Genomic DNA, 57,671 nt, shown 5'->3' on the forward strand with positions numbered 1-57,671 from the left:
TTTTAAGCGTGAACATCTTTGAACGAAATCCATTATTACAGATAGTTGGAAATTACAGCTACGAAAACGAAGTTCGGTCAAACACTAACCAGTTGAGTTTCTTTGATTAAACGTTGGGACACTAGTGGTTGGGGATATCGGTGATCAGCACCTCGGGCGGGCACGACGGCGACAGCCCGGCCTGCTTGCCCGGTGTCCACTCATAGGTGGCATGGGTGCCGAGATGGATCATGGCGTCGGCCCCGAACTTTTTTTGCAGCCAGAGGTAGGCGGCGATGTACTGATGGTGGGGATAAAGGGTGGTGTCGTGGTAGAGCTTCATCGGGTCGTCGCCCCAGCCCCGGGCCGGTTCCGGCATCATGACCATATTGCCCCGCCGCACCATGGGGATGACGATCTTGCCCTGGTGCATCATCATCTGAAAATCACCCGGTTTGCCCCACTGGTCGATCACGGCGTCGCGGAAGGCTTGCGGCAGTTCGGCAAACCATTTTTCATACTCCGCCGGATCAAGCAGCACCAGATCGCCCGCCGCCACCATGGCATCCAGTTCACCCGGCGCCCAGGTGCCCACGTTGCGGGCGCCGTTCAGGATCAGCCTCTTGATCTCTTGCTCACCGGGCGGCTGGCCGGTGGTATAGCCCGCCCCGGCAAGCCCCTTGAAAATCTCTTCCAGCGAGGCAAAGATATTGAGATAACTGGCCCCGACATTCTGCTTGCCCTGGTGGTGATTATAAAAGAGGATGGCGATTTTCTTGTCGCGGTTGGCCTTGCCTTGCAGGTTGATCCAGCCCTTGAGCCGGGGGATCAGCCGTTCGATATTCTCGGTGACCGGTTGGTTAACATACCAGGTCTTGCCGCTGGTCCGGTCCACCACCTTTTCCTTGGCCATGAGCACCGAGGGCTCGATCAACCCGGAAATCTCCGGGCTGGCCATGGTCCAGGCCACCTCCCGTGGTCCGATCCCCACCGGGCTTTGCCGCCACTCCTCCACCGTGTCCTTATAAAGGCTGATGGCCGAGATGATCGGCACATCGAGTTTGCGCAGATCCTCGGCCAGTTTAGGGGTGAGAGCGGAATAAAATTTGAGGGAAAAGGCGAGCAGGATATCCACCCGCGCCTTGCCCTTGTCATCGAGCAGAAAGGACTCGATGGCCTGCTGGTCGTTGCCGAAACAGGGCAGCACGTTGAAACCCGCCTCCTCCAATCGTTTGATCAGATAATCAAGAGGCTCCTGCTGGCCGGGAGTCAAATATGAGGAATAAAAAAGCAGGCCCAGGCGCGGCTTTTGGGGATCATGGCCTGGTCGCGCCGCCTGCCACTTGAGAAACGAGGCCACATCCGAAAAAAGATCCGGAGCCTCGGGATGATGGAGGCCAAGCCCCAACCGGGGCTGTAGCGGCGCGAAGGAGACCGCCGGGTCGAAATGGCGATGGATCACCAGGCGCAGCATGTTCTCGATATTTTCCCGGCTCAGGTGACGGAAGTAATCAGCCACCTCGTTATCAAAAAGAAAACCCTTCTTCTTTAAGGCCACGTCATCGTAAGAGCCGCGCAGGGCATAGATGGTCTTGCCAGAAAGATCGATTTCGGCGGTGAGATAATCCTCCAGATCCCGACCCATGACATCGACGACAATCACCCGGGCCGCCTCGATCTCCTTGCGTAAAGGCTCGCCACCCGGTTCCAGCTCGCCGGCGGAGACGACCTTGATCCGCTCTTTCAGCTCCGCCGCCATCCCGTCCACGGCCAGATTGCTGAGGTAGGAGTTATTGTCGATGACCAGCAAGGCAATTTCATGGGCCGGGGCGCTGGCCGGAAGCAAAAGGAGTATACAGATAATAAGGAGTTTTTTCATCATCATGGATTTCCCTCCGGCACATAGATCATGGAACCGTCTTCGAGCCGGTAGGCGGTGCCCAGGCGCTGGCCGCGCCCCTTGGCCTGCTCCGAGCTCACCATCATGGCCTCGATTTTTTTACCGTCCTTGATGATAATCTCGATCTCACCGCTGGCCGACTGTTTGGTAATGGTGACCTGTGAGTCCTGTTGCAGCAGATCTTCCAGACGATAGGCGCCAAAGATGGCCAGCAGCAGCCCGACGATAAAGACCAGACCCAGGTCAAAGAGATTGGCCACCCCGGCCATGGGGTCGTTGTCGGACAGACCGGCGCCTCGCTTCTGGTGGCGCTGAAGATATTTCATGATCGTTCCTCCCGCATGGCCACTTCGCAGAGCAGTTCCATATTTTTTACATCCTCTTCCACCCAGCGGCGCTGGATGGTGAAGAAGAAATAGCTGAGCAGCCCCAGGGCCATGCCCACCACCGTGGTGGTAAAGGCGATGACCAGATCCCCGGACAAACGGGTCAGATCGCCTTGGCCCAGGGCCGCCAGACCGGTACCCAGAGGAATAAGGGTACCCATCAGACCCAGTCCCGGCCCGATGCGGATCAGCATCTTGAGCCGGTCCAGCGAGCGCCACATTCCGTGCTCGGTGTCACGCAGCAGGTTGAGAACCGCGATCTCCGCCCCGGGCGTCTGCCGCACTTGATCAAATGCCTGGCCAAAAGCACGAACCGGGGCGGAAAAGCCGTTAAAGTGCAGGGCCGTCAATGATTCGATGGCGTTGGCAGGGGTGGACAGCCGCCTGCGAGCCAGCCACAGGCCGAAGAACTGGCCGCTGTAGGTCAGCAGCCAGACCGTAATGAGGCTGAGCAGCAGCAGCACCGGCAACAGCAGCGACGAGGAGACAAGATAGATAAACGATGCCAGCAGGGCGACGATGTTCATATATATCTCCGTAGTGATTGGATTAAACCAAAGCCAAAGGCCAGGGCCATGGCGGCCAGCAGCAGGAGCAGACGGGAGTCGGCAAGCACAACCATGTTGCTACTGATCCGGTAGATCCGTTCCAGGTCGCCGAACTGGGGCACGATGGCAATGGTTAGCAGGAAGTAGAGGGCGGCCAGCACCATGACCAGGCCCAGCCCATGGCCGCCGACCTTCTGGTTCAGGAGGAAGAAGAGCAGCCCGCTGCCCAGGCTGACCAGTACAAAACCGCCGGCAAGCCAGGCCATGAGCCAGGGATTGCCGGGCAGGAGATTGTGGAGAAAGGCCATGGTAAAAAGGATCACCGCAAAGCAGACCGGACAGGGCAGGGCCAGCAGCAGCCAGCCTCGGCTGGCTGCTGCTGGCTGGTCGCTTTGTTTTTGCAGCAGCACCACGCCCCAGAGCAGCAGCAGGGCGGCGAGCAGAAAATGGAGGAGCATGCCGCCCGCGGCAAGGGTCATGACCATTTGCAGGTGGGCCAGAAAATCAAAGTGAGCCACCATCAGCCAGGCCAGGGCAAAGAGCAGCAGGTAGCCGCCGTAAAAACCACCGACCACCAACAGGTTGCGCCGGAGACCGGCCTGCCGGCGCAGGCCGTGCCCCAGCCCGGCCCCGGCCTTGAAGGCAAAGACGCCCATGGTAAAAACAAGACCGAGGATGAGTGATTTGACCTCCATGGCTAAAACTCGTAGCGATAGGAGGCATAAAAGGCACGTCCGGGCTTGGGATAGCCTTTTTTCTCGTAATAATCCTTGTTAAAGAGATTATCCGCCCGCAAGGTGAGCCGGTGTTGAGAAAAGAAGGTGATGCCGACCACCAGATCCGCCACGGTAAAAGATGGATATTCCACCTCCGGATAGCCGGCAGCGTTCCAGTCGGTATCCTTCATCCGGCCCTGATTGCGAAAATGCAGCTTGGCGTCGAACATCCCGTCCTCGTACCGCACCCCGTAGTTTATCGTATGCCGGGCCACATTATGAATATCCCGCATGGTGCCGTCGGTTTGTTCCTCCCTGGCCTTGAGCATGTGGGTGGCGTTGATGAAGAATTCCAGGGAGCGTTCCCAAGCCAGGGGGGCGCCGATGTCGAAGGAAAGAATGGTTTCGATCCCCTCCATCTTCGCGCCCAGACTGTTTTGGTAGGTCGTGGTGGTGCCGGTTGTGACGCTGCTGATCCTGTCGTCAACATCGGTATGAAAATAGGTGAGATCCAGGTTCAAGCCCCACTGGGGCCGCACATAGCCAACGCCGAGATCGAAGGTGAGGGAGGATTCCGGATCAAGATCCGGGTTGCCCCGGGTCACCATGGTGATCCCACCGACCACGGTCTCCGCATAGCCCGCCAACTGGGCCGCGGAAGGCGGAACGAAGCCCTGGCCCAGGGTGGAGTGCAGCCTTACGCCGCCGTCAAATAGATAGTTCAGCCCGGCCCGCGGACTGACGGTGGAAAAGTCCTCCGAGTTCGGAGTGAAGTCGGTTTTGTATGGGGTCGTTTTGGTTTCCACCGTAAACGTATCGTAACGGCCGCCCAGGCTTGCGGTGAGCCGCTCATCCATGAGTTTCCAGATGGTTTCCAGATAGCCCGCCCAGTTTTCCCGGCCCTCGTTCGGGGACCAGGGAGCCTTTCTGGAACCGTCCTGATTATAACCGCGGCTCTCCACGGTGATATCCTGGTAATCAGCGCCGATGATGAAACGATGGCCTTGCCAGGAATACTCATTCTTAAGCTGAAAACCGAGCCAGTCGGTTTGCGAATCATAACCGCGAAACGGCTCAACCCGGACAGGCGCCCCGCCTGTGTAATGCTGGTAATTTTCCGAGGTTTCATTGGTCCGGTAGGCGGTAAAGGAGAGCCGGTTGTCTTTATTGAGATTGCCGGCCACGATAAAATCCAGGCCGTATCGGTCTATATCCTTATGCCCTGACTTCAGATCACCGTGAAAGATGTCGCCAGGGGTCTCAATGTCGCGGCCCTGGTAGAGATCACCGCTGAGATCAAAGCGCCACGTGTCATAAAAGGCTTTGCCGATGCGCAGGCCGCCGTTTTGCGTTTTATAGCTGGTGTTGGCCCTGGTCTCGCCATTACCCATCTTGAAATCATCGGCCTGCTCAAAACGCCGGGCGGAGAGGTCAAAATCAAAACCGTTGCCGACAGCCCCGCCCATAGCCGCCTTCTGGCTGTTGCTCTGAAAGGAGCCGAACCCGATCTCGGCCATCCCGGCGAGCTCGTCGCTGCTTTTTTTGGTGATGATGTTGACCACCCCACCCATGGCCTCACCGCCGTAGAGCGAAGAGGCCGGGCCTTTGAGCACCTCGATCCGTTCAATATTATCGACCGGAATGGTGGCGAGGTTGGTGGCCCCGGCCGGTCTGCCGTTGATCAGCACCAGGGAATGCTTGGTAATGCCGCTGAACTCCGGCCGGAAACCACGGATCCCGATCCCGGCAAGGGCGCCTGGATATTCAACGACCCCGATGGAACTGTTCTTTTTCAGTTGTTCCGTGAGGGTTTCACCGGAGGTTCGTTCAATCTCCCGGCTATCGATAACCTCCACCTTGGCCGGGATTGTCGTTATCTTCTCCTCGCCGCGGGTGGCGGTGACCACCACTTGCTCCAAGGTTACGGATTCTTCTCCGGCTAAGGCCGACACAGCAGGAAAAATGGTGAGTAAAAGGGGGAGACACAGCCGTTTTATCATGACCGTTCCTCCCTGAGACAATGGCGCATGCCAAACTGAAAGGCATTCCAGGCCGTTACCGCAAGCAGGGTGAGTTTACAGAGAATTCCTTCGCTTCCGACCATATCCCGTCCTCCTTTTCGGCGCTGCCCGGGCGACAGACGCCGGATCAGGTCCGGGCAAAAAAAATCCCCGGACCAATGAAAATTGATCCGGGGATTCCCTGTTTTTCCCACGAATATAACGATGAGCGATCCGCCCCTTGTCCACGGGGGCAGGCTCTATATAAGTTTGCAGACAGGTCTTCTGACTCCCGGATCAACCTCCTTTTGCGCCTTCCCAACCTTGATGAGGTCAGTGGCATATTCGCAAAATTCGTCCCCGGTCACAGCGGCGGGCCCGTCCCGGATTTACACCGGGTTCCCTATTAAGCTCGGTTAAGAGCATCTGAAACAGACAGGGCAAGTACCAAATGAGCAGTTCAATATCAAGAGGAAAGGTATACTGGTTTAGGGTGAAACAATAAAAAAAAATTCTGATGACGCCTTTATGCCGCCCTTACAGGGCTATTTTTGTTTTAACTTCATCTACCCAGGGCGTTGCCCTGGGCTATAATATGTCGCCCCGTTGGGGCTTCAGGCAAGCCCTGAAAGGGCGAACTACCGTAGCCCAGGGCAACGCCCTGGGTAAAACGCCCCCCAACAATAATAGCCCTGAAAGGGCGGCATAAAATGATGCAACGCGAGCCCAAAAACAGCGATGGCCCTCTTGGAACGCCAACAAATATAAATATTCAACCAAAAGCAGTATAACTACTCAGCACAGAGTAATGCCGTTGCCGGGGTCGGAGTCGGAATCGGGATTGAAAACGCTGGGATGCGTTCAGAATTATTCCTATTCCGATACCGACCCCGATCGCGATTGCTGGAGTAAGAGCGGACACAAAATGTGCTGAGTAGTTACGTGGGATTTTGAAAAGGCGGTGAGTGCTCGCTCGCGAGCCCAACATGGTACCTCCAAGCGGCGCGAACAGGATTGACTTTGTATTACAGATAATACATGTATTACCAAAAGGAGATGAGCATGCTCACCGTTCGACTTCCGGAAGAAATTGAATCCCGGCTCAACGATCTTGCCGATGCCACCAACAGGCCCAAAAGTTTTTACGTGCGTGAAGCCCTGAAGCGGTACCTTGAAGATATTGAGGATATTTATCTTGCCGAATCAGCGCTGGAAAAATTCCGGGCAAGCGGGGAAAAAGCGATTCCCTTAGATGAACTGGAGCGTCGCCTTGCCCTGGAAGATTGAATTCACGCCGGAGGCCGCCAAGAACCTTTCACGTTTGGGAAAAGAGGCGGAAAAAAGAATCCTGCGATTCATGCGTGAGAGAATTTCGAACCTGGAAGATCCCCGAAACACGGGAGAGCCGCTCAAAGGCTCACGTTTCGCCGGTCTCTGGCGCTATCGCGTCGGGGATTACCGGATACAGGTCCAGGGTCAGGGATTCGAACCGCAGCTCGTCGCACACGGTGTCCCGCGGGGTCGCCAGCAGACGGGATGCGGTCTGGACAATGGAAGACGTCCCGGGAAACGAACGAACCAGGGGGGAAAAGGCACGGGGGGTCCCGCCGCGGACCGGATGATGGTCGCTGATCATCGCTTCCAGGCACTTGCACATTCCGCCGGGCGCCCCGTCCAGCCAGGCGTAAACCATGGCCGGCGGCAGTTCGATGGAAAACCCGCGCATCACGCAACGGGCCGGCTGCACGTACCGGATTTCCCCCACCCTGCCCTTGCGCAGCCACAGCTCCCGGCCTTGCACGTTTTCGCGGACACCCGTCTCCGGAACGGCGAACTCGAAGCCTCCGGACAACAGCACATGAAAGCCCAGCCTGAACGAGACATCGTGATAGCTGCTTTCAAAGGGATCTTCGAGCAGATAGTCGCACATTCCAACGCCCAGACCGCGGTCGATCTGGACCATCTCCATCCACCCGCTGCCCTTGCCCCGGGGCAATTCCATGCGCAACCGCTCCCCGCGGCTGCTGTGCGTCGGCACGGTTTCAGCAAACACACCCCACTCGCGGTAATGCCGCCGGTAAAAATCCACGATGGAATCGCCCGCGTCGGAGGGAACACTGCAACAAGACTGGGTTGAGGACATCGACGACCTTGAGGTATTTCGTCGCCGTGCCCAGCCTCACAAGATTACCAAGGCAGCAACTTAACACGGCGAAACATGGAAATCCGGAGGCGGCACCCTGTCATGATAATGTACAAAAGCGCGACCGCCCGAAATTGATAGGGGTTGTCAATATTGATATCCATCTTGGATGTCAACGGTCTTCTGTCACGCCCCTCGGTTCATGTCTTCGCTCCATGCGCGTCCGGTATTGACCTGGAATAAGGGAGAGAACATGTACATATTCTCCCCCGCCCGTCGCATTTATATCAGGCGTTATGATGATGGTGACGTCCAGGCGGAAACACGGCTCTAATCTGTCCGTGCCGCACGGGATCCGGTCGGAATTAAGCGGATCAGCCGGATTGAAAGGCCATAACGGCTTTATCTCCCCAACTTGGGCAAACCACGAGCCTTCTCTGGCCCTGGAACTCCCGCCGCTCGCGGTCCGCGGTCTCGGGGAAGGGGCAACGTTACACGCGCAGGTCCAGACCTGCGTAGCCTGTCCCGGCCTGACCGAAGACCATGCCGCCGCTGGGCAACAGAAACGAGTTGGACAGAGAGGACTCGAACCAGACGGCCATGTTCTGCGCATGCAGACTTTGGCGGAGTTCCATGGGGGAAAGCTTGCGTTCCGCGATGCCGGTCAGCTTGCTCAACTGCACGTCCTTCGCGAACTTCTCGGCCATGTCTGGGTTGTCGATAAAGTATTGATCCACGACCGCTTTGTCCGGATGGTTCTCATTGGCCTTGATCAACCCCGTGGACGAATCAAGACGCAGGCTGAGGGAGGTCGTCATGTTCACCTCAAACGCGGCCATATCCGCCTTGAAGCGCTCGGACCATTCCTTTTCCTGGCTTGACTTGTAGTCAATCACATCTTGGAAGGTGAGCTTATTGTCGATGGATCTCGGGATGTCCGCCAGCAATGACTCGATTTGCCCCCGAACCTGAGACGCGAGCGATGTTTGTCTGAAACTTGCGCCGGACTGCTGCGTCTGCGTCCGGGTCTGTTGGGACGCCTCTGAAGCTTGGCCGAAGTTGGCGGCCTGCTGCCAAGAATAGCCGTATACCGCTGAATCGATCATCTGCGTCGACATCTCGCGCTCCTATGTCATGTGGTGGGAAAAATATGCATGCCCGTTCCCAAAGCACGAATCATACCACATGGAAGCGGTGGCCAGGCATCCTTCTTCAATGTATGTTTAAAGCCATGCCATGTATTTTTAGCATTTTTAGCGCCAAGGCTAGGGCAAAGGCCAGAAAAAACATGAGCGCCATTTGCACTCCCGGTCCAGCGCCAGAAGCCGGTTTCTGAGCGCAGCATGGCGATGGTCGCCAGGCAGAGCACGTACAAGGAGGCGGCCATGAAGGCCAGTGTCCCGGCTGGTTGCAAAGATTTCACAACCCTTCGCCTGTTCCGTTGGACGGCCAGAGATCGCAATGACGCAGATCCCAGAGTGTACGGGGGACGGAAAGGTATTGGCGTCAACAAGGCAGCAGGATGTGCGTGATGGTTATGGTGTCAAACAGCATCGAAAAATGACCCACCATCGGCGTCCAATTTTGACCCCCTCCGGGCGTGTCTGTAAGCATCCTGCCAGATGGCTGTGCGATGGCCGCATTAGCTTTACTGGGCGGATGTCCTTTGCCTCAGTCTCCAGCTCTCGTTTCCTGTCTCGATGATCTCACAGTGATGAGTGACGCGGTCCAAGAGTGCCGTCGTCATCTTGGCGTCCCCGAAGACCTGCGACCATTCGCCAAAGCTCAGGTTGGTGGTGATCATTACCGACGTCTGCTCGTGGAGCTTTGACAGCAGATGGAAGAGCAGTTGTCCGCTGGACCGGGAGAACGGCAGATAGCCGAGTTCGTCCAGGATGATCAGGTCGAAACGGGCGAGGGTGTCGGCCAGGCGCCCGGCCTTGCCCTCCGCCTTCTCCTGTTCGAGCTTGTTGACCAGATCCAGCAGATTGAAGAAGCGCACTCGCGCCCCGCCGCGGATGCAGTGGATGCCGATGGCAACGCTCAGGTGCGTCTTGCCGGTGCCCGTGCCGCCGACGAAGACGACGTTTGTTCGCGCCTCCATGAAGCCACCCTGACACAGTGTTCTGATCCTGTCCTCGCTCACCGTCTATGACGGGAAGTCAAAGCCTTCCATGTCCTTCATCACGGGAAACTTGGCGATCCCCAGCCGATACCGGATGCTGCGCATGTGACGCTCGGCCTTCTCCGCCCGGAGTAGCGCGAGCAGGATCTTCTCCGGCGTCGAGCCGGTTCTGCGTCCTTGCTCAAGCAATTCGTCATAGGCGCTGTGAGCCCCGTTCAGACCTAGTTCCTTGAGCATGCCCAACACGTCATTGCGCAGCATGTGCACTCCGCAGGAGACGGTCGTAACGACCGCAGTCGGCAACAGGCATGCATCCGAGTTCCAAGCATGAGGGGATGCTGACCACCGGCGCAGGCTCGTCGTCCTGCCGGCGGTTGAGGATGCTCAGAACCGCGTCCTTGCTCACGGTGCGCTGGCTCAGCGCTATCCGACATGCTTCCGCGACGACCTCGAGGCCATGGCTGGGGACGGCGGTGAGAATCCCGGCGAACTGGCGGTCCCAGTCGTCGTAACGTCGCAAGACCTCGCGGACCTGCTCGATGGCCTCGGGCAATTTCCAAGCCGTGAACGGAGCACCGTTGCGTAGCGCCCCTGGCTTGCGATCAAGCAGAGGGACGTAGTGCCAGGGATCGTAGACGGTCTTGTCGCGGCCGTTTTCGATGCCGATTACTGCGTTAGGTGGGTCATTATCCCATGCCGATTCACATTTACTTCTTCTCATCCAGCCAAACACATAAGCTGGGATGAACAAGAAACCGTCCAATCTATTTTCTCCACCCTGACCAGATGCACATGGATGGAAATAAACATTGATAAAGATTGTCTTTGTTAATATCTAAGAAGAATGTCAACAACGCTTAGCCACCGCTTATGCCGTCAGGTACATTTCAACAAACCAAGCGTACGCCCTGAACTGATGTTTACAAATATTACCTGGACATGCATCCTCCCCTCGCCTCCACCCGGCGCGACTTACAGCAACAGCTTGGCCACCTGGTAGGTCGCCATGGCCATGGTGAAGGCCAGGGTGAACATGATCGCCAATTGCACCCCGGTCCAGCGCCAGGAGCCGGTTTCCGAGCGGAGCATGACGATGGTCGCCAGGCAGGGTACGTACAAGTGGGAAGCAATGACAAAGGCCAATGCTCCGGCAGGAGAGATGGCTCCGGCAATGGCCGAGGAAACAGCCTGGCCGTCCGCCGCGCCGAGCGAAAAAAGCACGGCCAGGGTTCCGGCTGTGGTTTCCTTGGCCACGAACGAACTCAGCAGCGCGACCATGAACCGCCAGTCCATGCCCATCAGTCCGGCAAAGGGCTCCAGCCATTGACCTAAGCGATACATATAGCTGGTCTCGAGGCTCCCGTCGGGAAAATATCCAGCAGCCCACACCAGAATCACGGCGGCCATGATCAGGCCGGACACGCGGCGCACGAACAGCGATATCCTCGTCCACACCGCCCTGAGGATGGTTTTGATGTTGGGGCGGTGATACAGGGGCAGTTCCATGATCAATCCGTCTCCTGGACTGTGCGGCAGCGCGGCGTGCAACAGTCGGCCCGCCGCCGCGGACAGGGCCAGAGTCATGCAGGTGAGCGCCAGGAGCATCACCATGCCGGTCTTGAACGGGAAAAAAGCCATGATGAACATCACGGCCACGAATGTCTGCCCGGCGCACGGCAGAAAGGGCAGCATGGCCACGGTGATCAGACGCTGGCGCCGCGTATCCACCACGCGGGCTCCGGCCATGGCCACCGTGTTGCAGACCAGACCGAGAATCATGGGAATGGCGGATTTTCCCGTGATGCCGAACCGGCGCAGCAAACCGTCGAAGAAAAAGGCCATCCGCGCCAGATAGCCCACGTCTTCCAGAAAGCAGAATATTCCGTAGGTGAAGGCGATGAAGCAGACCAAGGCCATGTTCCAAGCCAGGCCCATGATGATCCCGTCCGCGAAAAGGCTGCCAAGCATTCCGGGATACGCGGCCTTGATGCCCGGTGCGGCGTCCATGACGGCGCGCAGAATTTTGCCGCCGGTGAGCACCCCGAGGGCCAGCCCGAGCAGCACGGCGGCCGGGGCTCCGATCCAGGCCAGGAGTCTGCCCCACACCGCATGCAGCAGGACCCGGTCCCATTTGGCCGTGGTTCCTGCCGCATCCCCGGTTTCGCGCACCGCCCCGGCGCAGACCTGGTTCACCCAGCGGCAGTTGGCCTCGACGGCGGCAACGCCGCGCGGCAAGCCGTCGTCCACGGGCCCGGCGGCGTCATGGTTTGTCACTGAGTCCGGAGCCGAAACACCAGGCGATCCGCCCCCGTTCCCGCTGCTTTGCCAGGAGCGTTCCACGGCGCAAATCAGTTCCTGAACGCCCACGCCCCGGGCCGCGCTCATCGGCACCACCGGACAATTCACGGCCCGAGCCAATTCGTCGGGTGCGACCTCAACGCCCTCGGCTTTTGCCACGTCCATCATGTTCAGGGCGATGACCATCGGCTTTTTCAGGGCCGCCATCTCGGCCACGAGATACATGGTTCTTCTGAGCGACGCGGCATTGACCACGGCGATGATCACGTCCACGTTTCCCGTGGCCAGAAATTCGGCGGCAATCTCTTCTTCCGCCGAATTGGCGCTCAGACTGTAGATGCCTGGAAGATCAACCAGCCGGAAACCGGCCGCGGGTGTTTCCACCAACCCTTCCCGGCACTCCACGGTTTTTCCGGGCCAGTTGCCCACATGCTGACGTGAACCGGTAAGCCCGTTGAAGATCGTGGATTTCCCGCAATTGGGCTGACCCGCCACGGCCACGGTCACCGTTTTCCGACCTGCCCCAGGCATCCTTGTCCCGCACACCCCGCCTGCCATGGCGGGCATCGCCTCCCCGGATGCTTCTCCCTGCACGCCGCCCATTCTACCGTACCACCGGACCGACAAGAATATCCGCGACGATCCGCTGATCAAGCGCCAGATAGGTGCGGTCCACGGCGACCACCACCGTTGCCCCGCCGTTTCTGACCATGGTTACGCAGGCCCCCGGAGCGAGTCCCATGGACGCGAGCCTGACCGCCAGCCCTTCTCTCATTACCCCGACCAGAATCCTGCATTCCTTGATCCGCATCTCTGAAAGCGGAGCCGTTATTTCCGTCGCCGTTATCGACATTACACGTCACCTTGTCCTTCCATGCATGTTGAAAAATTATCCCGCCCTGAAAACCGCCGCCACGCGATGGACGACCTATTTCCGCGCGACATCCAGATCCATCGGCCCCATGGGCGTCTCCACGGTTCGCGAATGCACATGGCGAAACCCGCATCGCAGCATGGATGCGGCGATCTCGCCCTGACTGAAAAAGACGTCACGGCCCAGGCGCATGGCCTCGCCCAGATGTCCTAGCATGATGTCCGGCCTGGTCCGCTCGTGGGTCAGGCCGTCCTGGAAACTGGCGAAAACCCCTCCGGGATTCAGGGCCGCGAAGACCTTCCCGATCAGCGTGTCCAGATCGTGCCGGGCGAAGTTCAGAGTCGAGCAGGCCCAGACCAGATCATACCCCGTGCCGATGTCGTCATGCAGATAATCCCCGGCCTGTACGCTCAGGCGATCCTGGGCGGCGTATTCCCGAATGAATTCTTCGGCAGCCGCGACCACCGCCGGCCGATCGAACACCACGCCGGTCATGGACGGATGGGCGGCCGTGAAATACAGAGCGAACATGCCGTGCCCCCCGCCCAGGTCGAGCATTTTTTGAAACCTCGGGAATTCCGGCAGGTCCGCGAGAACGGCGGCCATGGTCTGCCCGACGCCGCCCGTGACCCATGCCGCGCTGACCCGCGCGGCTTCGGCCCACGTCGCTTCCGAGGAACCGTCGCAGACAGGGTCGCGCTGCGGACCGCCAAGCACCAGCTTTGGAAGATCCCCCAAGGAGTCCGCGCATCGGTGCGTGATCATCAGCAGCAGGTCTCCGAGATAGACCGGGCTGCGGCGCATCAAAAAGCGCATGGTTTGCTCGGTGTTGCGATACCGCCCCTCCTTCTTCTCCACCACCCCGATGGCGGCCAGGGCGTCAAGAAACAGTTCCGTATTGCCGGGGTGCGACCTTATGGCCGCGGAGAGTTCCGATAGGTCGCGGAACTCGTCCAGATGATCGAAAACCCCCAGTTCGAGTCCCACGGTCAGCAGGCGGGCGCGGATGGGCGCGGCGACAAGGCCGTACAGGTCCGAATAATCCTGTTCAACAAATGGCAAGGGCAGCATTGTTCACTCCGTGTTATTTTGATTCATTTCAAAGCATGCAGCCCGGCTGATCAGTCCATATCCACCTGGGCATATGCCTTGTCCGAATGGCTCTTTCTGGTAATAAAAGTGAAGCACGTTTTCAATATCAATCAATATTTATTGCTCCTCATGCCGCTGGATACATGTAGATCAGAAACGCAGGGTCAGGGCCACACCGAAGGTTCTTGGATCGCCGTCCTGACCGAAGACCGGCAGGTTGGGCCGCTGAAGAGAGACGACCTGATATTCGGCATCAAAGGCATTCTTCATCCAGAAATAGAGATCAAGATGCTCACTTTGCAGCCCAACCCTGAAATTGACCAGTTCATATGGAGATTGCCGCAATTCGTTGGCGGCGTCCCAATAGAACCGCCCCATGCCCACCAGGTCGGCGCGGGCGAAAAAGTTCAGCTTATGCTCCCGGCCCATAAGCGATATCGGCCTGAAGGACGGCGCCCGATACTGGACGCCCAGGTTGTAATTATAGGTAGGGGCCAGGGGCAGGTCCTTCCCCTTGTAGTCCGTTCCATCCGTAGGATCGGCATATGTTTTGAAAGTTGCCTTGTTCAAGGCGAAACCGGCGTTGAGGTCAAGGCCCGTGAACGCCTTGAACATGGTTTCGACTTCCACCCCGCGGCTGGTGCTGGATCCCGCGTTCTCGACATAGGTGCTGGCACTGCCCTCCGGCATCACGAAGGTCAGCTGCTGGTCGTCCAGGGTGATGTAGTAGCCCGCGAGATTGACCAGAAGTCTGTCCTCCAGCCACCTGGACTTCACGCCGAGTTCATAGTTCCAGGAATACTCGGGATTAAAGCGCACCTTGTCGGCGGAAGGCGCAATGTGGTTGAACCCTCCGCTCCTGTAGCCCCTGGCCGCGGAAACGTACGGCATGACGCCTTCCCAGGTCCGCCAGGCAACGGAAAACTTCGGCGACAGGGCGTCTCCGCTGGATTCATGGCGGCTGGTGAACGCTTGGCGGATATCTGCTCCGCTCATGGAGGTTCCTCGGCTGAGTTCAAGGATGTTTTTCTCGTGTTCGTAGCGCAGCCCGGCCGTGAAATCCAAACTGTCGAAAAAGGTGCGGGTGACCTGGCCGAACAGGGCGTGGCTGGTGTCCTTGAACTTGCCCCGGGTATTCGCGCTCAGACCGGGCGTCATGCCGAACAGCGCGGCCTGGCTGTCGAAGAACTGGGTGTCGTCAACGGTCTTGTCGCGCTTGAACAGGTAAAGCCCGCCAAGCCATTTGAACGGGGAACCGTCGTCCGGAGACGCCAGTCGCAGTTCCTGGGAATACTGCCTGCTGTCGATGTCCTTGCGGAAATGGGTGATGTCCAGGGGTGAGAAATCCTGGTCGTTGATCTCCAGGTTGTCCCAGGACCTGTAGGCGCTGATTGAGGTCAGCCTTGCAAAGGGGAGATCCCAGTCGATGTTCAGCGACGTGCCCCAGAGGTCCGACTCCGCCTTGCTCTCAAAATTGTGGGAATAGGTCCAGGGTTCGTCCGCCGGGAGTCCAGCCGCGGCCCAGGGAGTCATTCTGCGCAGCGGATAGGCCCCGGTGCGCTGCGTCTGACCGTCCAGATTCAGGGAAACCTCCAAATCCTCCGTGGGAAGAAAGGCCATCCTCATCCTGGCACCGCGACCGTTGAAATGATCCCCTTCCTTGCCTAAAAAGCCGAAAGCGGTGTTTTCCTGGTAACCGTCCCGGCCTTTGGCGAAACCGGAGACTCTGAGGAAAAGCTTGTCGCGGACAATGGGCGCGTTCACCTGCGCCGAGGATTCCAAAAGGCCGTGGTTTCCCGCTCCGGCGTTCAGGGTCGCGGAGAGTTCGTTGTCCGGCTTTTTTGTGATGATGTTCACCACCCCTGCCAGGGTGTTCCGACCGTACAGGGTGCCCTGGGGGCCTCGCAGAACCTCGATTCGTTCCAGGTCAAACAGGGGATAGTTGAACATTCCCAAATCCGAATACCCCACCCCGTCCACCTGAAATCCCACGGCAGGTTCGTGCTTCACGGCCCCGATGCCGCGCATGAACGCGAAGTTGTGGGAATTCGCGCCCCACCCGGAGAACGTGAAATTAGGAATTTGATGAGACAACGACTCCACGCTGTTCACCCCGGCGTTCTCAATGGCAAACTCGGAAAGCACGCTGATGCTGGCGGGCACCTCCTGAACGTTTTCCTCTCGTTTTTCCGCCGTGACCACGATCGTGTCCAAAGCGACCTCCCCCTTGTCTTCCGCCCATGCCCCGGGACTTGCCCCTAAAACGCAAGCCGCCAGAACAACCGAAAATGTCCATCGCAACATGTGTTCCTCCCTGCATACGTTTTGAAGTTGAAGAATTCGCGGCATGCTCCCATGCCTCATGCAGACCGATCGATCAGTCAGCATTCTTGCCATAAAAAAAACACGCCTCGGGCACACCCGGCAAGGGATTACTCCCGCGACGTCAGCAGGCCGGTCGTCAGTATCCGTTCCAGATCCTGGATATAGCGCTCATCCACGGCCTCGTCGTCCGGATCGAGCCCGAGACGGTGGCAAAAGGCAGGCTTGTTGTTCAGCCAGAACAGGTGCGCGCCGGTCAGGATACTGATGATGTGGGCGGGATGCAGATCCTGGCGAACGTGTCCCATTTTCTGGCTTTCAACGACCTTTCCCACGGAAAGGGCGAACAACTCATTGGTGGCCTCCCAGGGCGTACAGTCTCCTTCCAGTTGCCGCCATAACATGATCCGGCGCAAATTTGGATTTGACCGCCAGAACGCGAGATACTCCCTCGGCCATTCCCGGATGAAGGATTCGACGCAAAACCCTTGCTTCAGCAGGGGCAGCAAGACTCGGGCGAACCGTTCGCCGAATCTCGCCTTGACCGCCTCCCAAAGCCCCTTTTTGCTCTTGAAATGATGGTGAAGCAGGGCCTGGGACTTTCCGGACAATTTGGCGATACGGCTCATGGAAGCACCGGCAAAGCCCTTTTGCGCGAAAATCTCCTCCGCTGCGTCCAAAATACTGCATCGACTCCGATCCGGGTCACGATGTTCCGACATGCTGCCCCCATTCAATTGCTGACCGATCGATCGATTATATTAGAGCTGAAAACATGTCAATGGTGAATTTCAATCTCAAAAAGCTATGCCATATCAGGTTTTGACCAAGGGGCAAACGGTGGGCGAATATCTCCTCTATTCACCCACCCCAACAGTGAAGCAACTCTCGTCCTGGACGACGTCCGTCTGAAATATTGCTCGAATATTTCTTGTTGGCCCCGTCACGATCGTGATGGATCACTGCCTAAAACCGAGCCCGTAGAGTCACACCGAAAGTCAATGGGTCGCCGGCCTGGCCCAGGGGATCCGAGCCCGGAAATTCAAAGGCCACGACTTCATAGTTCGTATCAAAGATGTTCCTTCCCCACAGCACGAGGTCGAAATTTTCGGTTTCCAGGCCCAGACTCATGTTCACCAGGTGGTAGGCGCTTTGCCTGAGGGTGTTCGCGTCGTTCCAGTAGAACGGGCCGACGCCGTTCACCTCGGCCCGGGCAAAGACGGACAACGGACTTTGATACCCGAACAGCGAGAACTCCTCCAGAATCGGCCTGCGGTATTGCAAAGCCAGGTTGTAGGTGTATTCCGGCGCCAAAGGCGTGGTCTTTTTGGAATAGTCCATGTCAGCCAGGGGATCGTCGTACGTAACGTATTCCGCGGCGGTGTACCCGAGCCCCGCCTCCAGGGACATGCCCGCGGCGAGCATTGCGCTGGATTCCACTTCAAACCCCATGCTTCTGGATTTGCCGGCGTTGCGGATGATCGTGTCCGCGGAGGGTAGCAACTGAACCACCTGTTGATCCCGCAGGTCGATGTAAAAAGCCGCGGCGTTGAGCAACAGCCGGTTGTCCAGCCACGCGGATTTGAACCCCACCTCGTAGTTCCAACTGTATTCAGGATCAAAGGATGCATCGCCGGGCTCAAGATGCCCGGTGTTGAAGCCGCCGCTTCTGTAGCCCCGCGAGACCCCGGCATAGGTCATGAAGTCGGACGTCCACCGGTACCCCAACTGGAATTTCGGCAGCCAGGCACCATTATCCGTGGACTCGTCCAGGGACGCGCCCCCCAAAATCATGCCTCCGGATTCCATGGACATGGCATGGTCCATGGAACTTTTCTCATAGTCGTAGCGCAGTCCGGCCGTGAGATCCAACCTGTCGAACAAGGTATAGGTCCCTTGGCCAAAGATCGCGGCCCCCCGTGTCGTGAGGTCGGAGCTGGTCTTCCGGTCAAGGGCCATGCCCGGCAGGGCCACGTCCGGAGCAAAGGACATGGTCAGTTTGTGCTCCTTTTTGGAACTGAACCCGTAGAGTCCGGTCAGCCACTTGAAGTTCGCTCCGTCATCCAACGAGGCAAACCGCAACTCCTGGGAGAACTGGCCGTCGTCAATGTCCTCGTGCGCGGTCATGAGCGGATAAATGGTGAAATCCTGATCATTATCCGCGACGTCTTCAAAATGGCGGTAAGCCGAGATGGACGTCAGCCTGAACCACGGGGCGTCGTAGGCCACGCGCAGGGAAGTGCCCACATGGTCCCGGTGGTTCCGACCCTCGTAGTCATAGGCCACATGATGGGGGTTGTTCCGGACCTCATCGAGTTTGGCCAAGGGAAACACGCCGTCGCGCAGGCGCTCCCCGTCCAGACTGTAAGTCACGTCCAGCTCGTCGGTAGGGGTCCAGCGCAGATGCATCCGACCGTTCAGGGAATCACGGTCGTCCACGTCCCTGCCCAGGTAGTCGTTGCGGCTGTAGCCGTCCCGTGTTTCCATACCGCCCGAGACGCCCAGATAGAGCTTGTCGTCCACCAGAGGGGTGCGCATGGACACGTTGGTGCGCAACAGATCGTAGTTGCCGAATGTCTGATCCAGCCCGACGCGAAAGACATTGTCCGGCTTCCTGGTGACGATGTTCACGACCCCGCCCAGGCTGTTGCGGCCGTACAGTGTCCCTTGCGGCCCGCGCAGCACCTCGATCCGTTCGATGTCGAAGAGATTGGCGTCGAACACCCGTGCATCCATGTAGTTCACGTCGTCAACGTAGAACCCGACCGCGGGATCGTTGTTCACCGCGCCGATTCCGCGCACGAACACGAACGAATTGCCGCGGAATCCCCAGTTGGAAATGAACAGGTTGGGTACCATCCGGGAGAAGTCCTGGATGGTCGTGATCCGCGCATCCTCAATCCGCGTCTCCGAGAACGCGGTAATGCTCGCCGGAATGTCCTGCACGTTTTCGCTGCGCTTTTCCGCCGTGACCACCATGGGCTCAAGCTGAAGGGATTCCTCTTGGGCGGAATCCTGAGCCGGGACGGACACAGAGCTGAAAACAAGGGTCGCTGCAATCGCCAAAATCTTTGAGGCCATATCTTTTTTCCGAGTTGCAAACATTGGTTTCTCCTTTTCACGAAAAAAAGTTCGCGGAAATTGCACGATTCTAAACTTCATTCTCATTTCACCATCATTGCGCCATGCACCAATGATGCGTTTCATTACCCCTTGCGGGCAATATCCACGTCCATGTTGCCAATGGGCGTAGGTATGGTTCTGGAACGCACCCAGCGAAAGCCGCGGTCCACGGCCGCGTGGGCGATCCTGCCCTGAGGAAAGGTGTAGTCCATGCCCAGCATCATGGCCGGCATCACTGCCCCGAGCATGGTGTCCGGCTTTGTGCCTTCATGGGTCATTCCATCCTGAAAACCGACGAAATATCCTCCGGGCTTCAACGCCCGAAACACCTTCGAGATCAGCTCTTCCAAACCGTGCAGCGCGAAATTCAGGGTCGCGCTGGCGAAAATCAGGTCGTACCCCTTGCCGATGTCTCCGGTGATGTAGTCTCCCGGCGCATACTCCACCCTGTCCGCCATGCCCCATTCATGAACAAATCTTTCGGCCGCCTCGAGCACCGCGGCCCTGTCCAATAAAACCGCCCGCAACGTCGGATGATCATGCAGCATGTACAAGGAAAACACTCCATGACCGCAGCCCATGTCCAGCATCTTGCCGAATTCTCCAAAACCCGGCAGCGTCTTGATGATATCAGCCACCTGCCTTCCCACGCCGCCAAAGACCCACCCCGCGGAATCCCTGGCTTCACGGGCCCATAATGACTCGTCGGCAAAGTTCTGGACATCCTGGTCCGCATCCGGGCCGTTTTTCACCAAACCGGCCAACTTTTCCAGGGGGTTGAGCCCCGCATGCTGGGCCTGGAGCAGCAAGGGGCCGATGCACGTCGGTTCCGTGCTCACCAGAAAAAGCCGGGCAATGGGAAGGTTTCGGTAGCGCCCTCCTTGTTTTTCCAGAAGATCCATGGTCGCCAGGGCGTCCAGCAGACGGCGGGTGTTCTCCGGATGCGTGCCCAGCCGCGTTGCGACCTGTTCCGTGGACGCGAATTCCGTCAGGATGTCGAAAACCTTGAATCGGATGCCGCAATTCATGAACGCCGCTTTCAACGGTCCCATGGCCAGTTCATGCAGGGGCCGGTAACTGAGATCAACCGCGGGTAGTGTTTTCATTCTCCCTTCCTTTGTTCAACTTGGCTTCGCGTTGAGTGCTTCGGACGCACAATACCGGGCGCTCCCGGCCGTCCCGTGAACATTTTCAGGCGGCAGAATCGCTGTTATTCGTCCCTGTGTCGAACACATGGCGAAACAATGCTGTCATTTGGCGAACAAAGAAAAAGAGAAGGCGGCGGTATCCGGCGAGAGCCGGGCATGGTCAGACGTCTGGGCAGAAGATTGTCTTGCGGCTTAAGACTTCCTTGAGGCAGGCGCTGGGCTGAACTCCGAAATGGGCCAGAAAGGAGCGGGCAAAATGACTCGGGCTGCTGAACCCGGTGGCGTAGGCGATTTCCGTGATGTTCATCTCGCCTTCATGGATCAGCAGCCAGCCCTGTTCCAGGCGCTGCCGACGCAGATACTCGAAAAGCGTGGTCCCATGAACGGCCTTGAAGGCCTTGTTCAGCGAGGTATGCGCCATGCCCACGGCACGGGCTATTTCAAACAGAGATGGAGGATCGTGCAGATTTTGCAGCAGCATTTCCCTGGCCAGACGGACGCGTTCCCTGTCCGCTCGGCTGGGTGTGGGGCGGCAATTGTTTCCGGAGAACCGGGCCATTTGCAGCGCCACGAGTTCCAGGGCCTTGCTTTCAACAAATATGCTCCTGGTCAGGCCGTGATAGGGGCAGGCCAGCAATTGCCCGACCACGACGTGCATGGCCGGGGTCATCCCGTTCGGTTGATAGTAATGGTTCCCGCCGCTCCCCCGCAGATGCTCCAGCAGCTCCGGGGCGTGAATGTCCGTCTGTTCCGAAAGATAGCGATCGAAGAGGCTTAACTCGACATGCAAAGCCGCAACGCGGATCGGCACATGCGCGGGAAATTCCATGACGCCGTGGGACCGGGGAAACGCGCAAACCACGTTCGCTCCAGGTCGGGCGGCGATCCTGCTCTCGCCGTCGTGATGGGCGACCGTGTAACGAGCCTGGCCGGACGCATGAAAGGAAAACTCGAAAGGAACCAGGTCGGTCTCAAACTCGATCCGGACCGGCTCCCGTGCGATGAAATCCGCCAGAATGAGCTTCAGGCCTGGCCTGACGTCGATTTGTCGCGCCCAAGAGCCTACCGCCTCGGGAGTATCTCCCCTCATCTTCGTGGTTTTGAGGGTGCCATCGTCCTGCTTGGGCGGATTTTTCGCCCCATCGTCTTCAAGCCTCGCGTCCATGCCGACATTGTCTCCGCATACGAATCTTGAGTTGGGAGATGATAAGAAATTGACGGAAGGCTTACAAAGCAGTCAGTGGCATCAAATAATACTACAGCGAAACTTCATGCTTTGATTAGCAAGACGGCCTGATTGTGGCCCACGGAACACACGGAAATACACGGAAAACCTGGGAACAAGGGAATCTTGGCCTCGTCATTTTCAAGAGCTTCCGCAAAGTATCGCTGTAGTGATAACGACAGGCGGTCATTGTCGAATTGATGTTCGGATCATGGCCGCCTGTCGTTGATATTTCGGATGCGCCTCAGAACTTCGCCGACACTCCGACGTAGAACGTGGTTGGCTCGATTTGGACCACGTCGTCCCGCTCAATGCGCTTGTCGAAGATATTGTCCACTCCGGCAAAGATTTCGAAGTTTTCGCCGAAGCCCTTGGCCAGGTAGGTTCCGAACAAGGGGTAGGAATAGCTGTCGCCGTCCGCGTAGGTCATCCGGCCGACGTAGGACATCCGGAGGTTGGCCCGCAGCCGCCATTCCGGCAGCTCGTAACCCAGCTTCACGAACCCCTTGTACTTGGGCATGCCGCCGATGTCCTCGCCTCCGGTTTTGTTGTCCACGTCCTGCCAGGTCAGATTGCCGTCCAGGGAAAAACCCAGGGGCAGCCGGACTCCGGCCTCGGCCTCAAGGCCTTTGATGTCGGCCTCGGCGATGTTCCGGTACTCGAACATGCTGCGCCGATCCGAGCCCGCGCCCTCGGTGCGCAGGAACACGGTCTCGATCAGGTCGTCCACCTCGGTATAAAACCCGGTCAGCCCGCCCCAGAACGGGCCGTGCTCACCCTCCACCCCCAACTCGTAGCTGGTGGACTTCTCCGCTTTCAGGTCCGGATTGGCCTGGAACACCTCCTGCCCCCTGCGCCGAAACGAGGTTACATACAGTTCGGTCAGGGAAGGGGCACGGAATCCCTGGCCCACGGAGCCTTTCAAACGCAGACCGTCCGTAAGGGTGTAGACCAGGGAACCGCGCGGGCTCCATTGATCGCCAAAGGCGGAATGATGGTCATAGCGCACCCCCAGGACCACGTAGAGTGGATCGAGGAGATGAAACTCGTCCTGGAGCAGGACGCTGACATTGTCCACGTCCTTGTCCGTCCGCAGCTGCATCTGCGTATCGTCCAGTTCATCCCGGCGATATTCCGCGCCCACGGTCACCAGGTGATCGCTCAGGACCAGGGCGCTGTAGCGGGCCTCGGCCTGGGTCGTGAACTGCTTCGTATTTCGCTCCCCAGAGGCGGCAAAGGGGGCAAATCCTAACTCGTTCCTGAATTCAGAGCGATTGACCCGGAGCATGAGCTGGTCCGCGTCCCGCAACTGTGCGTCGTATTGCACGTAGTAGCCCCAGCGTTCCTCGTCCGCTTTGCGCTCCCTGGCCTGCTGTTCGTAAAACTGGTCGCCGGTGTAGGTGTTGTCCATGTACTCCAGGCCCGCGGAAAGGGTCTGGTAATCGGTGAGGTCAAAGGCAAAGCGTCCGGCCAGAAACCCGGGCTTCTCCTTGAAGCCGTCGTCGGGCAGGCTGCCGGACTTGTCCCAGCCGTCCTTGTGCCGCAATTCGCCGGACAAAAGAAAGCGAAACCGGTCCATGGGGCCTCCGACCAAACCGCTGCCCACGTATTCCTTGGCTTCGTCGTCCCGATTCACCCCGAACTGGCCCTGGACCGCTCCGGTCCACTCTCTGGGCGCGGCCTTGGTGATGATGTTCACCACCCCGCCCAGGGCATCGCTGCCGTACAGGGCCGAAGCCGGGCCCCGCACGATTTCGATACGCTCAACCATCACCGTGGGAATCTGGCGCAGATCCACCATGTCGTTGAAACCAAAAGCCAGACGTCGTCCATCCAGCAGAACCAGGGTGTGCTTGCTGCGCGCCCCGCGGATGCTGGGGACCTGCACCCGGCCGGACTCCCGGGACACCACCAGGCCCACCGCTGCTTCCAGGGCCTCGGCCACGGTCAGGGCGTTCAGATCCTGGATATCCCGGGCCGTGATCACCTCCACGGCTCCCGGAGCGTCCAGGATGGTTTTCGCTGTTCCCGTGGCGGAAACCACCACCTCGTCCAGTCGTTGCGGCGCCTCCTCCTGAGCGGCCCAAACCGGACCTCCCCCCAGAGCGGCCACGACACCCACCGCCGCGATCCACGCTTTCCAAACCATTCCTTCCTCCATTATGCGTTACATGCCCACTAATCGGACTGTTTGCATCCAGCACCCTGGCCGTCGGACCTTCACCTACTCCGTCGTCTGCGATTGTCGGCTGGCCCGTCGCTGCTCCCGGATCAACCGGTCCATCTCGCCCTGTTCCATGTGTCCCCAGAAAACAAAGGTGTAGACTTCCGGCTCTCCGAACAATTCCTCCAGCGTCATTCCGGGAAACGTATCGATCACATGCCGCCGATCACGCTTGCGCTTTTCAGCCTCGGCCTCGGTAATGGTGCCGTCTTTGGCCTTTTCCCGCAGTTGAAACCAGTCGCCCGGCCACAAACCGTCCCGCAGCCGCATGGTCACGCCCTTCATCGTGGACTTGCGATAAAACTGAAAAGCGAAATTTTCCGCGCCCATTTCAATACCCGCGGGTGGCCATGTGCGCTGGGACTTATCCTCGCCCTTCATGACCAGGTCAAAAAGGTCCATGGGGCCGCCGGCCGACCTGCTGATCACCATCAGGTCGTCCAGATTCGGGGTTTCTTCGCCGAACAAGATCTCCAGGCCGTAGCGCACGGCCATAAAGCCCAATGTCGCGCCCGGACAGGCGTTTCCATGGAAATCATAGGCATCGCACAGACTGATAAGGCGTTCCTGTCCGCCCTGAATCACTGTCAGCGGCGGCAGATCCCGCGCCGATTGGGGATACTCCGCCTTCTCCGCCCAGGCCGCCCCAGCCATGGCAACCACCATGGACATGAACAGACATCCGATGTTCCAACGCAATACCGTCTTCCAAGTCATGCTTCCTCCAAACAGGTTGATGTTCATGATATTGTTTCCTGCCTTGATTGCTTATTTTTTCGGGATTTTATCGATGACCATCACTTCCTCGAGATATTGAAGACATGGAATCGCAACAGAAAAACCTACGATAAAGAAACCGAAATTCTTTTTCATTACTGGCCGATACTTTTCTCAAACATGATTAGCCAACAGACTTCTTTCATTTTTCGGGATATTCGACTATTTTGGTACGTATTTTTTCATAAAATCGAAAAATGACCTCAAAAGCAACGAGTGGGATTCAAATAGAGAAGAATATCCTGACTGTCAACAAATCTGATAGCCACTTTCAAAATCCAAGCATTCTTCCCGGGTCACGCCCCTCACTTCTCCGAACTCACCGGCTTCAGGCGCCAATTCCCCAGCTAGACGCAACCTTCCTCCACTTGTTCGGACATCGGGGTCCAGCGCCAGGAGCCGGATGCCGAACGCAGCATGGCAATGGTCGACAAGCGGAGTACGCATATAAAACCCAAAGGCGTCTTGGGCGTACTCCAGGGTACTCTTTGCAAACACATTGACATGCCCGTCCATGCCTCGTTAACAGTCCGTCCGAAAGCATGACCTTTTCTTTACCTTCCCTTCCATTTTCCATTTTGGTCAAGGCTTGCTCCCCTGATATTACACCTGGCGAGGGATTCCTTCATGCATCCGTGGGACGTTTTCCTTCGGGCATTCCCGAACCTGGATCATGCCGCGAGGTTGGCGTCGGCTCGGATCAGGCCGGATGAGAGTTGCCGGTCATGCTTGATGACTGATGGTGTGGTGTTCAGAAGCCGCGGATGAAAGAATCGAAATCGGAATCGGATTATCTTGAACGAGGAACTCCCCATGCGACACATCGACATCCTGGTGAAGGGCGGGACCGTCCTGACCATGGACGAAGCGGACACGACAATCACGGACGGCGCCCTGGCCATTCACGGCCCGGATATCATCGCCGTGGGGCGCAAGGAGGATCTGTCGCGCTCTTTCACGGCGGACACGGTCATCGACATGCCCCTTTCCATCATCATGCCGGGGCTGGTCAACGCCCATACCCACGCGGCCATGACCTGCTTCCGGGGCATCGCTGACGACATGGAGCTGATGGACTGGCTGAACAACTATATCTTTCCAGCCGAGGCCAACAACGTCGACCCGGAACTGGTCTACTGGGGCAGCCTGCTGGCCTGCGCGGAAATGATCCGATCCGGAACCACGACCTTTTCGGACATGTATCTGTTTGAAGAGGAGACCGCCAAAGCCGCGAAACAGGCCGGCATGCGCTGCGTGATCGGCGAAGTCTTGTTCGACTTTCCCTCGCCCAACGCCAAAACCTCCCAGGAAGGCTTGGCCTACACGGAAAAAATGCTTCGAAAATGGGCCGACGATCCGCTCGTAAACGTCATGGTCGAACCCCACTCCCTGTACACGTGCTCGCCTGATCTCTGGAAATCGGCCACGGCCTTGGCCGATGCGTACCAGGCTCCCCTGGCGACCCACCTTCTGGAAAACGGGGCCGAGTCCAGACAGCTCCTGGAAAAACTGGGACAACGGCCTACAATGTTTCTCAAGAAGATCGGCGCGCTGAACGAGCGGTTTTTCGCGTTTCATTGCGTGACCATGGATGATGAAGACATGCGGATTTTTGCCGATCATGGCTGCAAGGTGGTCCATAACCCTGAAAGCAACATGAAACTCGCTTCAGGAGTGGCCCCGGTCCCGGCCATGCTCGAGAAGGGCATTCCCGTGGGTCTGGGCACGGACGGCTGCGCCAGCAACAACAATCTGGACATGTTTCAGGAAATGGACACCGCGGCCAAGCTGCATAAATCGGCGTTGCTTGACCCCGTTGTCATGTCCGCGAAGACGGTGGTCCACATGGCAACCCGCGAGGGGGCCCGGGTTCTTGGCCTGGACCGGCAAATCGGCGTCCTCAAGACCGGCATGAAGGCGGATGTCTGCGTCATCGACATGAACAAGCCCCACCTGACCCCCCTGTACGATGAATATTCCCACCTGGCCTATGCCGTTTCGGGTTCGGACGTGGACACGGTGCTGATCAACGGGCGCATCGTGATGCGCAACCGCGGCCTGACAACCCTGGACGAGGATGCGATCATGGCCCGGGTCCGTAAAATTGCCTTGAAAATCCGGGCCGGTCTGCGGCCGAATTCCTGAGCCGTCACGCTGCTGCCGACAACCATGAGCATACTGATCAAAAACGCCTTGCACGAAGGCCGGGAAGTCGACGTCCTGATCCAGGGCGAACAGATCGTCGCGGTGGGTTCGGACCTGCCAAATCAGGCTGAGACAGTCATCGACGCCGCGGACAAGGCCATCGTTCCCGCGCTGATCAATGCCCATACCCATGCGGGCATGACGTTGCTGCGCGGATATGCCGACGACATCGACCTGCATACGTGGCTGCATGAGCACATCTGGCCTCTGGAACGGAAGTTGACGAAGGAGGACGTCTACTGGGGCGTAAAACTGGCTTGCCTGGAAATGATTAAAACCGGGACCACGTTTTTTTGCGACATGTACTGGCATATGCCCGGCGCCGTCCGGGCCGTGGAGGACATGGGCCTGCGGGCCATGCTCTCCCTGCCATTCATCGACTTCAACGATTCGGGACAAGCATCCAAGTTCAAGCAACGGGCCCAGGATTTTTTCGACCAGAAACACGAAACCTCACACCGCATCCATTACGCCTTGGGGCCGCATGCCATCTATACCGTGTCCAGGGATTCATTGATATGGCTGGCCGAATTCGCCCGGGGCAAGAATCTGATCCTGCACATCCATTTGGCGGAAACCCAACGGGAAGTTGAGGACTGCGTGGCGGCCCACGGCACGACGCCTGTTCGTTATCTGAAGGAAATCGGCTTTCTCGGCCCGAATGTCCTCGCGGCCCATGCCATCTGGCTGGACGACGAGGAAATGCGCATCCTGGCCGAACACGACGTCAAGGTCGCCCACTTGCCCGCTTCCAACATGAAGCTCTGCTCCGGGGCCTTTCCGTATCGCCGGCTGCACGGCCTGGGAATTTGCATCGGCCTGGGCACGGACGGCTGCTCCTCCAACAACAATCTGGACATGTTCGAGGAAATGAAGTTCGCGGCCCTGAGCCGCAAAACCGTGACCGGAGACCCCACGGTCATGCCCGCGCCGGAAGCCTGGGCCTGCGCCACGGTCAACGGGGCAAAAATTTTCGGCCTGAACGCCGGACGCATCGCCCCGGGCATGCTCGCGGACTGTCTGCTGTTGGATCTGAACCACCCCCAACTCGTCCCGAACCACAACCTGATTTCCAACCTGGTCTACGCCGCCAACGGCGACTGCGTGGACACCACCATCTGCGCCGGGAAGATCCTGATGCAGGGCCGCCAGGTGCCCGGAGAACGGGAGATCATCCAGGAAGTCAAAGCCCGTGTCCGTGCTTTGCTTCAGCGGTAGCTTCGTCATGAGCAGGTTCCCGAGAGATTACGGCACCCAATCGAAATCGCGATCGAAATCGAAATCGAGAAGCGACTGCCGATATCATGCCTTGAAGCACGTTTGTTGAAGACCGATTTCGATAGCGATAGCGGCGATTTCGATTTCGATCACGATGCATTGAAGAGTCGAGAAAAAGAACATCCCGCTGCCCTGCCCTCCTCCCCTGAAACCTGCCCCCGAGACCCTCCGGTGACCGAACAGAAGCCCCCCTCCTCTCCCGCCTCCTTCACGGGCCGCATCGCCCGCAACGCCTCCGTGGTCGCCGCGGGCACCGTGGCCAGCCGGATTCTCGGTTTTCTGCGGGACATGACCATTGCCTTCGCCCTGGGCGCGGGCATCTGGGCGGACGCTTTTTTCGTGGCCTTCCGCCTGCCCAATTTGCTGCGCAGGCTGTTTGCCGAGGGCTCCCTGACCATGGCCTTCATCCCGGTCTTTTCCCGGACCTGGCGGGAAAAAGGGAGCCAGGAGGCCTTTGTCCTGGCCAGGTCCGTGCTGGTCTGGCTGACGGCGATCCTGACGGTGATCTGCGTCGCGGCCATGATCTGGGCCGAACCGTTGACCCTGCTCATTGCCCCGGGCTTTGGCCGGGACCCGGAAATCCTGGCCGGGACCGTGACCCTGGTCCGGATCTGCTTTCCCTACATCCTGTTCATCTCCGCCGTAGCCCTGTGCATGGGCGTGCTCAACTCCCTGAACCACTTCTGGGCCCCGGCCGCGGCTCCGTGCATCCTGAACCTGGGCCTGATCCTTTCCGCCCTGCTGGCCATGGCCATGGGCTGGGACGTGGCCCTGGCCCTGGCCTGGGGTGTCTGCCTTTCCGGCCTGGGCCAGTGGATGCTTCAACAGCCCTATCTGCGCCGGTTCGGATTGTCCTGGCGCGGTCCGGTGGATCTGAAGCATCCCGGAGTCAAACGGATCGGCTCCCTGATGCTGCCCACGGTGTTCGGTGCGGCGGTCTACCAGATTAATATCCTCATCGGCACCCTGCTGGCCTCGCTGCTGGCCGCCGGGAGCATTTCCTATCTCTATTACGCGGACCGGCTGGTCCAGCTTCCCCTGGGCGTGTTCGGCGTGGCCCTGAGCACCGCGGCCCTTCCCAGCCTGTCACTGCTGGTCGCGGGGCAGGACATGGAAGGATTTCGGCGGACCCTGAACACCACCCTGAGCATGACCCTGTTCGTCTGCCTGCCCTCGGCCGCCGGTCTGGCCGGAATGAGCCTGCCGATCATCGATACGGTGTTCGGGCGCGGCGCGTTCGGGGATGACGCCGTGCGGGCCACGGCCTGGGCCCTGGTGGGCTACAGCGTCGGCCTGCCGGCCTTTGCCTGCGTCCGGCCATTGATCTCGGCATTTTACGCCCTGGAGGACACCCGCTCCCCGGTCCTGGTGGCCGCGGTTTGTCTGCTGATCAACGTGGCGTTGAGTCTGGTGCTGATGCGTCCCCTGGCCCACGTCGGCCTGGCCCTGGCCGCGGCGCTCAGTTCCTGGGCAAACGTGCTCTTTCTCGGCGCAATCCTGCGCCGCCGGTTCGGCCCCTGGTTGACCATTGGCCCGCAACTGACGCGGATGACCTTGCTCAGCGCGGCCCTGGGCGGCGCGGCCCTGGCGGCTTCCGTGCTGGGCAAGCCTGCTCTGCTGCTGATCCCGGCATTGGCGGCCCTCTACGGCCTTACCGCCTTGAAGTGGAACATCGACGAAGCCCGGATGACCTGGGACCTGTGCCTCAAACTGCGGAGCAGGTATCAACGTCGCCCCGGCGAGCCGACCTGATCCCTCTCTCACGACGCGGACCGACTCTCCATTCTTGACGTTTTTCACGTCTCGGCTCGTTTTTTTTGCTGGCAAACAAACGAATCGTCTGGTAATGCGGACACGGAAGCCCGGACATCGCCATGCAGCCATGAGAACACTGATCCTGGATAGCGAGTCTCGAGTCTGAAGCATCCCTCCGAGCATTCATCCGCGTACCAGCAACCGAACCTGGTCCTACGGTGTACTATGGCCCATTCTCCACGCGACACGCCCTTGGTTTTGATCATCGACGATGATCCCACGAATCGAGTGGTGCTCCAGCGGATACTGGCTTCTTCCGGATTCGCGACGATTCAGGCCGAAACCGGTAGTGAAGGCCGAAGCCATGCCCTGACGCACTGTCCGGATTTGATCCTGCTGGACATCATGATGCCCGGCGAAAGCGGTTTTGAAACCTTGCTCCGGCTCAAGGAAGAACCGGTCACCGCCGCCGTCCCGGTCATTTTTCTCTCCGCCCTGGACGATCTCGGCTCCAAGGTCAAAGGATTTGAACTGGGCGCAGTGGACTATGTCACCAAACCTTTCGAGCCCCTGGAGATTCTGGCCCGGGTCCGGACCAACCTGAAGGTGGCGCGGGCCTATCGGAGCGTGATCGCCGAACAGGCCGAGAAGCTGCGCCAGATCGGCGAGGCCCAGCAGTCCATGCTTACCAAGCCCGAAGAGCATCCTGAAGCTAATTTCGCCGTCTTCTACGAGCCCATCCTGGAAGCCGGAGGCGACTACTACGACGTGTTCCCGGTCAGCGGAGGATTCGGCTATGTCGTCGCGGACATCAGCGGGCACGACCTGAAGACCTCCTTCATCACTTCCGGGGTCAAAGCCCTGCTGCGCCAAAACGCCAGCCCCCTGTTCACCCCCGTGGAAACACTGACCACCATCAACAACGTCCTGCACGACGTCCTTCCGCCGGGAAGATTTCTCACGGCGGCCTATGCCGTGCTCAACGGCAGGCGCGACCACCTCACGGTTCTCTCGGCCGGCCATCCACCTCCGATTTTCATGGGAAAAAATGGCGAAGTGGAAATCCTCCGCGCCGAGGGCGATATACTCGGCCCGTTCCCGCACGTCTTCCTGAACCCCATTTCCCGTCCCGTAGCCGAGGGCGACAGAATTTTTCTCTATACCGACGGTCTATTGGATGTGAATGAGAGCGAAGGCCATGCGTTACACGACGATCTCCAACTGCTGATCCAAGTCTGCGAAGAGTGTCGATCCCTGCCGTTGGCGGCCTGCCCTGGCCATATTCAGGCCCGGATATTGCAAATAGCCAAGGCCCGTGACGATGTCGTGCTGCTGGCCGTCGAGGTGTAACCATGCGAATTGCATCGCGGACAGGTGACAGTGTGAGGTTGGAACTGCCATCCAACCTCGCGGAGGTGGATCAGGTTTGTCACTTGGTTCAAGGTCTGCTGCAGGACAAGCTTTCCACCGAGGATCATTTCATGATTCTCCTGTGTCTGCGCGAAGCCCTGACCAACGCCGTCATCCACGGCAACCGATCAGATCCGGAAAAAACCGTGACCTGCACGGTCGCCATACAGCCGGAACTCTTTGAAATCGTCATCCAGGATCAGGGCACGGGCTTTGCCTGGCAAAACCAAAAGTGGGAACTGCCCCCTCCAACCAGTGAATCCGGACGCGGCTTGGCGATCATGCGGAGTTACTTTGAAGAAATCGAATTCAACAAGAGCGGCAGCCAAATGACGCTGCGCAAGAGGCTGGAACCTCCAGGAGCAAGAGAGATGTTGCAAATACACCAAGATGGATCAAAAATCGTGGCCAAGGCCACTGAAAACATGGTCGGCTCGAAAACCGACGAGCTACGGATGGAGTTTACAAAGCTGGTTCAAAACGACCGAATCGACCTGACCATTGACCTGAGCGCCGTGGACATGGTGGATTCCATGGGCATGGGACTGCTCGTGGCCACGCACAACTCCCTGAAGGCCAGACAGGGCAGCCTCTCGCTGATCAACGTCAAGCCGGATATTTACAACGTGCTGGTCGTCATGCGCCTGGACAAACACTTCACCATTCAAAAGACCAAGTGACCCCCCGGTCCGCATCCGCTCGCCGCAACGGCGACCGCCGCCCCTGACCCCAAACAGTGAGACCCGCATATGTCTGACGATTTGTTGGCCGCATTTATCGAGGATTCCAAGGAACACCTGGAAAGCATCGAATCCGATATCATGGCTCTGGAAGACCTGGAAGGAGCCTATGATGAGGAATTGATCAACCGGATTTTTCGAACGGCCCATTCCATCAAGGGCGCGGCCGGTTTTTTCGGCTTGAACGCCATCGGTTCCCTGGCCCACAAACTGGAAAACGCCCTGCATCTGATGCGCGACCAGAAATTGCGCCCGGATCGGCCCACCTGCCAGATCCTGCTGGAAGGCTTCGATCAGCTCAACGCCATGGTCAACGACCCCGGAAGCAGCGAGTGTCTGGACATTTCCGACATGCTGTCCCGCGTTCAAGGGCTGCTCACTCCGGAGGTCAAGCTCGGCACGGAAACGGCCATGAGCCTGCCCTCGCCAAAAGGCCAATCCATTTTCGACGTGGACATGTTCACCCTGGACCAGGGGCTCAAGGGCGGCAAGTTCCTCTACCACATCGAATTCGACCTGATCCACGACATTCACCGCAAGGACAAGACGCCCTACGACATCATCAAGACCCTCCAGGACTCCGGCTTGATCCTGGACTGCAAGGTGGACTTTGATGCCACGGGTACCCTGGAGGACGGCTTTGCCCAGCGTATCCCACTGAACGTCCTGTTCGCCTCGATCATCGATCCGGATGTGATCGGGATGTTGATCGACGTTCCGGCGGAACGGATCAGGGAACTGGAAAAATCCATGTTCCAGACTCAATCTCCGCAAGGCGAAAAAGCCGCCCCCCCGCAGGCATGCACCCTGGGCGACGATTCACCCTGGAAGATGGAGGACTCTCAAGCCGTCCTGCTGTTTGGGGAGCGGTTCGAGCTGTCTCAAATTGATGAGTTTCGCCGCTGCTTTCTCGAAGCTCCGCCCAATAACGCAAATCTGCGTCTGGACATGAGCGATACCCGGCATGTGGATGCCGCAAGCCTGCAAGCCCTGGCCTCAGCCCTAAAAACCTGCGCCGGCCTGAATCGCGGCTTGTCGGTCGTCATCGCCCAAGAGCTTCGCGAGCAATTCCAAAAATTCGGCTTTGCCTGGATGCTGGAAAACGGATCATGAGCGCGCTTTTCCAAATGTTCATCGATGAATGCCGGGAGCTGTTGGCGGAACTGGAGACCGCCTTGCTGGAACTGGAGACAGACCCGGGCAACATCGACGGTGTACATCGCATTTTTCGCGCCCTGCACACCATCAAAGGATCAGCGGGCATTGTCGGCCTGGACGATGTTCGTGAATTGACCAACGACCTGGAAACCCTGTTCGACCTGGTCCGGTCCGTGAAAATTCCCTATACGCCCGAACTGGCTTCCGTCTGCTTTCGCTACAAGGATCTTCTGATTGACTACCTCAAAAATCCGGAAAAAGGCCTGCCGGCAGACAAAACACCTCGGATACTGGCGGACCTGGAACAATTACTGAATGCATCCGAGCAACCTCCTTCCCTGGTCGCGGACTCCGCTCCCGAGGGCTGTCCCACCGGAGGCGAAGCCGGTCCCGGGGCCCAAGCGCCAATCAGGCTGTATCACCTGCACTACCACCCCGCGGATAAACCTTTCGACGCCCTGGACCCCTTGGACTTCCTCAGCCAGATGCAACAGCTCGGTTCCTGCGAGATCCATGCGTCTCCGGAACATATCCCCACGCTGGACAGCCTGGAACCGTCGCGGTGCGCCACGAGTTGGGACGTGATTCTGCGCACCGATGCGGACGAGGATGCTATTAGGGACGAGTTTCTGTTTTTGGACGACCCCGGGGACGTGAGCCTCTTTCGGGAGATCGACGCCGACGAGACGGCCAAGCTCCGGCAGGCCCAGAACGTGCAAGTCTCCGAGCTGTTGGCTGCGGCTGGCCGGTCTTCCACTCCGCCCCTGGGCGACGAGGATGCCGAATTCGAATTGCCCGAGCCCGCTGAAACACCATCCGCTCCCGAGCCAACCTCCCCGACGGCTCTTTCTCCCCAACCCACTGCTCCCCCCGTTCCGCCCCAGGCCGCTTCTAAGGCTGAGCCGCGCAAAGCCCCTCCTGCCGGCGGCGTCAAGGCCGAGGAGATCGCCTCCATCCGGGTCAGCACCACCAAGTTGGACGACATGGTCGATCTGGTCGGGCAGTTGGTCATTGTCCAGGCCCGGCTGAAACAGATCGAATCCGAACTGCACAACCCCCTGCTTACCTCGGTCAGCGAGGAAATCGAACGCTTGAGCGGCGATCTGCGCGAACGGACCCTGTCCCTGCGCATGCTGCCCATCGGTTCGACCTTCAACAGATTCCGCCGCCTGGTCCGGGACTTATCTTCGGAGTTGGACAAGGAAATCGAACTGAAGACCAACGGCGCTGATACAGAGCTGGACAAGACGGTCATCGAAAAACTCAGCGACCCCCTGGTGCACATCCTGCGCAACAGCATCGACCACGGCGTCGAATCCGCCGAAATCCGTCAGGCCCAGGGCAAGCCCGCCAAGGGCACGATCACCCTCTCCGCCATGCAAAGCGCCGGGCAGGTGCGGATCATCATCGAGGACGACGGCGGGGGCATCGACCCGAACAAGATCTTCGCCAAGGCCGTGGAGCGGGGCCTGGCCAGGACCGATGCCCGGCCTTCGGACCGGGACGTGCTCCAAATGATTTTCACCCCCGGCTTTTCCACGGCCGAAAAGGTCACCGCGGTTTCCGGCCGCGGGGTGGGCATGGACGTGGTCAAGCGCTCTCTGGAATCCCTCAAGGGCACGGTGGAAATCGACAGCCGCCCCGGCCAGGGCACGGCCATCAGCATCGGCCTGCCTCTGACTCTGGCGATCATCGAAGGCCTGCTGGTGACCCTGGGCGATGAATACTACGTCATCCCGCTTTCCGATGTCCTGGAATGCGTCGAGATCCAGCGCGGAGACGCCGAACCCGAGCGCATCGCCAAGGCCTACGACGTACGAGGCGAACTGCTGCCCTGCTTGGTGTTGCGCAACTGGTACCACATGGGTTCCACGGGGCCGGAAATCGAACAGGTGGTGGTGGTCCAGGCCAGCAACCGCCGCGTCGGACTGGTCGTGGACAGCATCGTGGGTCAGCTCCAGACCGTGATCAAAGGCCTGGGCCGTGTGTTCAACGGGATGAAGGGCCTCTCCGGAGCCACGATCATGGGCAACGGGGCCCTGGCCCTGATTCTGGACGTGGTCTCCCTGGTCACCGAGCTGGAACGCCACGAAGACGCCGGAGCGGGCCGAAACCGACGAGCCAACCCTCCGCATTGACATTGAAAGCATTGGAACTACGATACGGAAGTCGGTAAAGTCGACAGCCAAGTAAACCAAATCTTCAGTCAAGGAGAAATCGTCATGGAAAGCGCGACCCTTTCTGCAAGCAAAGAGGAACGCAGGGCCAAGGTGATCGAGGTCCTGAACAAGGCCCGGGCCATGGAACTGCACGCCATTACCCAGTACATGAACCAGCACTACGCCCTGGACGACATGGACTACGGCGAACTGGCCGCCAACCAGAAACTCATCGCCATCGACGAAATGCGTCATGCCGAGATGTTTGCCGAGCGAATCAAAGAACTGGGCGGCGAGCCTACCACGGACCCCGCTGCCAAGACCCAGAAAAACCAGGACGTGGAAACCATCTTCTCCTTCGACGCCGGTCTGGAAGACAACACCGTGGACGTCTACAACCAGTTTCTGCTGGTCTGCCGGGAAAACGGCGACAGCATCAGCATGAAGCTCTTCGAGCAGATCATCGACGAGGAACAGGCCCACTTCAGCCACTTCGACAACGTAGCCGGCCACATCAAAAACCTGGGCAACGTCTACCTCTCCAAAATCGCCGGCACCTCCGCCTCCACCGGCGGCTTCGGCAAGGGCTTCGTCATCAATCAGGGCGCGGCCTGATCATCACGCAAAAAGGGCGGCCCGCACGGGCCGCCCTTTTTCTTTTCCGATTCTCCCAGGAAACTCCAATTTTTAGAGCGAGTCGCCTAAATCACCCATCGCTCTCACTGCCGCGCACCCGCTTCGACGGTCGCGGGCAAGCCGTCCCCTTCCCTTCTCTTCGCACCGTAAAACAAAGTATACATCACCGGAATAACCACCAAAGTGATCAGAGATGAGCTGGCTAGGCCGCCGATGACCACGCGGGCCATGGGAGCTTGGGCTTCGGCGCCTTCGCCCCAGCCCAGGGCCAGAGGGGTCAGGGCCAGGGCCGTGGTCAGGGTGGTCATCAGAATCGGACGCAGTCGGCGTCGTCCGGCTTCCTGGACGGCGTCCATGGGCGAGAATCCTTTGTTTTTACGCAGGTTAGAGGACTGGTCCACGATGAGGATGGCGTTGTTGACCACGATTCCGCCGAGCATGATGCAGCCGATGAAGCTCTGCACGTTCAGCGTGGTCCCGGAGAGCAGCAGCATCAGGACCACGCCGATAGCGGCCAGGGGCACGGCGAACATGACCACCAGCGGGTCGCGCAGGGATTCGTAAAGGCAGGCCATAACCATGTATACCAGGATCAGGGCCAGGATCAGGGCCAGGGTCAATTCCCCGAAAGCTTCCTGCTGCTCCTCGTAATCCCCGGCAAAAACGATTTCATAATCCCGGGGGACCGGGATTTCCCGCAGGGCTTCGCGCACATCCCCGGCCACGGCCCCCAGGTCCCGTCCGCTGATGGCCGCGGAGATCGAGGTGATGCGCTGCTGGTCCTTGCGGTCGATCTGGATCGGACCGCGACCGCTCTCCACGGTAACGACGTTGCGCAGCATGACCTGTTCTCCGGCGGCGTTGAGCATGGTCAGGTCCAGGATATCCTCGATGCCCATCCGCTCGGCCTCGGCCAGCTTGACCAGGATGCGATACTCATAGCCGCCCTCCCGATAGTTCGCGGCCCGGCTCCCGGCGATGGCGGTTTCCAGGGTTCGGGCGATCTTGGTGGCGGACAAGCCCAAGTCCGCGGCCCGGGTCCGGTCGATGCGGAAGAGTTCCTGGCGCACCCCGGCCTCGCGGCTGAGCCGGACGTCGGTGATGCCCGGAACGTTCTCCATCAGGGCGGCGACCTCGGCGGCCAGGGCGTCCAGGCGGTCCAGCTCCCAGCCGCGCACTTCCACGACCATGCTGTCCCCATCCCCGGCGCCCATCCGAAAAATAAACAGGCCCTGACCGGCCCGAGTGCGGACCACGGTTCCGGGAATCCCGCTCAAGGCCGGACGCAGGGCCGCGGCGATCTGTTCGCTGCTTCGGGTCCGCTCGGCAGCCGGAACCAGGGCCATGCGGATTTCAGCCCGAGACCCGCCTCCCCCCCGCCAGCCCGAGGTGCCGACGTTGACGACCATGTTTTCGATTTCCGGAACCTGTTTCCAAACGATCTCCTCGATTCTTCGAACCTGGGTGTCCACCACTTCTAACCGCGTTCCCACCTCCATTTCGATATTGACCCGCACTTCGCCCTCATCCGTGCTGGGCATGAACTCGGACCCAAGGCGTGGAATCAGGGCCAGCGCACCGGCGAACACCAAAACGGCCAGCCCCAGGGTGACCATCCTGTGGCGCAGCACCCAGCGCAGCAGATCCAGATAGGCGTCCTCCAGCTCCTTGAACATCCGTCCGCTGAAGGCATACATCCGCCCCCGCACTCCCACGATGGGCGAAACGGTCCCGGTCGTGGGCCGCAGCAACCGCGCGGAAAGCATGGGAACCACGGTCAAGGCCACCAGCAATGAACAGATCAAGGCAAAGGCCACCACGTAGGCCAACTGCCGGAACATCACCCCGGCAATCCCTTCCAGAAATATCATCGGCAGAAAAATGACCAAGGTCGTGATGGTGCTGGCCATCACGGCTGCTCCAACCTCGTTGGTGCCCTGGACGGCAACGGCCTTGCCCTCTCCGCCTTGTTCCCGCAACCGGTAGATGTTTTCCAGGACCACGATGGCGTTGTCCACCATCATCCCCACACCCAGGGCCAATCCGCCCAGGGTCATCAGGTTCAGGGTGAAGCCGCCGAAATAGATCAGGGTAAAGGTGGCGATGATGGAAATGGGGATGCCCGTGGCTATGACCAGGGTGCTGCGAATGTTGCGTAGAAAAAAGAGCAGGACCAGCACGGCCAGTGCCCCGCCGAACAAGATGGACCGTCCGACGTTTTTGATGGACTGCTGAATGTACTTGGATGTGTCGATGATCGGCGTGATCTGAAGCTGGGAGAAGTCCGCGTTGATCCGTTCCAACTCCCGAAGCACGGTCTGGGCCACCTGCACGGTGTTCGTCCCGGCCTGCTTGCGTACGGCCAGACGCACTCCTGGCTCGCCGTTGATGCGGATGATCCGGGTCTGGCGCTGGTGCCCGTCCACGACCTCGGCCAATTGACCAAGATAGATGGGCGCCCCGTCCCGGACGGCGACCACGGTGGAGCGAATTTCCTCCAGGCTGGTGAATTCTCCTGGAGTACGCAGGGTAACCTCGAATCGGCCCTGGTCAATGGTCCCGGCAGGCACGTTGATGTTGGCTTCGCGCACGGCCTGGACAATCTGCTCCAAAGAAAACCCCAGGGAGCGGACCCGGTCCGGATCAACATTGATCTGGATTTCCCGCTCCAATCCTCCCCAAATGTCCAGAGCGGCCACGCCGGGAATCCGTTCGATGCGCTGCTTGACCTGGTTGTCGATCACCAGGCGCATTTCCACCGGGTCCAGTCGGCTGGATGCTCCAAGGATCAGAATCGGAAACTGGGCCGCGTCGAACTTGAACAACTGTGGCCGGTCCGCCGAGTCGGGCAGCCGACCGGCGATGCGGTCCAGCCGATCCCGGATGTCGTTGGACGCCGCGTCCAGATTCGTGCCCCAGGAAAAGGAAACCCGTACGGAACTTTGGCCCTCGGAAGAGACCGAGGTGATCTCTTCCACTCCCGGAACCGCGGCCACGGCTTCCTCCACCAGCCTGGTGACCAACTCCTCCATTTCCTCGGGGCTGGCGTTCTCGTAGGACGTCATCACGGTCAAGGTGGGAAAGGTCAGTTCCGGCATCAAATCGATGGGTAGCCGGGACAGGGACACCCCGCCCAGAATCACCACGATCAGGACGACCATGATGGTGAAGATCGGGCGGGAGACGCTTTGTTGGGTGATGTACATGGAGGGAGGGGTAAGGTTAGTTGTCGGTGACAATGCGGACGGATGAGCCGTCCTCCAGGAGGTGCTGCCCCAAGGTGACCACGTCGCCGGAGAGGTCTTCGGGCTCCAAGATCTGGGACATGCCTTCCTCGGAGATGCCGACCCGCACGGCAACCAGCCGGACCGTGTCGTCGTCCTGGATCACGAAGACGCTCTGTTGGCCATCACGCCGGACCAAGGCCGCGGAAGGGAGCAGGACCGCGTTCTCAGCTCGGGACAACTCCAACCGCGCCCGGACGAACATGCCCGGCTTCATCAGCCCTTCGGGGTTGGACAGCTCCAGTTCGACCCTGGCTTGCCGGGAAGCCTCCCGAAAGACCGGGGCGATCCGGGTCACATGTCCCTCAAAGGAGTGATCGGGCAAGGCGTCCACGGCTACGAGGGCCTGCTGTCCGACCCGAATCCGGGCATAGTCCCGTTCCGTGACGTGAAAGACCGCCCGCACGGCACTGACATCCAGGACGCTGAGCAAGGGGGTGTTGGCGGACAAGGTCGCCCCTTCATCAACAAACCGTTCGCCCACTACCCGTGGAGGCTGGGGGCCGTTTTCAGGCCAGGAAGCCTCGATCCGGGCATAACTCATCCGAACCTCAGCGGCCCGCAACGCGGCCTGGCGTTGTTCGACCTGGGCCATGGCCACGCGCAGGCGGGCCTGTTGGGCGAGATACCGGGAGCGAGTAAGATCCAGCTCGGCCTGGGAAGTGACCATTTGGCCCCGTAAGGACTCGATCCGGACAAACTCCTTTTCCGCGACGTCCAGTTCACTGCGGGCCTCTTCCAGATTGGCCCGGGCCACGGCCAGCTCGGCCCGAGCCTGCTCCACCTGCTGCACGAACTCCGCGTCCTCCAATTGAGCGATAAGTTGACCGCGCCCGACCGGGTCGCCCACGTCCACGAACAGCTTTTCCACCCGTCCTGAAATCTTCGATGCGACATCGAAGTGAGCCCGGGGCGACAAGGTGCCGGAAAAGGTCCGAATATCACGAACAATTCCAAGCTCCACGGGCGCGGCTTGGACGGCGACAGCCGGACTTCCGGCGGGCCTTCCGGTTCCCGGCTGTTGGGGGTCGGGTTGCAGTGCCCGGTAGGTCATCCAGCTCAAGCCGACGAAAAGGATCAGCAAAACAAGCGGCAAAACCACCCGCCGCGGTCGTCGAGACATGGTCGTGCTCCGTGATTGTTCAAGCAATGGTTGAAATTCAGAGAGATGGGGGAAAGCATACCAACATGTCCTTCCTTTCGAAACGGTCGAAAAGGGCAGATCATGGTATACAAAGGGTGTGCCAGAATCTGAGATCGTTAAATATCGTTATATTACAATCCAGTTGCGTTAAATCGCCTCCTCCTCTTGCGCAAAAAACTGCACAACAACGCTGCACAAGTGTGCAATAATCCGCACTAACAGTACAGGATTTCGTCGGAAGGCCAATCTCCTGTTATCCAGGTGCCTCCCGCGTTTCAATCTCCAGCGGTTTCTGGGCGATAGGCGTATACACCAACGGATGCGAACGCGAGGGGACACAAAAAAAACGGCTCGAAGCGCCGCGAAAACTCGACACATCGAACCGGGATGATGGGTGGTTTGAACAGAGTCGTCGTTCAGTGCCGTAGAGACGGACAGAAAGCGACATGGAGCGGCACTCGCCGAAAACTCGATTAATCGATCACGCCGCGAAACAGCTTTTTGAACACGGAGCCGCCACAGTATCCGGTTTCCTGGGCCATGCGCAGGGCACGGGAGTCCCCCAGGGCCGCGGCGGAACGAAAATCACGGCAGGCCAGGTCACGCTTGTCCATCTTCATGTACAACAGACCGCGGTTGTGGAATGCCGAGGCCAGGCTGGCATCCTGGAGGATGGCCTTGGAGAAGTCCGTCACGGCCTTGTCCGGAAACCCGGCGTCGGCCAGGGCTAAGCCGCGTTCATTGAGCAATTCCGGATTGTCGGGGGCAATGTCCAAGGCCCGGGTCAAAAAATCCGCCGCGGCTTGGGGATTGGTGTATCGCTGACCGTTCCAAAGCATACGGGCTTGACGCAGCCAGTCCTGGACGCTTTTTTCCGGCTTGGCCGCGACGACGGAAAGAGATTCTTCTTGGGCTTGTTTGGACGAGGCCGAAGCAGCGAGGCCCTCTGGCGTTGGGACCGGAGCTGGCTTTTGAACAGCTTCGCACAATTCCTCGAGCTTGTCGGCCAGGGCGGCGTGTTCCTTTTCCAATACAGCCAGGCGCTCATCCTCGTTTGCGGCACGCTCTTCCAGAGCGCTTTTCAGTGCATTCAGGCGAGCGTCCACACGGCTCCCCAGGGCAAGGATGTCCTGCTCCCGATCAACGAGAAGATTGGCGGCCTGCTCCGCCATCCGGCTTTCCAGGTTGGCCACCCGTTGAGTGGCGTCCTGAGAAGCGTTTTGAGCGGCACCCTGGGCCGTCTTCTTCAGCTCGCCGAGTTCCTTCCGCAAGCTCTTTTCCAGGCCAGCAATGCTTTGAGTACTTGCCTTGAGAGCACTCCGCAGTTCCTCGACGGTCTTCTTCCAAGGGCGATTTTCCAGGACCGCGAGTTCCTTGTCCAGACGCTGTTGACCCAGAACAGCCATTTCTCCAACAGTCTGAAGCTGTTTCTCGTTAATGTTCCACCGGGAGTCAAAATCCGCGAGGCTCTGTTCCAAGCGCCCCAGTCCAGTCTTCAAGGCTTCGAGTTCCTGTCCGCTGGATTCCTGAAAAATCTTCTGCCCCTCGGCGACCTTTTTCAGCTCTTCGCGAAACTCAAGGGCAATGGCCTCAAGTTCGGCCTTGGTAAGCTTCGAGCTCGAACCGGCGCTTGCACTGGATTTGCTGGAGCTGGACTTGCTTGTCTTCTGCTTCGACACGTTGATTCATCCCCCTTTAGATGTCTTTGGAGACAAGAGCGTTGGACGAAACCCGGTTTTGCATACGCCTTGTCTCCAGCCGCCTTCTGGCGGCGATCCGTCGCAATACCGGCTTGGACGCGAAAAACACGATCCGATCAGCGGTTGAGCGAATCGGGTTACCGACCTTCTCCGGTGTTTTCAAGCTCCTTGGCCAAGGATTGGAGCATCTCCTCAACACGTTCCAGGGTCTCACGTTGCTCCTCCGTCTCCACCTGAGACCCCAAAAAAGCCGTCTTGCCCGCGGTGTCTCGCAGGAAACCGGCCACAAGCTGTTTGCGAACAATCTCCGGCAGGGCCTGCAAGGCCAACATCTGCTCTTCCAGGTTCTCTACCCCGGCCCCCAATTGCTTCTGGCCCTGCCCCAGTGATTCGAGTTCATCTCGCACGGCAACCCGTTCCAATTCCAAAATCCGCCCCATCTCTTCCTGGGTCGAGGCCATGTGGCCGCTTTGAATGTGCAGATCGCCGAGTTGCTCCGCCATCTTGCTCACTTGACTGTTGAGAACGATGTAGACCCCGCTGCTGACGACCAAGGCCAAGGCGGCGGAGAGGAACAGGACGGCCCCCCACCCTGGACCGGAAGGACGTTCCAGGACTTCGTCCTCCTTGAATTTCCCGGTGGCCGCAGACGCATCATCGGCTTGCGGAGCAGCGGGAGATTGGAGTTCTCCCGAAGCTGTGAAAGGGGCTGTGGAAGACGTTTCAATGTTATCATCTCCGGAAGCGTTCCGTTCATCATTCTCGGAGACAAGCTTCTCTTCCGTTTCAGGCGTGGAGGATGTCTTTTCCATCGTGGACTCCATGGTAATCTGAAGGGTTTGCGAGGAGGATTCCGTGGAAGATATCTCGGCGGCAACAGCCCCTCGTCGCCATGTCGCCGACGAGTCTCTCCGTTGCTCTTCCGGTTCGGTGGTTTCAAATGACGAATCGGATTTCGGCTCTTGTCCAGGATCTGGCTCAAGGTCCGGCTTTGATTCCGGCTCCGGTTCAGGGCTTAGCTCGCTTTCAAGGTCCGCGAGTTCTCTCTTTGATTCAGCCACCGAGCGTTTCAGGCGGAAATGCTCGCTCAGGTAGGACAGGCTGGTCAACATGAACCCCGCCGCGAAAAGAATCGGGATCAGGACAAAAAAGGGCAGGCTGAACTCCACGGACAACAACCCCGGCCAATGGACCACCATGGGCGGGGCCGGGGACAGGGACAGGATTTCCGCGTTTTGCACCGCGCCCATGGCGATTGCCACGCAGAATAAAAGGAAGAACAGAATTTTGACGTGCTTCATATCGGCTCCATATTCCCGGCTTCACGAAACAATGCCCGATAAAAACTCGGTCTCAGGCCTGGAGGGCGGCCAGTTCCTTGTATTCCAGATTGACCCGCTCCCGGGCAAGGGTCAGCGTCTCCAAGGCTTGCTCATGGGCCTTGCGATTGCCGGCCTCCAGCATCTCCCAAACCCGTGCCGGATGGGCTTCCAACGAGGCCCGCCGTTCCCGCATGGGCTCCAGAAATTCTCCAAGGCTCTGTAAAAGCAGCTTCTTACAGTCCACGCATCCCAACGTGGCCTGGGTGCAGCCGGAGACGATCTCGGAGCGCTGAGCGGCATCCGTCATCAGCATGTGGTAGGGGAACATGTTGCATTGATCCGGGTTGCCGGGGTCTTTTTTGCGCATCCTGTTGGTGTCCGTGAGCATGCTCATGATTTTCGGCGTGACCTGCTCCATGGATTCCGAAAGATGGATGGCGTTGCCGTAGCTTTTGCTCATCTTCCTGCCGTCCAGGCCGGGGAGCTTCTGCGCCTCGGTCAGTTTGGCCTGGGGCTCCGGAAAGAGCGGAGTGTAAAGGAAGTTGAAGCGCCGGGCGATTTCCCGGGTCAGCTCCAGGTGCGGCAATTGATCTTGGCCCACTGGAACGAGCTGAGGGCGGTAAATCAGGATGTCCGACGCCATGAGCACCGGATAGCCCAAAAAACCGTAGGTGCTCAAGTCCTTGGAGCCCTCGAGTTCGCCTTTCACTTCTTTATAGGTGGGGTTGCGCTCCAGCCAGCCCAGGGGGGTGATCATGGACAACAGCAATTGCAGTTCGGCATGCTCTTTGATCTGGGACTGCAGGAACATCGTGCATTTTTCCGGGTCCAGTCCAGCGGCCACCCAGTCCATGACCAATTCGGGAACGAACTGCTTGATCCTGCCCGGGCTGGCGTACTCGCTGGTCAAGGCGTGCCAGTCGGCCACGAAAAAAAAGCACTCGTACTCTTCCTGCAGGGCGATCCAGTTGACGAGTACGCCGAAGTAATGGCCCAAGTGCAGCGGCCCGGTAGGCCGCATTCCGGAAACAATGCGTTGCGGGGTCGTGGACATGAAACCGATCTTCCTCAAGAAATGTGGTTAAAACAGTCTAAAAAACTCGATCTGCTCAAATGAATCGATCAAAGCAAGATATTGGTAAAGAATCTGACCATCGGCAGCAGGACGCTTTGCAGCACGCCGGTCATCAACAACAAAATGATGACGACAAATCCGTAACGCTCAAAACCGTAGATCATACGAACGCCGCTGGCGGGTAGAAACCCGGCCAGGATCTTCGCGCCGTCCAGCGGTGGGATCGGAAGCAGGTTGAAAATACCAAGAATCAGATTGACGAGCACCCCATACTGGGCCATCAGGGCCAGCGGCTCGATCACGCTCATCCCTGCCCCCCCGAGTGTCGCGGCCAGAAAGATCAAGGCGTGGAACAGGAAGGCGAAGGCCAATGCCAGGGCAAAGTTGGTACCCGGACCAGCCAGGGAGACCAGCATCATCCCTTTGACCGGGTTTTGGAAGTAGCGGGGATCAACCGGAACCGGCTTGGCCCAGCCGAAAAGAAAGGGGCTTTTGATCAGGACGAGAATCAGCGGAAAGAGTATCGTGCCCACGGGATCGACGTGGCGGATGGGGTTGAGGGTGAGTCGTCCGGCGTGCTTGGCGGTGGGGTCACCCAAGCGCCATGCCGCGTAGCCGTGAGCCGCTTCATGGCAGGTGATGGCGATGAGCACCGGCACGGCCATGATCGCCAGTTCGCGGATGAAAGATGCTATGTCGTACATATTTCATCAGATTACCACGCTTGACCGATAGAGGCAAGAAATGGCCTCGCCGGTTGGTACCGGGACGGCTTCCCACCTTGAACAACCTCAAGCATGTCGGCTATGTTTTCACGCCATGCGGGAATTTTCCTTTGATCCTCGCAAACTATAAGGACACCACTATGCCCATCGAATCTATCTACCCCGAGGAACTTCCCGCGTTCAGCGCCAAGCTGAAAGAAGCCGAGTATACCCTGGTGGACGTCCGCCAGCCTGGCGAATACCGGGAGGGCCATATCCCCGGCTCCCGGCTGCTGCCTCTGCCGGAAATTGAAGGCCATCTGGACGAACTGGCTACGACCCCAAACCTTGTCTTCTATTGCCGCAGCGGCGCGCGCTCTCAGGTTGCGGCCAACCTGGCCCAGGCCAACCTGCCCGCGGGTACCCGCATCCTGAACCTGATCGGCGGATTCACGGCCTGGGAAGGCCGCCCTCTGGCCGACATGCCTCGGCTGGAAGTGTTCGCCCCGGGCCGGGAATCGTTTGATACCACGTCCCAAGCCCTGCTGCGGGCCATGGAACTGGAAAAAGCAGCCCAGCTATTTTACCAAGCCGCGGAAAGCAAGGCCACATCTCCGAAAATGGCCGCGACGCTGGCGACCTTGGGCAAGGTGGAACGCACCCATGCCCGGGTGATCTTCCACCGCCTGCAACGCGCCGACGCGGAGTATGCCCATCAGAATTTTGAAACCTGTTTCGATGGATTGAGCGGGGATATTCTAGAGGGCGGGGAGTCGCTGGAAGCCGTCGTGGCGCGACTCGGCAGCCTTGGCCCCGACGGGACGGACGGCGACTTTTGCCTGTCCGTGACCGAACTGGCGCTGATGATCGAGACCGCGGCGTATGACCTGTACAAGAACCTGGCCGGAGTCCATGCGGGAACGGAACTGGAACCGGTCTTTCTGGAACTGGCCGAGGACGAACTGAAGCACCAGCGTCTGCTGGTCCGGCTCTTACCGGAGTGCGCGGCGTGACAATGCGCTCCGCCGCGGACATGCAACAAACTACCCATCAACAGGTGCCGCTCATCCCCGTGGCCCTGACCCGCTGCCCGGCTTACGAGCCGGACCGGTTGGCCGAGTCCATTCAGGCCTGCTGGAAGGCTTTGGGCCGCGTCTTTCGTCCCGGGGACACGGTGCTGGTCAAGCCCAATCTGGTCACCTCCCGCCGGGCCCATCTCTCCTGCACCCATCCACAGGTGGTCCGGGCCGTCTGCATCCTGCTGCTGGATCACGGCGTCCGCGTCCAGGTGGGCGATTCCCCGGCCTTCGGCACCGCCGGGCAAGTGGCCCGGGCCGCTGGACTGACCGAGGCTTTGCGCGATCTGCCCGTGCCGGTGCGCAATCTGAACCGGCCGGTTGCCACACGACTCTCCAGTGACCTCCAGGCCAGCGGCCTCCAGGTGGGCATCTCCCGCCACGTCCTGGAGGCCGACCTGCTGCTCAACCTGCCCCGGCTCAAGGCCCACTCTCAAATGTTCATCACCGCCGCGGCCAAAAACCTGTTCGGATGCGTCTGCGGGGTGCGCAAGGCCCTGGCCCACATGCGCCACGGCCAAGGCGACGACCTGGCCACGCTGATCCTGGATCTTCAGCCACACCTGCCGCCCACCACCTCCCTGCTGGACGCGGTCACGGCCATGCACGTCTCCGGCCCGGCCAGCGGACAGCCTTGCCACCTGGGCCTGCTGGCCGCCTCGGACAACCCCGTGGCCCTGGACACAGCCGTCTACACGGCCCTGGGCCTGCATCCGGAGCAGGTTCCCCTCTGGCGCGAGGCCCGTCGAAAAAAACTGTCCGGCCATCATCCGGACCAGATCACCACCCCCCTGCTCTCCCTCGCGGACCTGGATCTCTCATCCTTCCAGCCCCCGGACCACCTCATCCCGGTATCCTTCCACCCCAGGCAGATCGTCAAAAGCATGTGCCGCCGGGTGTGGCTGGGATTGCGCGCGGTGGCTGCAGGCAGGTGAGAATGAATGGAGTTCTTGACCTAACGGGGCCAACTCTTTACAGGCACACGGTGTGGAAGTTGGTGTTTCTCTCCACATGATTTTCATCTCAACGCAAACGAATGGAGGTTTTGGAGTATGTTGAAGCGTTTTCTTCTGACGGGACTGCTATTGGCGGCAATGACGTCCACGGCCTGGGCCCAGCGCACGATCACCTTCGCGTCTGACTGCACGTGGCCGCCCATGGAAATGATCAGCGAAGATCGCGAATGCGTCGGATTCGGGCCGGATCTGGTCAATGCCATGGCCAAGGCCGGGGAATTCGAAGCCGTGATCCAGAACACGGCCTGGGACGGCATTTTCGCGGGACTGGCCTCCGGGCGCTACAACGCCATCTCCTCTTCAGTGTCCATCACCGAGGAACGCAAGAACGCCATGGATTTTTCCGACCCCTACTTTGAGGTCAAGCAGGGCGTCGTGGTCCGGGACGGCTCGGACATCAAGACCGAGGCCGACCTGGCCGGGAAAACCCTCGGCGCGCAGATCGGCACCACCGGCTACTTCGCCGCCATGCGCATTGCCGGAAACAACGCCAAAAGTTATGACGAAGTGGGTTTGGCCATCACTGATCTGGCCAATGGCCGTCTGGACGCCGTGATTGCCGACGACGCCGTGGCCGCGGACTACGCCCTGACCAACGAAAATTTCTCCAAGAACCTGAACCTGGCGTTCCTGATCGAGCCGGACGAGCCGGAATACCTGGGTTTTGCCGTGAAAAAGGGTGACACGGAAACCCTGGAACTGATCAACAACGCCTTGGCAGCGGTCAAGGCCAGCGGGGAATACGACCAAATCTTTAAGAAATGGTTCGGCGGGGAATAGCCCGGCACTTCTGAACGATTCCATCTCCCTCTTGCCGGAAGCCATGCCGTTCCGGCAAGAGGGATTCTCTCCTTGTTGAATCCTCAATCGACGCCAAAGGTAAACGATGGCCGAAAAACAAGTCGTCATTGACGTGGGAGACGGAGCGGCCCTGCCGCGCAGGCATGACCGAGGACTTTTCAGTGCCTGGTGGATTTCCTTGATCGGCGCCCTGGGCATCATCGCTTATCTGTGCATCTCCCGCCCTGATCCCTATTGGCGGGTTCTCAAATTTCTCCCGGACGGGATCGTGGTCACCTTCCAGGTCACCATCCTGTCTATTCTCTTGGCTCTGGTTCTGGGACTATTCACCGGCTTGGGACGGATTTCCAAGAACAGGGTCATCAACCTGATCGCCTCCACCTACGTAGAGGTGGTTCGCGGCATTCCGCTGTTAGTCCAGCTTTTCTACATCTATTTCGCCCTGGGCCAGGTCTTTGCCAACCTCCCGGACTCCAACGCCCTGTTCATTTTTTTGAAGAACATGCCTCCCCTGGTGGCCGCGGTGATCGCCATGGGCATCTGCTACGGGGCCTACATGGGCGAGGTCTTCCGAGCCGGAATCCAGTCCATCGACCACGGCCAGACCGAGGCGGCCCGCTCCCTGGGCTTCAACCGCGCCCAGACCATGTTCTACGTCATTCTGCCCCAGGCTTGGCGGACCATTTTGCCGCCCGTTGGCAACGAATTCATCGCCCTACTCAAGGACAGCTCCCTGGTCTCTATCCTGGCGGTGTCGGACATCCTGCGCCGCGGTCGGGAATTCGCCAGCGTGACCTTCAACTACTTCGAAACGTACACCATGGTCGCCCTGGTCTATCTGGTGATCACCCTGCTCCTGTCCAAGATCGTGAGCACCATGGAAGAAAGGTTGAACTACTATGAGCGTCGCTGAACAAGTAATCAGCATCCGGAATGCTTCCAAATTCTTCGGCGACCTCAAAGCCCTGAACGACGTGTCCCTGGACATCCATGCCGGGGAGAAAGTGGTGATCATCGGACCCAGCGGCTCCGGGAAAAGCACCCTGCTGCGCGCCATTAATCGCTTGGAAAGCATTGACCGGGGCGTCATCACCGTGGACGGCAAGGACGTCAACGACCCAAAAAACGACATCAATGTCCTTCGCATGGAAATGGGCATGGTGTTTCAGAGCTTCAACCTCTTTCCACACAAGAAAGTTCTGGACAATCTGACCATGGCCCCCATCAAACTGAAGAATATCCCCCGCGCCCAGGCAGAGGAGCGGGCCATGGCCCTGTTGAAGAAGGTGGGCATCGAGGAAAAGTCCGCGGCCTATCCGGTCCAACTCTCCGGCGGCCAGAAGCAGCGGGTGGCCATTGCCAGGGCCCTGGCCATGAACCCCAAGATCATGCTCTTCGACGAGCCCACCTCGGCCCTGGACCCGGAAATGATCGGCGAAGTGCTGGACGTCATGGTCACTCTGGCTAAAGAAGGCATGACCATGGCCGTGGTCACCCATGAAATGGGATTTGCCCGGGAGGTGGCGGACCGGATCGTGTTCATGGACCAGGGAGAAATCGTGGAAGTCGGTGCGCCGGACCATTTCTTCGAGCGCCCCGAGCATCCCCGGCTGAAGAAATTTTTGAGCCAGATTTTGTGAAGTGAGTTCACGGTTCAGCGGTTGGTTCTAGCCACGACATGCGAATCCGCTTTCCATTAGGATCTTTTTTTAAACCGAACCTCACTTGCCAACAACCACGACCTTACTTTAACCGCTGAACCCTCATGCCTACCCTTTTCGCCCCCTGGAGAATGGAGTATGTTCTCGGTCCCAAGGCGGATGAGTGCGTGTTGTGCATTCCGGAGTCCACCGCACGAGATCGCGATCAACTGGTTTTAGTTCGCGGAAGGCTTTGCTTTGTGATCATGAACAGGTATCCCTACGCCAACGGCCACCTGATGATGGCTCCATACCGCCATGTTCCTGACCTGGCGGACCTGAACGAGGCGGAGGCTGGTGAAATGACGGCTTGGCTGCAACACTCCGTCCGAGCTCTGCGCGTGGCGCTCGGGCCGGACGGCTTCAACATCGGTATGAACTTGGGAAGCGTCGCCGGCGCGGGCATTCAGGATCATCTACACATGCACGTCGTCCCCCGCTGGCACGGAGACACCTCATTTATGACGGTTTGCGGCCAGACTCGCGTCGTTTCCGAGCACCTCTCGGCGACCTACGATAAGCTGGCTCCGCTGTTTCTTCCACCTCACCCACCCTCTAACCCCGCACAAGGAGAGGCTGTATGCGCTACTTGAAGGTCTTGCTGCTGACACTGTTTTTCTTCGTCTCCATGGTGTTCTTCATCCAGAACAACGAAATGTTGTCCAACGAACTCGTTCTCAAGTTGGAACTGTTCGATCTGAGCTTCGCTTCCCGCGAGTTGCCCTTCTACCTGATCGTCCTGGTGAGCTTCGTGGTCGGCTCGGTCTTCAGCATGAGTTACTTCTTGGCGGAAAAACTCCGGCTTTCCCATGAGTTGAAGTCCTCCAAGGCCAAGTTGGCTGCCTTGGAGCAGGAAGTGACCTCCCTGCGCAACCTGCCGTTGGAAGAGGAAGTCTATCATTCCAGCGTATCCAAGACCGAAACCGCGTCCTATTCGGACGAGTCGGCGCAGCCGTATTCCGAGAAAAAACGCGAAGAAAGCGCGGCATAGCTCATTGTTCCCCCTCGCGCCTCCTCTCGGCGCGTTGGTGATCGCCATCGGGTTCACGAAAGCGAGTCCCGGCATTCCGGGCCGTACGTGAACTCGGTGGTGTTTCCATTTTCGGGTCGGACCGCGTCCATTCTCGGCTTGTTCATACGCACCGATGCGACATGAAGCACTCTCGCTCGAACGTCGGTTGTCGGCCTGAAACACGCTTACCCGAGAACCATCCATTTCACCATCTTAACCATTGAGCTGAAGCGATGCGGGATTGGATAAAAACGGTTTTCACCTCCAGGTCCATGGTCCAGGATCATTTTCCCAACGAAACCCATGCGGACGGGCTATTACCGCCCTCCGAGGACACCTTCGCGGCCATCAACGAACTGAGCCGGGTGGTCAAGAACAATCCGGACGCCGTGGAAATTTATCTGGCTCTGGGCAATTTGTATCGCTCCCAAGGTGAGATCGAACGGGCCGTACACATCCGTCAGAACCTGATCCTGCGTCCCGGCCTGCATCAGGAATTCAAAGCCCGGGCATATTATGAACTGGGGCGAGACTACAAACGCGGCGGGTTCGTGGATCGGGCCTTCGACGCCTTGCGCCAAGCCCGCAAGATCGCCGGCAACAACCCGGCTATCACCCTTGAACTGGCCAAGCTCAGCGCCGAATCCGAGGAATACGTTCAGGCGGCCAAGTACTATCAGGAGTTGGGCAATTCCATCGCCGAAGCCCACTACCTTGTTCGGCAGGCCCAAAAAGAGTGCCGGGACGACCCCAAGCGCTCCCAGGCTGGAAAATGGCTGGACCGGGCTCTCAAAGTTTCCCCGGGATGCATGGAAGCTTGGTTGGAAAAACTGCAACGCGCCTGGGGCGGGCAGGAGAAAACCAAGCCGGCCAAGATCCTGGAACTCGCCATGGCCCTGGTTCCGGAACAGATGCGATTCATCTTGCTCGAAGGACTCCTGAGCACCGCGAGCAACAACGACCGTTCCGGCAACTCCTCTCCTGCCGCCCCGGACCTGGACGCCGCCCTGGCCGTGCTTTCCGGCTACCCTCAGGACATGCTGCTCCAGCATTACGGAGGCCTGCTGCTCCTGAACCAAGGCCACGAACAAGACGCCCAGGCCTGGTTCGAGCGCTGCCTGATCCTGGAGCCGAATTTCTGGCTAGCCCGCCTGGAAATTCTGAACCTGGCCAAAAAGCGCCACGACCTGCCCAAGACCCTGGCCGTGCAACTAGAGTTCTTCATTTCACGGGCTCGGGAAGTCAAACGATTCTCCTGCCGCCAGTGCGGCCTGAAACGAGAATCGATCTTTTTCATCTGTCCCCGCTGCGGTTCCTGGCACTCCATCACCTTTCGCCGCAACCTGAATGAGTGAATCAAGCCCACCCAAGCTGACGCCCATGCTGGAGCAGTACTTGGGCATCAAGGCCGCCCATCCGGACGCCCTGCTCTTTTTCCGCATGGGGGATTTCTACGAGCTCTTCTTCGAGGACGCCGAAACGGCGGCCCGTGAACTGCAGATTACTCTGACCAGCCGCAACCCAAACGCCGAAAACCCCGTACCCATGTGCGGGGTGCCCTATCACGCCTGCGAATCCTACCTGACCCAACTCCTGAGCAAGGGCCTCAAGGTGGCTATCTGCGACCAGGTGGAGGATCCTAAGGAGGCAAAAGGACTGGTTAAACGGGCCGTTACCCGGGTGCTGACCCCAGGTACCCTGGTGGAGGACGCCGGCCTGGAGGCCAAGGAACACCATTTTCTGGCCGCCCTGTTCTGGGACGCTCAGGCGGATTTCGGCGGCTTGGCTTGGGTAGACGTGTCCACCGGGGAGTGCCGGGGAGTCAGGCTTCGCGGCCAAATGGCGTCATGGTCGTGGGTGGCCAAGCTCCAGCCCCGGGAACTGCTGCTGCCGGATCACTTGCGCCCACCAGTGCAGGCCGGGGGTGTTTCCACCCGAATCACTCCGCTGCCCGTGCGCGGCTTCTTCGAATTCGGGCAGGCCAAAGAACGAGTCCTGCGAAGCCAAGGCGTGGCCGACCTGCACGTCCTGGATCTGGAGAACAAGCCACAGCTCACCCAGGCCTTCGGGGCGCTGTTGGCCTATCTGAAACAGACCCAGAAGCACGACCCGAATCACCTTCAGCCGCTCCAAGTCATTCAGCCCGGCGATTTTCTGCTTCTGGACGAAGTCACCCTGCGCAATCTGGAAGTTTTTCGTCGCCTGGACGGCGGACGCGGGCCGGGTACCCTGCGCCACGTCCTGGACCAAACCCTGACGTCCATGGGCGGCCGCCTTCTTGAATCCCGTCTGCACTACCCCTGGAAGGAACCGGAACCGATCCTCCAGAACCAGGCCGTGGTCGCCGCGCTGCTGGAAAATGACGTTTGCCGCTCCGAACTTGCCCAACGGCTGTCCACCACCACGGACCTGGAACGCATCGCCACCCGGATTTCCATGAACCGAACGTCGCCGCGGGATTTCGCGGCCTTGCGCCAAGGCGTGGCTCGGCTGCCCGGGCTCCGTGAGACCCTCGGCAACCTGCTTCAGGCCCACGACGAGCAAGAACTCGACATGTCGAAGAACGGTTCTCCCGCTTCCCCGACTCCTGACGCCAACTCGCCACACATCCTGCTCCAAGAGCTTCTGCGTTCCTGGGACGATCTGAACGATCTGACCGACCTGCTCCAGCGGGCCCTGGTGGACTCCCCTCCCCTGCTGATCACGGACGGCGGCATTTTCCGCTCTGGATACGATCAGGATTTGGACGCGCTGCTGGACTTGGTGGAACATGGGCAGGATACCCTGCGGGAGATGCTGGCCCGGGAACAGGAACTGACCGGCCAGCCCAAGCTGAAGATGGGCTACAACCGGGTGTTCGGCTATTATTTCGAGCTGCCCAGATCCCAGACCAGGGAACTGCCCGAGCGATTCCAGCGGCGGCAGTCCCTGGTCTCCAGCGAGCGCTTCGTCACCGAGGAGCTCAAGGAACTGGAAGACCGTCTGCTGGGTGCCTCGGACCGACGCAAGATTCTGGAGCACAAGCTCTTTCAGGAACTGCGGGACAAGGTAGACCAATTCCGTTCCCGGGTGATGCGCATGGCCGAGACCGTGGCCCGCCTGGACGTCTGGCTGGCCCTGGCCGAGGCGGCCAGAAAATGGTCCTGGTCCCGCCCCAACGTCACGACGGATCTGAACATTTCCATAATTGGCGGACGCCATCCGGGCATTGAGGCTTGCCAAGGCAGCGCGGACTACATCCCCAACGACGTCCACCTGGACGACCAACGCCGGGTGCTGATCATCACCGGCCCGAACATGGGCGGCAAGTCCACGGTGCTGCGCCAGACCGCGCTGATATGCATCCTGGCCCAGATCGGCTCCTTCGTCCCGGCGACCCAGGCGTCCATCGGCCTCACGGATCGGATCTTCACTCGTGTCGGGGCCTCGGACAACTTGAGTCTTGGGCAAAGCACCTTTATGGTGGAGATGATTGAGACGGCGCGCATCCTGCGTCAGGCCACCCAGCGCAGTCTGGTCATCCTGGACGAAATCGGCCGGGGAACCAGCACCTACGACGGCCTGGCCCTGGCCTGGGCCGTGGTGGAGGAACTTTCCGGCCACGGGGTGAAACAATCCAGAGGCCCCGTGCGGACCCTGTTCGCCACCCATTACCACGAACTGACCTCCCTGGAAGGTCGACTGCCCGGAGTGCGCAACTACAACATCGCGGTCAAGGAGTGGAAAGGCGACATCATTTTTCTGCGCCGACTGGTCCCCGGTCCTTCGGACCGCAGCTACGGCATCGAGGTGGCAAAACTGGCCGGCCTCCCGCGCGGGGTCGTGGCCAGAGCCAAGGAAATTTTGGAGGAACTGGACGCCGCGAAAAAGCCCCGAATGCTTCACCAGTCGTCCAATTCGGCGCGGCGACAACTGCTCCGCGAGCCCCTGCCCGGCTTGGGGATCACGACGCCCTCCCGAGAGAATCCGGAAGAAGCCGACATCTTAAACCTTTTACGCGACCTTGACCCGAAGCATCTCAGCCCCATGCAAGCGTTGACCTTGCTCCAACAATGGAAGGAACGCCTGGAAGGGGGAGAGTGAACAATACAGGAACCAAACTGAAGGAGACTTAAACCCATGCATCACTTTACATATCGCAATGGTGAACTGTACGCCGAGGACGTGGCGGTCCGGGATCTGGCGGCGGAATACGGCACGCCGCTGTACGTCTATTCCACCGCGACCTTCAAGCGCCACTTCCAGGCCTTTGACTCCGCCTTCGCCGACCTGCCTCACATGACGTGCTATTCGGTCAAGGCCAACTCCAACCTATGCGTGCTGCGCCTGCTTAGCGAGCTGGGCGCGGGTATGGACATCGTTTCCGGGGGCGAACTGTTCCGGGCCCTTTCCGCCGGGGTCCCGACACGCAAGATCGTTTATTCCGGAGTGGGCAAACGGGCCGAGGAAATCCGGGAAGCCTTGCTGGCCGACATTCTGATGTTTAACGTGGAGTCCATGGACGAGCTGCGACGGATCAACGACATCGCCCTGGAACTAGGCCAGGTCGCCCGGATCAGCCTGCGCATCAATCCGGACGTGGACGCCAAGACACATCCCTACATTTCAACGGGGATGAAGAACAACAAGTTCGGTCTGGACATTAAACAGTCCCTGGAAGGCTACGAACTGGCCTTGAAGCTTCCAGGCATTGAGCCTGTAGGCATCGACTGCCACATCGGCTCCCAACTCACTTCCATCGCCCCTTTCCTGGAAGCCCTGCACCGGATCAAGGACTTCAATCATAGATTAAAAACAATGGGCGTGGATGTTCGCTTCCTGGACCTAGGCGGCGGTCTGGGCATCACCTACGACCAGGAAGAGCCGCCGCACCCCAAGGAGTTCGGCCAAGTCCTGGTCCGGGAACTTCAGGACATGGACGTCACCCTGATCCTTGAGCCGGGCCGGGTCATCGCTGGGAACACGGGCATTCTGGTCACGGAAGTCGTGTACACCAAATCCACGGAAACCAAGCACTTCGTCATCGTGGACGCCGCCATGAACGATTTGGTCCGCCCCTCCCTGTACCAGTCCCATCATACCATTGCCGAGGTCAGGCCCCAAGGTCGATCGACACGGAACGTAGACGTGGTCGGGCCCATCTGCGAGTCAGGAGACTTTCTGGCCCGGGACCGAGACCTGCCCGAAGTGCACTCCGGTGAACTTCTGGCGATTTTTTCCGCCGGGGCTTACGGCTTCACCATGTCCTCCCAGTATAACTCCCGCCCCCGGGCCGCGGAAATCCTGGTGGATGGCTCCCAGGTCATGCTGGCTCGGAAACGCGAAACCTACAACGACTTGGTTGCCCTGGAGCGTCAATGCCTCAAGGAATGAACGTCCTCTTCGAGCGATTGCCGTCCATACCGACCCCCATGGACCGGTTGCGCGGCTTTCAAAGCCAACTGGGCATCGACCAGAAGGACTTCGCTCGGATGAATCAGCTTTCGGACGCGTTTTCGCCGGAAAAGGAACGGTTCGCCCAGCGGGTCTTCGATCATTTCCACGGCATCCCGGCAACTCGTATCGTCCTGGATCACGGCCCGTCGCGGGAACGGATGATCCGGATCTGGTCCCATTGGTACGAATCCTTTTTCCAGAACCGCAACCAAGATGCTTTTCTGATCGCCCAATGGCGTAGCGGCCTGAACCATGTGGCCGCGGGCATCGATCATCGCTACATCAGCTTGGCCTATGCCATGGCCCGTAAATTCATCCATGAAACGGCCCTGGCCAAGCTGGAGCCGAAACCCTGCTCCGCGGCCATCGACCTGATGGACCGCCTCCTGGATCTCTGCTTGCTGGTGGAGACCGACGCCTTTATCACCTCTCTGACCAAATGCGACCTGGAGATCATTCGCGGCATCGCCCACCAGGTCCGCAATCCCCTGATGGTTATCGGCGGCAACGTCTTGCGTCTGCGCAAACAGCTTCCCGCGGACGACCCCAAGCACGAAGTGTACGAAACCATGCTACTGGAGGCCAACCGCCTGGAGCGGATGGTTCGCAACGTGACCACCTACAACGAGGTCTTCCAACGCGAGCCTCGGCCCAACTCCTGCGACCTGGACTCCGCGATCAAGGCCACCCTGGAGGAATTGCGGCCTCAGGATGGGATTAGCGTCGAAATCCGGCCGGATACTCGCCATCCCAACGTGCTGGCGGACCCGGAAGACCTGCGGGTGATCCTGTATCACCTGATCCAAAACAGCCTGGAAAATGCGGCGGACACGTCCGCTCCCATGGTCCGGATCACCTCCCTCCAAAGCGAGACCAGCGGTGACTTTCTAGATATCCACATCTTCAACAACGGCCCGACTCCGAATCCGGACAGCCTGGAAAGCCTGTTCACGCCATTTTACTCCACCAAGGCCTTGGGCACCGGCTTCGGCCTGCCCATTGCCAGGCTGGCCGTACGCAAGAACCACGGGCACCTGACCTTGCGGTCCCAGCCGGAGGAAGGCACGACCTGTTTGGTCACATTGCCGACGTGACGGAATGGTGTATGGTTCACGCGAAGGCGCGAAACCAAGAATATTTGTACATCCTTCGCGCCTTCGCGTGAGCCCCTTTACCAACT

Annotated in this window: 45 protein-coding genes, 2 pseudogenes and 1 riboswitch; of the genes and pseudogenes, 21 read left to right on the forward strand and 26 right to left on the reverse strand. The window is 59.2% G+C overall.

The genetic code is table 11. The annotated features are described in order from the left end of the window. Positions 1–121: 121 nt before the first annotated feature. The 5 genes from C6366_RS10790 to C6366_RS10810 are packed head-to-tail and all read right to left on the reverse strand — an operon-like array spanning position 122 to position 5,529. Positions 122–1,864 (reverse strand): cobaltochelatase subunit CobN, encoded by a 1,743-nt coding sequence (locus C6366_RS10790; protein WP_107737846.1) that lies wholly within the window; start codon positions 1,862–1,864, stop codon positions 122–124. After that, the gene (locus tag C6366_RS10795) at positions 1,861–2,205 is read right to left on the reverse strand and encodes a DUF2149 domain-containing protein (protein WP_107737849.1); all 345 of its coding nucleotides are present in this window, start codon (positions 2,203–2,205) and stop codon (positions 1,861–1,863) included. Before C6366_RS10795 ends, C6366_RS10790 begins: the two co-directional genes overlap by 4 nt. Beyond that, positions 2,202–2,792 carry a MotA/TolQ/ExbB proton channel family protein gene (locus tag C6366_RS10800; RefSeq protein ID WP_107737851.1) on the reverse strand — a complete coding sequence of 197 codons (591 nt, stop codon included), beginning with the start codon at positions 2,790–2,792 and terminating at the stop codon, positions 2,202–2,204. Before C6366_RS10800 ends, C6366_RS10795 begins: the two co-directional genes overlap by 4 nt. Next, complete coding sequence (locus tag C6366_RS10805) at positions 2,789–3,508, reverse strand: DUF2162 family putative transporter (RefSeq protein WP_107737852.1); 720 nt, start codon at positions 3,506–3,508, stop codon at positions 2,789–2,791. Before C6366_RS10805 ends, C6366_RS10800 begins: the two co-directional genes overlap by 4 nt. Before the next feature lie 2 nt (positions 3,509–3,510). Further along, complete coding sequence (locus C6366_RS10810; protein ID WP_107737854.1) at positions 3,511–5,529, reverse strand: TonB-dependent siderophore receptor; 2,019 nt, start codon at positions 5,527–5,529, stop codon at positions 3,511–3,513. A gap of 257 nt (positions 5,530–5,786) precedes the next feature. After that, positions 5,787–5,974, reverse strand: a riboswitch (cobalamin riboswitch). 617 nt (positions 5,975–6,591) lie between these two features. Between C6366_RS10810 and C6366_RS10815 the strand changes: the two genes are divergently transcribed. Both C6366_RS10815 and C6366_RS20265 read left to right on the forward strand, forming a co-directional pair. Continuing rightward, positions 6,592–6,816 carry a DUF6290 family protein gene (locus C6366_RS10815; protein WP_107737856.1) on the forward strand — a complete coding sequence of 75 codons (225 nt, stop codon included), beginning with the start codon at positions 6,592–6,594 and terminating at the stop codon, positions 6,814–6,816. Next, positions 6,782–6,940: pseudogene (locus C6366_RS20265) on the forward strand (type II toxin-antitoxin system RelE/ParE family toxin); the annotation flags it as partial. The gene C6366_RS10815 and the pseudogene C6366_RS20265, both read left to right, overlap by 35 nt. Positions 6,941–6,946: 6 nt before the next feature. Here the strand turns inward: C6366_RS20265 and C6366_RS20270 are convergent. The 15 genes and pseudogenes from C6366_RS20270 to C6366_RS10890 form a co-directional block, all read right to left on the reverse strand. Continuing rightward, complete coding sequence (locus tag C6366_RS20270) at positions 6,947–7,672, reverse strand: hypothetical protein (RefSeq protein ID WP_233248470.1); 726 nt, start codon at positions 7,670–7,672, stop codon at positions 6,947–6,949. A 491-nt stretch (positions 7,673–8,163) separates the two neighbouring features. After that, entirely contained in the window at positions 8,164–8,790 is a 627-nt protein-coding gene (locus C6366_RS10825) for a hypothetical protein (protein WP_107737860.1), read from the reverse strand. 14 nt (positions 8,791–8,804) lie between these two features. Beyond that, the gene (locus tag C6366_RS19315) at positions 8,805–9,095 is read right to left on the reverse strand and encodes a hypothetical protein (RefSeq protein WP_146164829.1); all 291 of its coding nucleotides are present in this window, start codon (positions 9,093–9,095) and stop codon (positions 8,805–8,807) included. A 225-nt stretch (positions 9,096–9,320) separates the two neighbouring features. Next, a pseudogene (gene istB / locus C6366_RS10835) lies at positions 9,321–10,058 on the reverse strand (IS21-like element helper ATPase IstB). Further along, complete coding sequence (locus C6366_RS10840) at positions 10,045–10,518, reverse strand: hypothetical protein (RefSeq protein WP_146164830.1); 474 nt, start codon at positions 10,516–10,518, stop codon at positions 10,045–10,047. Before C6366_RS10840 ends, istB begins: the two are co-directional and overlap by 14 nt. A gap of 251 nt (positions 10,519–10,769) precedes the next feature. Then, the gene (locus tag C6366_RS10845; protein ID WP_233248466.1) at positions 10,770–12,662 is read right to left on the reverse strand and encodes a ferrous iron transporter B; all 1,893 of its coding nucleotides are present in this window, start codon (positions 12,660–12,662) and stop codon (positions 10,770–10,772) included. Between the two features lie 37 nt (positions 12,663–12,699). Beyond that, positions 12,700–12,948: a FeoA family protein gene (locus C6366_RS10850; protein WP_107737865.1), complete on the reverse strand. Its 249-nt coding sequence runs from the start codon at positions 12,946–12,948 to the stop codon at positions 12,700–12,702. A 75-nt stretch (positions 12,949–13,023) separates the two neighbouring features. Continuing rightward, a complete protein-coding gene (locus C6366_RS10855) occupies positions 13,024–14,040 on the reverse strand; it encodes a methyltransferase (RefSeq protein WP_107737867.1) in 1,017 nt (338 codons plus the stop codon). Positions 14,041–14,211: 171 nt separating this feature from the next. Beyond that, positions 14,212–16,365, reverse strand: coding sequence for a TonB-dependent receptor (locus C6366_RS10860; RefSeq protein WP_158269740.1), 2,154 nt, complete (start codon positions 16,363–16,365; stop codon positions 14,212–14,214). Between the two features lie 128 nt (positions 16,366–16,493). Then, on the reverse strand, positions 16,494–17,105 hold the full coding sequence (locus C6366_RS10865; protein WP_107737871.1) for a TetR/AcrR family transcriptional regulator: 612 nt from the start codon (positions 17,103–17,105) through the stop codon (positions 16,494–16,496). A gap of 244 nt (positions 17,106–17,349) precedes the next feature. Continuing rightward, positions 17,350–19,464, reverse strand: coding sequence for a TonB-dependent receptor (locus C6366_RS10870; RefSeq protein ID WP_107737956.1), 2,115 nt, complete (start codon positions 19,462–19,464; stop codon positions 17,350–17,352). Between the two features lie 125 nt (positions 19,465–19,589). After that, entirely contained in the window at positions 19,590–20,612 is a 1,023-nt protein-coding gene (locus C6366_RS10875; protein WP_031386383.1) for a class I SAM-dependent methyltransferase, read from the reverse strand. 202 nt (positions 20,613–20,814) lie between these two features. Then, positions 20,815–21,819: an AraC family transcriptional regulator gene (locus C6366_RS10880; protein ID WP_107737873.1), complete on the reverse strand. Its 1,005-nt coding sequence runs from the start codon at positions 21,817–21,819 to the stop codon at positions 20,815–20,817. Between the two features lie 304 nt (positions 21,820–22,123). Beyond that, a complete protein-coding gene (locus tag C6366_RS10885) occupies positions 22,124–24,028 on the reverse strand; it encodes a TonB-dependent siderophore receptor (RefSeq protein ID WP_158269741.1) in 1,905 nt (634 codons plus the stop codon). Between the two features lie 75 nt (positions 24,029–24,103). Continuing rightward, a complete protein-coding gene (locus C6366_RS10890; protein ID WP_146164831.1) occupies positions 24,104–24,820 on the reverse strand; it encodes an FmdE family protein in 717 nt (238 codons plus the stop codon). Between the two features lie 873 nt (positions 24,821–25,693). Here C6366_RS10890 and C6366_RS10900 point away from each other — a divergent pair. The 8 genes from C6366_RS10900 to C6366_RS10935 all read left to right on the forward strand — a co-directional run bounded on the left by C6366_RS10900 (position 25,694) and on the right by C6366_RS10935 (position 36,200). Beyond that, positions 25,694–27,025: an amidohydrolase gene (locus tag C6366_RS10900; protein ID WP_107737881.1), complete on the forward strand. Its 1,332-nt coding sequence runs from the start codon at positions 25,694–25,696 to the stop codon at positions 27,023–27,025. A gap of 24 nt (positions 27,026–27,049) precedes the next feature. Continuing rightward, a complete protein-coding gene (locus C6366_RS10905; RefSeq protein WP_107737883.1) occupies positions 27,050–28,303 on the forward strand; it encodes an amidohydrolase in 1,254 nt (417 codons plus the stop codon). A gap of 105 nt (positions 28,304–28,408) precedes the next feature. Further along, complete coding sequence (gene murJ / locus C6366_RS10910) at positions 28,409–30,115, forward strand: murein biosynthesis integral membrane protein MurJ (protein WP_306460427.1); 1,707 nt, start codon at positions 28,409–28,411, stop codon at positions 30,113–30,115. 228 nt (positions 30,116–30,343) lie between these two features. Then, entirely contained in the window at positions 30,344–31,468 is a 1,125-nt protein-coding gene (locus C6366_RS10915; protein WP_107737884.1) for a PP2C family protein-serine/threonine phosphatase, read from the forward strand. A 32-nt stretch (positions 31,469–31,500) separates the two neighbouring features. Beyond that, the gene (locus tag C6366_RS10920) at positions 31,501–32,208 is read left to right on the forward strand and encodes an ATP-binding protein (protein ID WP_158269742.1); all 708 of its coding nucleotides are present in this window, start codon (positions 31,501–31,503) and stop codon (positions 32,206–32,208) included. 69 nt (positions 32,209–32,277) lie between these two features. Then, the gene (locus C6366_RS10925) at positions 32,278–33,381 is read left to right on the forward strand and encodes an Hpt domain-containing protein (protein ID WP_107737888.1); all 1,104 of its coding nucleotides are present in this window, start codon (positions 32,278–32,280) and stop codon (positions 33,379–33,381) included. After that, on the forward strand, positions 33,378–35,564 hold the full coding sequence (locus tag C6366_RS10930; RefSeq protein ID WP_107737890.1) for a chemotaxis protein CheA: 2,187 nt from the start codon (positions 33,378–33,380) through the stop codon (positions 35,562–35,564). Before C6366_RS10925 ends, C6366_RS10930 begins: the two co-directional genes overlap by 4 nt. Positions 35,565–35,648: 84 nt before the next feature. Next, a complete protein-coding gene (locus C6366_RS10935) occupies positions 35,649–36,200 on the forward strand; it encodes a ferritin-like domain-containing protein (RefSeq protein WP_107737891.1) in 552 nt (183 codons plus the stop codon). A gap of 104 nt (positions 36,201–36,304) precedes the next feature. Here the strand turns inward: C6366_RS10935 and C6366_RS10940 are convergent, their stop codons facing one another. The 6 genes from C6366_RS10940 to C6366_RS10965 form a co-directional block, all read right to left on the reverse strand. Then, the gene (locus C6366_RS10940) at positions 36,305–39,427 is read right to left on the reverse strand and encodes an efflux RND transporter permease subunit (protein WP_107737893.1); all 3,123 of its coding nucleotides are present in this window, start codon (positions 39,425–39,427) and stop codon (positions 36,305–36,307) included. 16 nt (positions 39,428–39,443) lie between these two features. Next, on the reverse strand, positions 39,444–40,628 hold the full coding sequence (locus tag C6366_RS10945; RefSeq protein ID WP_107737895.1) for an efflux RND transporter periplasmic adaptor subunit: 1,185 nt from the start codon (positions 40,626–40,628) through the stop codon (positions 39,444–39,446). Between the two features lie 494 nt (positions 40,629–41,122). Continuing rightward, positions 41,123–42,328 (reverse strand): hypothetical protein, encoded by a 1,206-nt coding sequence (locus C6366_RS10950; RefSeq protein WP_107737897.1) that lies wholly within the window; start codon positions 42,326–42,328, stop codon positions 41,123–41,125. A 158-nt stretch (positions 42,329–42,486) separates the two neighbouring features. Continuing rightward, complete coding sequence (locus C6366_RS10955) at positions 42,487–43,650, reverse strand: lipopolysaccharide assembly protein LapA domain-containing protein (protein ID WP_107737899.1); 1,164 nt, start codon at positions 43,648–43,650, stop codon at positions 42,487–42,489. 52 nt (positions 43,651–43,702) lie between these two features. Further along, the gene (gene trpS / locus C6366_RS10960; protein WP_107737900.1) at positions 43,703–44,725 is read right to left on the reverse strand and encodes a tryptophan--tRNA ligase; all 1,023 of its coding nucleotides are present in this window, start codon (positions 44,723–44,725) and stop codon (positions 43,703–43,705) included. A gap of 68 nt (positions 44,726–44,793) precedes the next feature. Beyond that, entirely contained in the window at positions 44,794–45,450 is a 657-nt protein-coding gene (locus C6366_RS10965; protein WP_107737902.1) for a site-2 protease family protein, read from the reverse strand. Positions 45,451–45,611: 161 nt separating this feature from the next. Between C6366_RS10965 and C6366_RS10970 the strand changes: the two genes are divergently transcribed. From C6366_RS10970 to C6366_RS11020, 11 genes are all read left to right on the forward strand, one after another. Further along, positions 45,612–46,463, forward strand: a complete 852-nt coding sequence (locus tag C6366_RS10970; RefSeq protein WP_158269743.1) for a rhodanese-like domain-containing protein — start codon at positions 45,612–45,614, stop codon at positions 46,461–46,463. Positions 46,464–46,465: 2 nt separating this feature from the next. Continuing rightward, positions 46,466–47,461, forward strand: coding sequence for a DUF362 domain-containing protein (locus C6366_RS10975; protein WP_233248467.1), 996 nt, complete (start codon positions 46,466–46,468; stop codon positions 47,459–47,461). A gap of 117 nt (positions 47,462–47,578) precedes the next feature. Next, positions 47,579–48,322 carry a basic amino acid ABC transporter substrate-binding protein gene (locus tag C6366_RS10980; RefSeq protein ID WP_107737905.1) on the forward strand — a complete coding sequence of 248 codons (744 nt, stop codon included), beginning with the start codon at positions 47,579–47,581 and terminating at the stop codon, positions 48,320–48,322. Between the two features lie 106 nt (positions 48,323–48,428). After that, positions 48,429–49,256 carry an amino acid ABC transporter permease gene (locus C6366_RS10985; RefSeq protein ID WP_107737906.1) on the forward strand — a complete coding sequence of 276 codons (828 nt, stop codon included), beginning with the start codon at positions 48,429–48,431 and terminating at the stop codon, positions 49,254–49,256. Beyond that, positions 49,243–49,983, forward strand: coding sequence for an amino acid ABC transporter ATP-binding protein (locus C6366_RS10990; RefSeq protein WP_107737908.1), 741 nt, complete (start codon positions 49,243–49,245; stop codon positions 49,981–49,983). The genes C6366_RS10985 and C6366_RS10990 overlap by 14 nt, the downstream gene beginning before the upstream one ends. A 125-nt stretch (positions 49,984–50,108) precedes the next feature. Then, positions 50,109–50,636 carry an HIT domain-containing protein gene (locus C6366_RS10995; RefSeq protein ID WP_107737909.1) on the forward strand — a complete coding sequence of 176 codons (528 nt, stop codon included), beginning with the start codon at positions 50,109–50,111 and terminating at the stop codon, positions 50,634–50,636. After that, positions 50,624–51,034 carry a lipopolysaccharide assembly LapA domain-containing protein gene (locus C6366_RS11000; protein WP_107737911.1) on the forward strand — a complete coding sequence of 137 codons (411 nt, stop codon included), beginning with the start codon at positions 50,624–50,626 and terminating at the stop codon, positions 51,032–51,034. The genes C6366_RS10995 and C6366_RS11000 overlap by 13 nt, the downstream gene beginning before the upstream one ends. A 254-nt stretch (positions 51,035–51,288) precedes the next feature. Continuing rightward, the gene (locus tag C6366_RS11005) at positions 51,289–52,410 is read left to right on the forward strand and encodes a tetratricopeptide repeat protein (protein WP_107737913.1); all 1,122 of its coding nucleotides are present in this window, start codon (positions 51,289–51,291) and stop codon (positions 52,408–52,410) included. After that, positions 52,403–55,138 (forward strand): DNA mismatch repair protein MutS, encoded by a 2,736-nt coding sequence (gene mutS / locus C6366_RS11010; protein ID WP_107737914.1) that lies wholly within the window; start codon positions 52,403–52,405, stop codon positions 55,136–55,138. Before C6366_RS11005 ends, mutS begins: the two co-directional genes overlap by 8 nt. A gap of 36 nt (positions 55,139–55,174) precedes the next feature. Then, entirely contained in the window at positions 55,175–56,428 is a 1,254-nt protein-coding gene (gene lysA, locus C6366_RS11015; RefSeq protein ID WP_107737916.1) for a diaminopimelate decarboxylase, read from the forward strand. Further along, positions 56,413–57,585: an ATP-binding protein gene (locus tag C6366_RS11020; protein ID WP_107737918.1), complete on the forward strand. Its 1,173-nt coding sequence runs from the start codon at positions 56,413–56,415 to the stop codon at positions 57,583–57,585. Before lysA ends, C6366_RS11020 begins: the two co-directional genes overlap by 16 nt. Positions 57,586–57,671: the final 86 nt, after the last annotated feature.

Origin of the sequence: Desulfonatronum sp. SC1 (assembly GCF_003046795.1) — a bacterium.
Lineage (GTDB): Bacteria > Desulfobacterota > Desulfovibrionia > Desulfovibrionales > Desulfonatronaceae > Desulfonatronum.

Coding starts and splice junctions, on each gene's coding strand:
- C6366_RS10870 (WP_107737956.1), bottom strand. CDS start 19,464: ATGGCCTCAAAGATTTTGGCGATTGCAGCGACCCTTGTTTTCAGCTCT.
- mutS (WP_107737914.1), top strand. CDS start 52,403: ATGAGTGAATCAAGCCCACCCAAGCTGACGCCCATGCTGGAGCAGTAC.
- C6366_RS10905 (WP_107737883.1), top strand. CDS start 27,050: ATGAGCATACTGATCAAAAACGCCTTGCACGAAGGCCGGGAAGTCGAC.
- C6366_RS10935 (WP_107737891.1), top strand. CDS start 35,649: ATGGAAAGCGCGACCCTTTCTGCAAGCAAAGAGGAACGCAGGGCCAAG.
- C6366_RS10945 (WP_107737895.1), bottom strand. CDS start 40,628: ATGTCTCGACGACCGCGGCGGGTGGTTTTGCCGCTTGTTTTGCTGATC.
- C6366_RS10965 (WP_107737902.1), bottom strand. CDS start 45,450: ATGTACGACATAGCATCTTTCATCCGCGAACTGGCGATCATGGCCGTG.
- C6366_RS10810 (WP_107737854.1), bottom strand. CDS start 5,529: ATGATAAAACGGCTGTGTCTCCCCCTTTTACTCACCATTTTTCCTGCT.
- C6366_RS10790 (WP_107737846.1), bottom strand. CDS start 1,864: ATGATGATGAAAAAACTCCTTATTATCTGTATACTCCTTTTGCTTCCG.
- C6366_RS10925 (WP_107737888.1), top strand. CDS start 32,278: ATGTCTGACGATTTGTTGGCCGCATTTATCGAGGATTCCAAGGAACAC.
- trpS (WP_107737900.1), bottom strand. CDS start 44,725: ATGTCCACGACCCCGCAACGCATTGTTTCCGGAATGCGGCCTACCGGG.
- C6366_RS10930 (WP_107737890.1), top strand. CDS start 33,378: ATGAGCGCGCTTTTCCAAATGTTCATCGATGAATGCCGGGAGCTGTTG.
- C6366_RS10855 (WP_107737867.1), bottom strand. CDS start 14,040: ATGCTGCCCTTGCCATTTGTTGAACAGGATTATTCGGACCTGTACGGC.
- C6366_RS11005 (WP_107737913.1), top strand. CDS start 51,289: ATGCGGGATTGGATAAAAACGGTTTTCACCTCCAGGTCCATGGTCCAG.
- C6366_RS10880 (WP_107737873.1), bottom strand. CDS start 21,819: ATGGACGCGAGGCTTGAAGACGATGGGGCGAAAAATCCGCCCAAGCAG.
- C6366_RS11000 (WP_107737911.1), top strand. CDS start 50,624: ATGCGCTACTTGAAGGTCTTGCTGCTGACACTGTTTTTCTTCGTCTCC.
- C6366_RS10850 (WP_107737865.1), bottom strand. CDS start 12,948: ATGTCGATAACGGCGACGGAAATAACGGCTCCGCTTTCAGAGATGCGG.
- C6366_RS10885 (WP_158269741.1), bottom strand. CDS start 24,028: ATGGTTTGGAAAGCGTGGATCGCGGCGGTGGGTGTCGTGGCCGCTCTG.
- C6366_RS11020 (WP_107737918.1), top strand. CDS start 56,413: ATGCCTCAAGGAATGAACGTCCTCTTCGAGCGATTGCCGTCCATACCG.
- C6366_RS10860 (WP_158269740.1), bottom strand. CDS start 16,365: ATGTTGCGATGGACATTTTCGGTTGTTCTGGCGGCTTGCGTTTTAGGG.
- lysA (WP_107737916.1), top strand. CDS start 55,175: ATGCATCACTTTACATATCGCAATGGTGAACTGTACGCCGAGGACGTG.
- C6366_RS10840 (WP_146164830.1), bottom strand. CDS start 10,518: ATGAGAAGAAGTAAATGTGAATCGGCATGGGATAATGACCCACCTAAC.
- C6366_RS10915 (WP_107737884.1), top strand. CDS start 30,344: ATGGCCCATTCTCCACGCGACACGCCCTTGGTTTTGATCATCGACGAT.
- C6366_RS10795 (WP_107737849.1), bottom strand. CDS start 2,205: ATGAAATATCTTCAGCGCCACCAGAAGCGAGGCGCCGGTCTGTCCGAC.
- C6366_RS10975 (WP_233248467.1), top strand. CDS start 46,466: ATGCGCTCCGCCGCGGACATGCAACAAACTACCCATCAACAGGTGCCG.
- C6366_RS10865 (WP_107737871.1), bottom strand. CDS start 17,105: ATGTCGGAACATCGTGACCCGGATCGGAGTCGATGCAGTATTTTGGAC.
- C6366_RS10800 (WP_107737851.1), bottom strand. CDS start 2,792: ATGAACATCGTCGCCCTGCTGGCATCGTTTATCTATCTTGTCTCCTCG.
- C6366_RS10985 (WP_107737906.1), top strand. CDS start 48,429: ATGGCCGAAAAACAAGTCGTCATTGACGTGGGAGACGGAGCGGCCCTG.
- C6366_RS10955 (WP_107737899.1), bottom strand. CDS start 43,650: ATGAAGCACGTCAAAATTCTGTTCTTCCTTTTATTCTGCGTGGCAATC.
- C6366_RS10940 (WP_107737893.1), bottom strand. CDS start 39,427: ATGTACATCACCCAACAAAGCGTCTCCCGCCCGATCTTCACCATCATG.
- C6366_RS10900 (WP_107737881.1), top strand. CDS start 25,694: ATGCGACACATCGACATCCTGGTGAAGGGCGGGACCGTCCTGACCATG.
- C6366_RS10970 (WP_158269743.1), top strand. CDS start 45,612: ATGCCCATCGAATCTATCTACCCCGAGGAACTTCCCGCGTTCAGCGCC.
- C6366_RS10845 (WP_233248466.1), bottom strand. CDS start 12,662: ATGCCCGCCATGGCAGGCGGGGTGTGCGGGACAAGGATGCCTGGGGCA.
- C6366_RS10825 (WP_107737860.1), bottom strand. CDS start 8,790: ATGTCGACGCAGATGATCGATTCAGCGGTATACGGCTATTCTTGGCAG.
- C6366_RS20270 (WP_233248470.1), bottom strand. CDS start 7,672: ATGTCCTCAACCCAGTCTTGTTGCAGTGTTCCCTCCGACGCGGGCGAT.
- C6366_RS10805 (WP_107737852.1), bottom strand. CDS start 3,508: ATGGAGGTCAAATCACTCATCCTCGGTCTTGTTTTTACCATGGGCGTC.
- C6366_RS10815 (WP_107737856.1), top strand. CDS start 6,592: ATGCTCACCGTTCGACTTCCGGAAGAAATTGAATCCCGGCTCAACGAT.
- C6366_RS10890 (WP_146164831.1), bottom strand. CDS start 24,820: ATGACTTGGAAGACGGTATTGCGTTGGAACATCGGATGTCTGTTCATG.
- C6366_RS10990 (WP_107737908.1), top strand. CDS start 49,243: ATGAGCGTCGCTGAACAAGTAATCAGCATCCGGAATGCTTCCAAATTC.
- C6366_RS10875 (WP_031386383.1), bottom strand. CDS start 20,612: ATGAAAACACTACCCGCGGTTGATCTCAGTTACCGGCCCCTGCATGAA.
- C6366_RS10980 (WP_107737905.1), top strand. CDS start 47,579: ATGTTGAAGCGTTTTCTTCTGACGGGACTGCTATTGGCGGCAATGACG.
- C6366_RS10995 (WP_107737909.1), top strand. CDS start 50,109: ATGCCTACCCTTTTCGCCCCCTGGAGAATGGAGTATGTTCTCGGTCCC.